The 55949-nt window shown below is 54.6% G+C and carries 56 protein-coding genes and 1 riboswitch (2 of these 57 running past the window's edge); of the genes, 38 read left to right on the forward strand and 18 right to left on the reverse strand.

The window, feature by feature from the left end:
* On the forward strand, positions 1–304 hold the 3' portion of the coding sequence (brnQ, locus tag AC1MKH_RS09235) for a branched-chain amino acid transport system II carrier protein (RefSeq protein ID WP_276220297.1). Its footprint begins 860 nt before the window's first position; only the last 304 of its 1164 coding nucleotides appear in the window; its start codon lies beyond the left edge, outside the window; its stop codon occupies positions 302–304.
* Between the two features lie 66 nt (positions 305–370).
* Here the strand turns inward: brnQ and AC1MKH_RS09240 are convergent, their stop codons facing one another.
* Entirely contained in the window at positions 371–616 is a 246-nt protein-coding gene (locus AC1MKH_RS09240; protein WP_015964984.1) for a YmjA family protein, read from the reverse strand.
* A 46-nt stretch (positions 617–662) separates the two neighbouring features.
* Entirely contained in the window at positions 663–1556 is an 894-nt protein-coding gene (locus AC1MKH_RS09245) for a LysR family transcriptional regulator (RefSeq protein ID WP_276220296.1), read from the reverse strand.
* 91 nt (positions 1557–1647) lie between these two features.
* Between AC1MKH_RS09245 and AC1MKH_RS09250 the strand changes: the two genes are divergently transcribed.
* Entirely contained in the window at positions 1648–2388 is a 741-nt protein-coding gene (locus tag AC1MKH_RS09250) for a pirin family protein (protein ID WP_276220295.1), read from the forward strand.
* A 77-nt stretch (positions 2389–2465) separates the two neighbouring features.
* Complete coding sequence (locus AC1MKH_RS09255) at positions 2466–3104, forward strand: ECs1377 family protein (RefSeq protein WP_276220294.1); 639 nt, start codon at positions 2466–2468, stop codon at positions 3102–3104.
* 90 nt (positions 3105–3194) lie between these two features.
* Here AC1MKH_RS09255 and puuP read toward each other — a convergent pair whose 3' ends face one another.
* The 3 genes from puuP to puuA form a co-directional block, all read right to left on the reverse strand.
* A complete protein-coding gene (gene puuP / locus AC1MKH_RS09260; protein WP_276220293.1) occupies positions 3195–4580 on the reverse strand; it encodes a putrescine/proton symporter PuuP in 1386 nt (461 codons plus the stop codon).
* A complete protein-coding gene (locus tag AC1MKH_RS09265; RefSeq protein WP_276220356.1) occupies positions 4570–4734 on the reverse strand; it encodes a YmjE family protein in 165 nt (54 codons plus the stop codon). The genes puuP and AC1MKH_RS09265 overlap by 11 nt, the downstream gene beginning before the upstream one ends.
* A 150-nt stretch (positions 4735–4884) precedes the next feature.
* Positions 4885–6303, reverse strand: a complete 1419-nt coding sequence (gene puuA, locus AC1MKH_RS09270; protein WP_276220292.1) for a glutamate-putrescine ligase — start codon at positions 6301–6303, stop codon at positions 4885–4887.
* 212 nt (positions 6304–6515) lie between these two features.
* On the opposite strand from puuA, the gene puuD reads away from it, so the two are divergent.
* The 10 genes from puuD to AC1MKH_RS09320 all read left to right on the forward strand — a co-directional run bounded on the left by puuD (position 6516) and on the right by AC1MKH_RS09320 (position 16654).
* Complete coding sequence (gene puuD, locus AC1MKH_RS09275; protein ID WP_015964978.1) at positions 6516–7280, forward strand: gamma-glutamyl-gamma-aminobutyrate hydrolase; 765 nt, start codon at positions 6516–6518, stop codon at positions 7278–7280.
* Between the two features lie 25 nt (positions 7281–7305).
* The gene (gene puuR / locus AC1MKH_RS09280; RefSeq protein WP_253896867.1) at positions 7306–7863 is read left to right on the forward strand and encodes an HTH-type transcriptional regulator PuuR; all 558 of its coding nucleotides are present in this window, start codon (positions 7306–7308) and stop codon (positions 7861–7863) included.
* Positions 7864–8027: 164 nt separating this feature from the next.
* Positions 8028–9515 (forward strand): aldehyde dehydrogenase PuuC, encoded by a 1488-nt coding sequence (gene puuC, locus AC1MKH_RS09285; protein WP_276220291.1) that lies wholly within the window; start codon positions 8028–8030, stop codon positions 9513–9515.
* 1 nt (position 9516) lies between these two features.
* On the forward strand, positions 9517–10797 hold the full coding sequence (gene puuB / locus AC1MKH_RS09290; protein ID WP_130216082.1) for a gamma-glutamylputrescine oxidase: 1281 nt from the start codon (positions 9517–9519) through the stop codon (positions 10795–10797).
* Positions 10798–10834: 37 nt separating this feature from the next.
* Positions 10835–12100 carry a 4-aminobutyrate transaminase gene (puuE, locus tag AC1MKH_RS09295; RefSeq protein ID WP_276220290.1) on the forward strand — a complete coding sequence of 422 codons (1266 nt, stop codon included), beginning with the start codon at positions 10835–10837 and terminating at the stop codon, positions 12098–12100.
* Between the two features lie 231 nt (positions 12101–12331).
* Entirely contained in the window at positions 12332–13345 is a 1014-nt protein-coding gene (gene cuyA, locus AC1MKH_RS09300; RefSeq protein ID WP_276220289.1) for a D-cysteate sulfo-lyase, read from the forward strand.
* Complete coding sequence (gene cuyB, locus AC1MKH_RS09305) at positions 13342–14058, forward strand: cysteate racemase (RefSeq protein WP_276220288.1); 717 nt, start codon at positions 13342–13344, stop codon at positions 14056–14058. Before cuyA ends, cuyB begins: the two co-directional genes overlap by 4 nt.
* 33 nt (positions 14059–14091) lie before the next feature.
* Positions 14092–15099: a taurine ABC transporter substrate-binding protein gene (locus tag AC1MKH_RS09310; protein ID WP_276220287.1), complete on the forward strand. Its 1008-nt coding sequence runs from the start codon at positions 14092–14094 to the stop codon at positions 15097–15099.
* Entirely contained in the window at positions 15096–15866 is a 771-nt protein-coding gene (locus tag AC1MKH_RS09315) for an ABC transporter permease (protein ID WP_276220286.1), read from the forward strand. The genes AC1MKH_RS09310 and AC1MKH_RS09315 overlap by 4 nt, the downstream gene beginning before the upstream one ends.
* Positions 15866–16654, forward strand: a complete 789-nt coding sequence (locus AC1MKH_RS09320; RefSeq protein ID WP_276220285.1) for an ABC transporter ATP-binding protein — start codon at positions 15866–15868, stop codon at positions 16652–16654. The genes AC1MKH_RS09315 and AC1MKH_RS09320 overlap by 1 nt, the downstream gene beginning before the upstream one ends.
* Positions 16655–16698: 44 nt before the next feature.
* Here AC1MKH_RS09320 and AC1MKH_RS09325 read toward each other — a convergent pair whose 3' ends face one another.
* From AC1MKH_RS09325 to AC1MKH_RS09340, 4 genes are all read right to left on the reverse strand, one after another.
* The gene (locus tag AC1MKH_RS09325; protein ID WP_276220284.1) at positions 16699–17133 is read right to left on the reverse strand and encodes a universal stress protein; all 435 of its coding nucleotides are present in this window, start codon (positions 17131–17133) and stop codon (positions 16699–16701) included.
* Positions 17134–17526: 393 nt separating this feature from the next.
* Entirely contained in the window at positions 17527–17844 is a 318-nt protein-coding gene (locus tag AC1MKH_RS09330; RefSeq protein WP_015964967.1) for a putative quinol monooxygenase, read from the reverse strand.
* A gap of 103 nt (positions 17845–17947) precedes the next feature.
* On the reverse strand, positions 17948–18958 hold the full coding sequence (locus AC1MKH_RS09335) for an ABC transporter substrate-binding protein (protein WP_276220283.1): 1011 nt from the start codon (positions 18956–18958) through the stop codon (positions 17948–17950).
* A 9-nt stretch (positions 18959–18967) separates the two neighbouring features.
* Positions 18968–21094 (reverse strand): TonB-dependent receptor, encoded by a 2127-nt coding sequence (locus AC1MKH_RS09340; protein ID WP_276220282.1) that lies wholly within the window; start codon positions 21092–21094, stop codon positions 18968–18970.
* A 260-nt stretch (positions 21095–21354) separates the two neighbouring features.
* Between AC1MKH_RS09340 and AC1MKH_RS09345 the strand changes: the two genes are divergently transcribed.
* The 7 genes from AC1MKH_RS09345 to uca all read left to right on the forward strand — a co-directional run bounded on the left by AC1MKH_RS09345 (position 21355) and on the right by uca (position 30620).
* Positions 21355–22455: an alkene reductase gene (locus AC1MKH_RS09345; protein WP_276220281.1), complete on the forward strand. Its 1101-nt coding sequence runs from the start codon at positions 21355–21357 to the stop codon at positions 22453–22455.
* Positions 22456–22643: 188 nt separating this feature from the next.
* Positions 22644–22742: riboswitch (guanidine-I (ykkC/yxkD leader) on the forward strand.
* 58 nt (positions 22743–22800) lie between these two features.
* On the forward strand, positions 22801–23859 hold the full coding sequence (locus tag AC1MKH_RS09350; RefSeq protein ID WP_276220355.1) for a putative urea ABC transporter substrate-binding protein: 1059 nt from the start codon (positions 22801–22803) through the stop codon (positions 23857–23859).
* A 24-nt stretch (positions 23860–23883) separates the two neighbouring features.
* A complete protein-coding gene (locus tag AC1MKH_RS09355) occupies positions 23884–24699 on the forward strand; it encodes an ABC transporter permease (RefSeq protein WP_015964965.1) in 816 nt (271 codons plus the stop codon).
* The gene (locus AC1MKH_RS09360; protein ID WP_276220280.1) at positions 24696–25517 is read left to right on the forward strand and encodes an ABC transporter ATP-binding protein; all 822 of its coding nucleotides are present in this window, start codon (positions 24696–24698) and stop codon (positions 25515–25517) included. The genes AC1MKH_RS09355 and AC1MKH_RS09360 overlap by 4 nt, the downstream gene beginning before the upstream one ends.
* Positions 25480–26208: an urea amidolyase associated protein UAAP1 gene (locus AC1MKH_RS09365; RefSeq protein WP_276220279.1), complete on the forward strand. Its 729-nt coding sequence runs from the start codon at positions 25480–25482 to the stop codon at positions 26206–26208. The genes AC1MKH_RS09360 and AC1MKH_RS09365 overlap by 38 nt, the downstream gene beginning before the upstream one ends.
* Positions 26209–26218: 10 nt before the next feature.
* Entirely contained in the window at positions 26219–26854 is a 636-nt protein-coding gene (locus AC1MKH_RS09370) for an urea amidolyase associated protein UAAP2 (protein ID WP_276220278.1), read from the forward strand.
* Positions 26855–27017: 163 nt separating this feature from the next.
* Positions 27018–30620: an urea carboxylase gene (uca, locus tag AC1MKH_RS09375; protein ID WP_276220277.1), complete on the forward strand. Its 3603-nt coding sequence runs from the start codon at positions 27018–27020 to the stop codon at positions 30618–30620.
* A gap of 3 nt (positions 30621–30623) precedes the next feature.
* Here uca and AC1MKH_RS09380 read toward each other — a convergent pair whose 3' ends face one another.
* The gene (locus tag AC1MKH_RS09380; RefSeq protein ID WP_276220276.1) at positions 30624–31457 is read right to left on the reverse strand and encodes a LysR family transcriptional regulator; all 834 of its coding nucleotides are present in this window, start codon (positions 31455–31457) and stop codon (positions 30624–30626) included.
* A 108-nt stretch (positions 31458–31565) separates the two neighbouring features.
* Between AC1MKH_RS09380 and AC1MKH_RS09385 the strand changes: the two genes are divergently transcribed.
* Complete coding sequence (locus AC1MKH_RS09385; protein ID WP_149461632.1) at positions 31566–32300, forward strand: SDR family oxidoreductase; 735 nt, start codon at positions 31566–31568, stop codon at positions 32298–32300.
* Positions 32301–32344: 44 nt separating this feature from the next.
* Here AC1MKH_RS09385 and AC1MKH_RS09390 read toward each other — a convergent pair whose 3' ends face one another.
* Complete coding sequence (locus AC1MKH_RS09390) at positions 32345–32536, reverse strand: hypothetical protein (protein ID WP_442961902.1); 192 nt, start codon at positions 32534–32536, stop codon at positions 32345–32347.
* Positions 32537–32790: 254 nt separating this feature from the next.
* On the opposite strand from AC1MKH_RS09390, the gene AC1MKH_RS09395 reads away from it, so the two are divergent.
* The 4 genes from AC1MKH_RS09395 to AC1MKH_RS09410 all read left to right on the forward strand — a co-directional run bounded on the left by AC1MKH_RS09395 (position 32791) and on the right by AC1MKH_RS09410 (position 37595).
* Positions 32791–33789, forward strand: a complete 999-nt coding sequence (locus tag AC1MKH_RS09395; RefSeq protein ID WP_276220275.1) for a Csu type fimbrial protein — start codon at positions 32791–32793, stop codon at positions 33787–33789.
* A gap of 344 nt (positions 33790–34133) precedes the next feature.
* Entirely contained in the window at positions 34134–34619 is a 486-nt protein-coding gene (locus tag AC1MKH_RS09400; RefSeq protein ID WP_276220274.1) for a Csu type fimbrial protein, read from the forward strand.
* Positions 34620–34621: 2 nt separating this feature from the next.
* Complete coding sequence (locus AC1MKH_RS09405) at positions 34622–35386, forward strand: fimbrial biogenesis chaperone (protein ID WP_276220273.1); 765 nt, start codon at positions 34622–34624, stop codon at positions 35384–35386.
* Complete coding sequence (locus tag AC1MKH_RS09410; RefSeq protein WP_276220272.1) at positions 35310–37595, forward strand: fimbria/pilus outer membrane usher protein; 2286 nt, start codon at positions 35310–35312, stop codon at positions 37593–37595. Before AC1MKH_RS09405 ends, AC1MKH_RS09410 begins: the two co-directional genes overlap by 77 nt.
* Before the next feature lie 33 nt (positions 37596–37628).
* Here the strand turns inward: AC1MKH_RS09410 and AC1MKH_RS09415 are convergent, their stop codons facing one another.
* Both AC1MKH_RS09415 and AC1MKH_RS09420 read right to left on the reverse strand, forming a co-directional pair.
* On the reverse strand, positions 37629–38519 hold the full coding sequence (locus AC1MKH_RS09415) for a LysR family transcriptional regulator (RefSeq protein ID WP_276220271.1): 891 nt from the start codon (positions 38517–38519) through the stop codon (positions 37629–37631).
* 564 nt (positions 38520–39083) lie between these two features.
* Positions 39084–39323, reverse strand: coding sequence for a DinI family protein (locus tag AC1MKH_RS09420; RefSeq protein ID WP_015964953.1), 240 nt, complete (start codon positions 39321–39323; stop codon positions 39084–39086).
* Positions 39324–39537: 214 nt separating this feature from the next.
* Here AC1MKH_RS09420 and AC1MKH_RS09425 point away from each other — a divergent pair, with 214 nt between their 5' ends.
* The 5 genes from AC1MKH_RS09425 (at position 39538) to AC1MKH_RS09445 (ending at position 44733) form a co-directional block, all read left to right on the forward strand.
* Positions 39538–40512, forward strand: a complete 975-nt coding sequence (locus tag AC1MKH_RS09425; protein ID WP_276220270.1) for an aliphatic sulfonate ABC transporter substrate-binding protein — start codon at positions 39538–39540, stop codon at positions 40510–40512.
* Between the two features lie 4 nt (positions 40513–40516).
* The gene (locus AC1MKH_RS09430; protein WP_108474460.1) at positions 40517–41329 is read left to right on the forward strand and encodes an ABC transporter permease; all 813 of its coding nucleotides are present in this window, start codon (positions 40517–40519) and stop codon (positions 41327–41329) included.
* Between the two features lie 2 nt (positions 41330–41331).
* Complete coding sequence (locus AC1MKH_RS09435; protein ID WP_015964950.1) at positions 41332–42066, forward strand: ABC transporter ATP-binding protein; 735 nt, start codon at positions 41332–41334, stop codon at positions 42064–42066.
* A gap of 88 nt (positions 42067–42154) precedes the next feature.
* Positions 42155–43519 carry an LLM class flavin-dependent oxidoreductase gene (locus AC1MKH_RS09440; RefSeq protein ID WP_488452165.1) on the forward strand — a complete coding sequence of 455 codons (1365 nt, stop codon included), beginning with the start codon at positions 42155–42157 and terminating at the stop codon, positions 43517–43519.
* The gene (locus AC1MKH_RS09445; RefSeq protein ID WP_327621850.1) at positions 43516–44733 is read left to right on the forward strand and encodes an acyl-CoA dehydrogenase family protein; all 1218 of its coding nucleotides are present in this window, start codon (positions 43516–43518) and stop codon (positions 44731–44733) included. Before AC1MKH_RS09440 ends, AC1MKH_RS09445 begins: the two co-directional genes overlap by 4 nt.
* A 787-nt stretch (positions 44734–45520) precedes the next feature.
* On the opposite strand, the gene AC1MKH_RS09450 is transcribed toward AC1MKH_RS09445, so the two are convergent.
* Positions 45521–45688: a hypothetical protein gene (locus tag AC1MKH_RS09450; RefSeq protein ID WP_276220268.1), complete on the reverse strand. Its 168-nt coding sequence runs from the start codon at positions 45686–45688 to the stop codon at positions 45521–45523.
* Between the two features lie 250 nt (positions 45689–45938).
* On the opposite strand from AC1MKH_RS09450, the gene AC1MKH_RS09455 reads away from it, so the two are divergent.
* From AC1MKH_RS09455 to agp, 5 genes are all read left to right on the forward strand, one after another.
* Complete coding sequence (locus AC1MKH_RS09455) at positions 45939–46766, forward strand: ABC transporter substrate-binding protein (protein ID WP_276220267.1); 828 nt, start codon at positions 45939–45941, stop codon at positions 46764–46766.
* A gap of 1 nt (position 46767) precedes the next feature.
* Positions 46768–47586 carry an amino acid ABC transporter ATP-binding protein gene (locus AC1MKH_RS09460; RefSeq protein WP_276220266.1) on the forward strand — a complete coding sequence of 273 codons (819 nt, stop codon included), beginning with the start codon at positions 46768–46770 and terminating at the stop codon, positions 47584–47586.
* On the forward strand, positions 47583–48371 hold the full coding sequence (locus AC1MKH_RS09465) for an amino acid ABC transporter permease (RefSeq protein WP_276220265.1): 789 nt from the start codon (positions 47583–47585) through the stop codon (positions 48369–48371). The genes AC1MKH_RS09460 and AC1MKH_RS09465 overlap by 4 nt, the downstream gene beginning before the upstream one ends.
* Positions 48361–49050 (forward strand): amino acid ABC transporter permease, encoded by a 690-nt coding sequence (locus AC1MKH_RS09470; RefSeq protein WP_276220264.1) that lies wholly within the window; start codon positions 48361–48363, stop codon positions 49048–49050. Before AC1MKH_RS09465 ends, AC1MKH_RS09470 begins: the two co-directional genes overlap by 11 nt.
* A gap of 103 nt (positions 49051–49153) precedes the next feature.
* Positions 49154–50395 carry a bifunctional glucose-1-phosphatase/inositol phosphatase gene (gene agp, locus AC1MKH_RS09475; protein ID WP_276220263.1) on the forward strand — a complete coding sequence of 414 codons (1242 nt, stop codon included), beginning with the start codon at positions 49154–49156 and terminating at the stop codon, positions 50393–50395.
* Positions 50396–50458: 63 nt separating this feature from the next.
* Here the strand turns inward: agp and AC1MKH_RS09480 are convergent, their stop codons facing one another.
* The 4 genes from AC1MKH_RS09480 to AC1MKH_RS09495 all read right to left on the reverse strand — a co-directional run bounded on the left by AC1MKH_RS09480 (position 50459) and on the right by AC1MKH_RS09495 (position 53981).
* On the reverse strand, positions 50459–50686 hold the full coding sequence (locus tag AC1MKH_RS09480; protein WP_015964936.1) for a YccJ family protein: 228 nt from the start codon (positions 50684–50686) through the stop codon (positions 50459–50461).
* A gap of 20 nt (positions 50687–50706) precedes the next feature.
* The gene (gene wrbA, locus AC1MKH_RS09485) at positions 50707–51303 is read right to left on the reverse strand and encodes an NAD(P)H:quinone oxidoreductase (protein WP_015964935.1); all 597 of its coding nucleotides are present in this window, start codon (positions 51301–51303) and stop codon (positions 50707–50709) included.
* 529 nt (positions 51304–51832) lie between these two features.
* On the reverse strand, positions 51833–53335 hold the full coding sequence (gene lysS / locus AC1MKH_RS09490) for a lysine--tRNA ligase (protein WP_276220262.1): 1503 nt from the start codon (positions 53333–53335) through the stop codon (positions 51833–51835).
* Between the two features lie 103 nt (positions 53336–53438).
* Entirely contained in the window at positions 53439–53981 is a 543-nt protein-coding gene (locus tag AC1MKH_RS09495; RefSeq protein WP_276220261.1) for a helix-turn-helix domain-containing protein, read from the reverse strand.
* Positions 53982–54173: 192 nt separating this feature from the next.
* On the opposite strand from AC1MKH_RS09495, the gene AC1MKH_RS09500 reads away from it, so the two are divergent.
* The 3 genes from AC1MKH_RS09500 to cadA form a co-directional block, all read left to right on the forward strand.
* On the forward strand, positions 54174–54434 hold the full coding sequence (locus tag AC1MKH_RS09500) for a helix-turn-helix domain-containing protein (RefSeq protein ID WP_276220260.1): 261 nt from the start codon (positions 54174–54176) through the stop codon (positions 54432–54434).
* A 103-nt stretch (positions 54435–54537) separates the two neighbouring features.
* Positions 54538–55863, forward strand: coding sequence for a putrescine-ornithine antiporter (potE, locus tag AC1MKH_RS09505; protein ID WP_276220259.1), 1326 nt, complete (start codon positions 54538–54540; stop codon positions 55861–55863).
* A gap of 3 nt (positions 55864–55866) precedes the next feature.
* Positions 55867–55949: the 5' end (the start) of a lysine decarboxylase gene (gene cadA, locus AC1MKH_RS09510; RefSeq protein ID WP_276220258.1), read on the forward strand. Its footprint extends 2062 nt past the window's final position; 83 of the gene's 2145 nt are visible here — the first part of the coding sequence; the start codon lies at positions 55867–55869; its stop codon lies beyond the right edge, outside the window.

Below are 55949 nucleotides of genomic sequence, written 5' to 3' on the forward strand. Positions count from 1 at the left end.
GCTGGCGTGTCTGGTGACGGCGATAGGTTTGACGACCGGCACCGCGCGTTATTTTCATCAGATAACCGGCATCTCTTATGGCCTGCTGGTCACGCTTTCACTGGTACTTTCGGCGATGATTGCCATACTGGGGCTTGATTCGCTCACGATGCTGGCGGTTCCGGTGCTCAGTGCGATTTATCCGGCGGCGCTGGTGGTGGTGGCGTTGGGGATTGTCAGAAAATGGCTCGCCATTCCGACGATGTTATACCGGGGGTTATTCTTTATCGCGCTTATTGTGGGGGTGGTCAGCGCGTTTATTTGACTGGCTTCACTGGCCCGGTAAGCGCCGCTACCGGGCATTTCCCGCATCATAAACACGGGTAGGGAATTACTCATTTCCCCACTGATTCAGGAACTCCGCAATCTCATCAATTCGCGCGGCGTTGATACCCGCTTCATCGGCCATCTCTTTCTGCGCCTCTTCGCTGATCTCTTCGTTATTCATCAGGCGGGTCAGCAGCAGCTGAAAATAGTGCGCCAGCGGTGTGCGTTCAGACTCGGCGACCGGCTCTGCGCATTCCGTCGCGTATTCATCGGCAATATCGTAATACTTCAATGGGATATCGTTGTTCATAAAAAGCCTCTGGTTAAGGTTTCGCGGGTGTCTGGCCGGAATAGTATCACTCAATTGACGTACACAACACTTCGCGCAGCCACGCCATAAAGGTGGTGACGCGCACAGGCGTATAGTGGCGAGTGGGGCGAATGAGCGAAAGGGGGAGCGCTGACGGCGCATGATCCTGCATTACCGGCACCAGCGTGCCCGCATGCAGCGCATCTTCGACGATAAACCACGGCAGCATAGCGATGCCCATCCCCTGGATTGCCGCTTCCCGCAGCACGTCGCCGTTATCGGTGATAAGCGGGGTATTCATTTCAGGTAGCTCTTTGCCTTCGGTAAATCCCCACTCATCGCGCGCGGAGAGCAGCGAATAGCGCAGACAGCTGTGCCCGGCAAGGTCAGCCGGTGATGCCGGGACACCTTTTCGCGCAAGATACGCCGGCGAGGCGCAAAACAGCCGTGGAAGGTCTGCCAGATGAGCGCAAACCAGCGACGAATCATTCAATGCACTGATGCGTAAAGCCAAATCCAGGCCTTCTCCCACCAGATCCGACAGTCGGTCTTCCAGCTGTAACTGCACGGTGATTTGCGGATATTTCGCCATAAACACCGGCAGCAGCGGTGCCAGTTTTTTCACGCCATAGGTTAACGGCGCCGACAGACGAATTACGCCGCTCAGCGTCTCCTGAAAGCAGTTCAGCCGTTCTTCCGCCTGTTCCAGCGATTCAAGGATCCCTTTCACATCCTTGTAAAACTGCTCACCGGCGGTAGTGAGTTCCAGGTGTCGCGTGGTGCGGTTGAGCAGGCGCACGCCCAGACTCTGTTCCAGCGAAGAGACGCGGCGGCTGATGGAGGCGCTGCTGGTTTCAAGCTGTACGGCAGCATTATAAAAACTGCCCGTTTCGATTACGGCGACAAAGCTGCGCAGGGACAGGAGATCGTATTCTTTCATTTTTCGTAACGGTGAATTGTGTGTAGCCCCATTTATCCTGGGGAGAATGGTGATTAATCTGTCCGCATTATATGAACACCGGAGAGAAACAATGACAACCCAATACCGCGTAAAAAAAGGCGAATCCCTGCATTATCTGCCCGCAAGTGATTATCACCCGGCCGATACCTACTTCCATTTTTCCTTCGCCAATTATTACGATCCTGACAACATGAATTATGGCGTATTGCGTGTGGTGAATGATGACAATGTGAAACCACACAACGGTTTTGGTCGCCACCCGCATCAAAACATGGAAATTGTCAGCTATGTGATTGATGGCCAACTGACCCACTGGGACAGCGCAACGCAAACGGAAGAGACGCTGGGGCGCGGACATGTACAGGCGATTACCGCCGGGAATGGTGTCTGGCACTCTGAGCTGAATAAACATGATGAATGGTGTCGCTTCCTGCAAATCTGGATCCTGCCGCCGAAGCAGGGGCTGGAGGTGCGTTATAACCAGCGTAAATATCAGGCGGAAGAGCGTGAAAACAAGCTCCTGCATATTGTCGGTAGCCTGAAAAATGACGATGCGCCGCTGATGCTCAATCAGGATGTGAACATGTACGTTAGCGAATTGACCAACCCGACGGCGGAAGTTGAGTATCAACTGCAGGCCGGACGCCAGGCCTATATCAATAACTTCGAAGGTGAAGTGAATGTGAAAGGTTTCGCTTCGTTAGGTAAAAAAGATACCCTGGAAATTACCGGGCCGGCGACCCTGAAATTCAGTGCCGCTAAAGAACAGAGCCATTTTATTATTATCGAAATGCCTGAGTCCCACGCCTGATTTTTAACGCATGACGCTGTCGATTTTTCCGGACACTTGCTAAAGTAACCTGCTGATCGCAAAGGAAGGAACGCGCTGTGGCCGGAAGAATCGATTATCAGATTGAAAAGTACAGCTTCACCGAAGCGGGCGAGTCGCCGAGGCTCGCCCAACAGTGGGCGGAAGTGATTGAAGAGTGCCGTCAGTCCGGCGCGGGCGCGCAGGAGCGTTTACGCATTGCGCTGCTGAACGTTGACTACGTCACCAGCTTCGAATTGCCTTTTCGTCTGTTGTTAATCCGCGCGCCACAGCTGATCGCCGCCGTACGTGATGAACTTCAGCTCAGTCAGAAAAATGTCCTCTTTAATGGTAAACGTTTCGGCTGTGTTTACAGCCTGAAAGCCAGCCTGGACGCCATTCCCGATGAATATCAATACCGCTTATCCAACCGTATCCGGCGAATGGATGGCACGCTTTCAACCGCCTCGCCGTATCAGGAAATTGCCAAACAGATTAAACAGCCACGCGAGCGTTTGAAGCTGGCGCTGGAAAATGATTTGCAGGTTACCGCGCTGGATGGGCTTTTTTGGTTTGGCATTCAACGTATCGCGGCGGATGTGCAGAAGCTGCGGAGAACGGGGATGAAAATCAGCACCGCAGAGGTGGATGTGTTTGATAACCTGACCGGCACCACACGGCGAGTGCCGTATTATCAGCAGGTTAAAAGCGACGCGTAGTGCGCCGCTTTTTGCCCGATGGCGCTACGCTTATCGGGCCTACAATTGGTGATGAATAGTAGGTTGGATAAGCGCAGCGCCATCCAACAATTACGTCTCGCTCACCGGCGTTCTGTCACCCTCATACAACGGCACTTTGCGATAACGACGTACCAGATACCACAGATACGCGCCACCCAGCGCCGCCCACACCAGCCCTAACGTCAGCGACGTGGCTTCGAGGTTAACCCACAGGACACCCACCGTCAGCGCGCCAACCAGCGGCATCAGTAAATAGTGGAAGTGCTCTTTCCAGCTTTTATTCATTCCTTTACGACGCCAGAAGTGGTTGAACACCGACAAATTCACGAAGGTAAACGCCACCAGCGCACCGAAATTAATCAGCGCCGTGGCGGTGACTAAATCGAAGAACAGCGCCGACAATGCGACAATTCCGACCATAATGACGTTCAGCGCCGGGGTGCGCCATTTTGGGTGTACATAGCCAAACACGCGCTCCGGAAACACATTGTCGCGCCCCATTACATACAGCAGACGCGACACGCTGGCATGTGACGCCAGGCCAGACGCTAACGTGTTCACAAACGTGGTGCAGAGGAAAATCGACTGGAACAGCTTGCCGCCGACGTACAGCGCGATCTCCGGCAGTGCGGCATCCGGGTCTTTAAAGCGGCTGATATCCGGGAAGAACAGCTGCATAAAGAACGACGCTGCGATAAAGATAATGCCGCCGTACACCGCCGTCAGAAAAATCGCTTTCGGAATAACCCGCGCGGCATCCGGCGTCTCCTCTGAAAGCGTGGTCACGGCATCAAAACCGAGAAACGAGAAGCAGACGATCGTCGCCCCGGTAATAATCGGAATCAGATGCGCGTTCTCGCTGATAAACGGCTGTAGCGACCAGACCGTGCCAACGCCTTCACCCTTATGCAGCCCCTGAACCACCAGGAAGACAAACACCACCATGATGGAGATTTGCACCAGCACAAACAGGGTATTGAAGTTGGCGACCAGGTTAACGCTCTTCAGATTTGCGGCGGTTAAAATGGCGACGAACGTCACTACCCACACCCACGGCGGCACTTCCGGGAAGAGGGCGGAGAGGTAGATCTTCGCCAACAGCACGTTGATCATCGGCAAAAAGAGATAATCCAGCAGCGACGACCAGCCGACCATAAAACCAACGTGCGGGTTAATCGATTTTTGCGCGTAGGTATAGGCCGAGCCCGCCTCCGGGAACTGGCGAACCAGCTTGCCGTAACTGACAGCGGTAAACAGCACACCGGCCAGCGCCAGCAGGTAGGACGCCGGAACGTGGCCGTCACTGATGCCGGACACAATGCCAAAGGTATCGAACACGGTCATCGGCGTGAGATAGGCAAGCCCCATCATCACCACCTGCCACAGCTTCAGCGACTTACGCAGTTTGGTTTTGCCGGGTTGTGCGGCGATATCCAGTGAGGAATTAAAGGCCATGATGTGTGCCTCCGCTGCGTAATCGGGTTTGCGGTCGCGTAGACCTGAAATCAAACCTGTTTAGCAGGGGAAGCAAGGGGGGCGGGATACACTCGGTCGTGGGGAGGGCGCAAACGCAGCCTCCCTCGCCATGCGGGTATTTCATCATCGGCATCATCTCATTTCCTCGTCACAGTCTGTATCGTTAACGGAAGCCCGTTGCCGCCTGCGTTCCATAACGCGACATACGGGAAATGTCTGGATTACCAGCAAATGTCAGGCCAGGCTCCGCTCAGGCCGGTGATACATACCCCGCAAGGGGGCACTACGCGTTTTTCAACATCCACTCAATTTCGGTTTCTGTGATGAGGCGCTCAAACTGCAACAGCTCATCATTCTTACAGGCGTGATACACATTGCAGAAACGCTCGCCCAGATAGTGGCGCAGGTCGTCGTTTTGCATAAACTCCCACAGCGCATCGCTCTGACGAATCGGGAAGGGTAAGCCTTCCTGCTCCAGCCCGTTGCCTTCTACTTCTTCCTGCAACGGCAGTTCGTTATCGAGGCCGTGCAGAATACCGGCGAAAATCGCCGCCATCACCAGATACGGGTTGGCATCGGCCCCCGCCACGCGGTATTCCACGCGGTGGTTATGACGATCGCCGCACGGAATGCGCAGAGCAACGGTGCGGTTGTTATGGCCCCACGACGCCTGCGTCGGCACATACATCCCCGGCTGGAAGCGGCGATACGAGTTCACGTTCGGCGCCAGCAGCGCCATTGACGACGGCATCAGGTCAATCATTCCGGCAAGCATCTTTTTCAGCAGCGGCGAATCTTCGCCGTCCGCGTCAGAAAGCACGTTCTCACCACGGTTATTTTGCATGCTGATATGGATGTGCATCCCGCTGCCCGCGTGTTCTTCATACGGCTTCGCCATAAAAGTGGCGTGCATCTTATGCTTTTCCGCCATCAGACGCACCAGGCGTTTAAGGGCTAATGCATCATCGCAGGCATCCAGCACGTTATCGGTATGATACAGGTTGATTTCAAACTGGCCCGGCGAGGCTTCGGCGACCGCGCCATCAGCGGGAATCAGCTGTAACTGCGCCAGTTCATCAATATCATTGAGCACGTCGGCGAAGTGGTTGAGGTTATCAACCGAGTAAACCTGGCTTTGGGTGTTGCGGTCATCGGTGCCGGGCGCGCAGGGGGGTTGCAGATATCCTTCGGCGTCGCGTTTGCGATCCAGTAAATAGAACTCCAGCTCTACCGCTACGACCGGGAACAGCCCGCGCTGGCGAAGCTGCTGCCACAGGCGGTTGAGTACGTTCCGCGGCTCAACGTCAAAGGGAGCGCCATCTTCATCAACCATGGTCAGGAGCATCTGACCGATATATTCCGGGTCGGCGGCGGAAGGGGTTAAGGAACCGAGTACCGGCACGCAGGTACGATCCGGCTCGCCCATATCCTGACCCAGGCCCGCTTCTTCTACTACGTTACCGAGAATATCCATCGCAAAGACGGAGGCCGGGAAGTAACACCCTTTCTCCAGCTTCTTCAGGCTGGCTACCGGGACGCGTTTTCCGCGGAAGCAACCATTCAGGTCGGTAAGCAGTACATCAACATATTGCGTATTCGGGTAGCGCTCCAGGTAGCGTTTCACTTCCTGCGTAAAGGCGCTACCCCGCCTCTCTTCTGACTGCTGAACAAAGTTCTCTACTTCAACGATATTGGTTTCCATGATTCTTCGCCTTTGGTTTTGTTTTCCGCTCGCTATGAAAGCGTAAAATATAATGACCACTCTTCGAATTTGTATGCAAACTAAATGTTTGTCAAATGTTAAATTAAGTTTGCAAAACCGAAAATCCACTGCTAGATTGAAAAAATATTGAACAGAAAGGTCATTTTAACCGCAGTAATGGCGATAATTTAGTCCACTTTGTGAGATCGATCATGGAAAATATAATGTACAAGCCGGTTATCGGTATCGTGATGTGCAGGAACAGGCTTAAGGGTCATGAGACCCAGACCCTGCAAGAAAAGTACCTGAATGCCATTATTCACGCGGGCGGTTTGCCGATTGCGCTGCCACATGCGCTGGCGGAGCCTGAGTTGCTCGCAGAACTTCTGCCGAAACTCGATGGCATTTATCTGCCAGGAAGCCCCAGCAATGTGCAGCCGCACCTATATGGTGAAAACGGCGATGAGCCTGACGCCGATCCCGGGCGTGATCTTCTGAGCATGGCGTTGATCAATGCCGCACTCGAAAGGCGCATCCCCATTTTCGCCATCTGCCGGGGGTTACAGGAAATGGTGGTGGCAACCGGGGGTTCTTTGCATCGCAAGCTGTGCGAGCAGTCGGAACTGCTGGAGCATCGGGAAGATCCTGAATTGCCGGTCGAACAGCAGTATGCGCCATCCCACGAAGTGCAGGTTGAAGAGGGCGGATTATTGTCCGCATTGTTACCTGACTGTAGCAACTTTTGGGTAAACTCCTTGCACGGGCAAGGGGCGAAGGTTGTGAGCCCGCGATTGCGCGTCGAGGCCCGTTCACCGGATGGGCTGGTGGAGGCGGTGAGCGTCAATAATCACCCCTTCGCGCTGGGCGTGCAGTGGCACCCGGAATGGAACAGTAGCGAGTATGCGCTTTCGCGTATATTGTTTGAGGGCTTTATCACCGCTTGTCAGAACCATATCGCTGAAAAACAGCGACTCTGACCCCTACAGTTAAGGAAATGCAAATATGAGTGATGACGGACTGGCACCGGGTAAACGCTTGTCGGAAATCCGCCAGCAGCAGGGACTTTCACAACGTCGTGCCGCCGAACTCTCCGGGCTGACTCACAGCGCTATCAGTACGATAGAGCAGGATAAAGTCAGCCCAGCTATCAGTACGCTGCAAAAGCTGCTGAAGGTGTATGGTCTGTCACTCTCGGAATTCTTTTCCGAGCCGGAAAAACCTGATGAACCGCAGGTCGTTATTAATCAGGACGACTTAATTGAAATGGGCAGTCAGGGTGTGTCGATGAAGCTGGTGCATAACGGGAACCCGAATCGCACGCTGGCGATGATCTTTGAAACGTACCAGCCGGGTACCACGACCGGGGAGAGAATTAAGCATCAGGGTGAGGAAATAGGCACTGTACTGGAAGGTGAAATTGTTCTGACCATTAATGGCCAGGATTATCACCTCGTCGCGGGGCAAAGTTATGCCATTAATACCGGCATCCCGCACAGTTTCAGTAATACCTCGGCGGGAGTTTGCCGAATTATCAGCGCCCATACCCCCACCACGTTTTAATCTTTTTGTTTTTGTTAGCCGGGTAAGCGAAGCGCCACCCGGCTAGCTATAAAGGCAATCTATAAAGAATGTCGCCGGAAATAAACGGGCTCATCGCCCGGGGATCTCTGCGCCCTGACGTTCACAAACTGCATATATCTGATAGACGTGAAACAGGAGTCATAATGAATTTTCATCATCTGGCTTACTGGCAGGATAAAGCGTTAAGTCTCGCCATTGAAACCCGCTTATTTATTAACGGTGAATATTCCGCTGCGGCGGAAAATGAAACCTTTGAAACGTTTGACCCCGTCACTCAGGCACCGCTGGCGAATATTGCGCGCGGCAAGAGTGCCGATATTGACCGTGCGGTGAGTGCGGCGCGCAGCGTATTTGAACGCGGTGACTGGTCGCAGGCCGCCCCGGCAAAACGTAAAGCAGTGCTGAATAAACTCGCCGATTTAATGGAAGCCAACGCCGAAGAGCTGGCGCTGCTGGAAACTCTCGACACCGGCAAACCGATTCGTCACAGCCTGCGTGATGATATTCCCGGCGCGGCGCGCGCCATTCGCTGGTACGCCGAAGCGATCGATAAAGTGTATGGCGAAGTGGCGACCACCAGTAGCCATGACCTGGCGATGATCGTGCGTGAACCGGTCGGCGTAATTGCCGCCATTGTACCGTGGAACTTCCCGTTGCTGCTGACCTGCTGGAAACTCGGCCCGGCGCTGGCGGCGGGGAACAGCGTTGTCCTGAAACCGTCTGAAAAATCACCGCTTAGCGCGATTCGTCTCGCCGGGCTGGCAAAAGAAGCGGGTCTGCCGGATGGCGTGCTGAACGTGGTGACGGGGTTTGGTCATGAAGCGGGGCAGGCGCTGTCGCGTCATAACGATATCGATGTTATCGCCTTTACCGGATCGACCCGTACCGGGAAACAGCTGCTGAAAGATGCGGGCGACAGCAACATGAAACGCGTCTGGCTGGAAGCGGGCGGCAAAAGCGCCAACATCGTTTTCGCCGACTGCCCGGATCTGCAAAAAGCGGCGAGCGCGACAGCCGCAGGTATCTTCTACAACCAGGGCCAGGTGTGCATCGCCGGAACGCGTTTGTTGCTGGAAGAGAGCATCGCCGATGAATTCTTAGCCCTGTTAAAACAGCAGGCACAAAACTGGCAGCCGGGCCATCCACTTGATCCCGCGACCACCATGGGCACCTTAATCGACTGCGCTCACGCCGACTCGGTACACAGCTTTATTCGTGAAGGCGAGGGCAAAGGGCAACTGCTGCTGGATGGTCGTAACGCCGAGCTGGCTGCGGCCATCGGCCCGACCATCTTTGTGGATGTAGACCCGAATGCGTCCTTAAGTCGCGAAGAGATTTTCGGCCCGGTGCTGGTGGTTACGCGTTTCACATCAGAAGACCAGGCGCTACAGCTTGCCAACGACAGCCAGTACGGGCTCGGCGCGGCGGTGTGGACGCGCGACCTCTCCCGCGCGCACCGCATGAGCCGCCGCCTGAAAGCCGGTTCCGTCTTCGTCAATAACTACAACGACGGCGATATGACCGTGCCGTTTGGCGGCTATAAGCAGAGCGGCAACGGTCGCGACAAATCCCTGCATGCCCTTGAAAAATTCACCGAACTGAAAACCATCTGGATAAGCCTGGAGGCCTGAAATGACCGAACATACCAGTAGTTATTACGCCGCCAGTGCGAATAAATATGCGCCTTTCGACACGCTGAATGAGTCAATCACCTGTGATGTTTGCGTGGTTGGCGGCGGCTATACCGGGCTTTCCTCCGCGCTGCATCTGGCAGAAGCGGGCTTTGACGTGGTGGTTCTCGAAGCCTCACGCATCGGCTTCGGCGCCAGCGGACGCAACGGCGGGCAGCTTGTAAACTCCTACAGCCGCGACATCGACGTGATCGAAAAAAGCTATGGCATGGACACTGCCCGTATGCTCGGCAGCATGATGTTTGAAGGCGGCGAGATCATTCGCGAGCGCATCAAACGTTATCAGATTGACTGCGACTACCGCCCCGGCGGCCTGTTTGTGGCGATGAATGATAAACAGCTCGCGACTCTGGAAGAGCAGAAAGAGAACTGGGAACGCTACGGCAATAAACAGCTGGAGCTGCTGGATGCCAACGCCATTCGTCGTGAAGTCGCCAGCGATCGCTATACCGGCGCGCTGCTGGATCACAGTGGCGGGCATATTCACCCCCTGAACCTTGCCATTGGTGAAGCCGATGCCATTCGTCTCAACGGTGGGCGTGTGTATGAGCTTTCTGCGGTGACGCAGATCCAGCACACTACGCCCGCCGTGGTGCGCACTGCCAAAGGCCAGGTGACGGCGAAGTATGTGATTGTCGCCGGGAATGCGTACCTGGGCGATAAAGTGGAGCCGGAACTGGCGAAACGCAGTATGCCGTGCGGCACGCAGGTGATCACTACCGAACGGCTTTCCGATGAGTTAGCCCGTTCGCTGATCCCGAAAAACTACTGCGTTGAAGACTGTAACTATCTGCTTGATTACTACCGTCTTACCGCCGACAACCGCCTGCTGTACGGCGGCGGCGTGGTCTACGGCGCGCGCGACCCGGATGACGTTGAGCGTCTTGTGGTGCCGAAACTGTTGAAAACCTTCCCGCAGCTAAAGGGCGTGAAAATTGATTACCGCTGGACGGGCAACTTCCTGCTGACCCTGTCACGGATGCCGCAGTTTGGTCGCCTTGATACCAACATCTATTACATGCAGGGCTACAGCGGCCACGGCGTCACCTGTACCCATCTCGCCGGGCGCTTGATTGCCGAACTGCTGCGCGGTGACGCCGAGCGTTTCGACGCCTTCGCCAATCTGCCGCATTACCCGTTCCCCGGCGGGCGTACGCTCCGCGTGCCGTTTACCGCGATGGGCGCGGCTTATTACAGCCTGCGCGATCGTCTGGGCGTTTAATTTCCGATTAACCGTGAAGAGTCAAAAGGTGTGAAACATGAGCAACAATGAATTCCATCAGCGTCGTCTTTCTGCCACCCCGCGCGGGGTTGGCGTGATGTGTAACTTCTTCGCCCAGTCGGCAGAAAACGCCACGCTGAAGGATGTTGAGGGCAACGAGTACATCGATTTCGCCGCAGGCATTGCGGTGCTGAATACCGGCCACCGCCACCCGGAGTTGGTCGCGGCAGTAGAACAACAGCTGCAACAGTTTACCCACACCGCGTACCAGATTGTGCCGTACGAAAGCTACGTCACGCTGGCGGAGAAAATCAACGCCCTGGCCCCGGTGTGCGGGCAGGCTAAAACCGCGTTCTTCACCACCGGCGCGGAAGCGGTTGAGAACGCGGTGAAAATCGCCCGCGCCCATACCGGACGCCCTGGCGTGATTGCGTTTAGCGGCGGCTTCCACGGTCGTACGTATATGACCATGGCGCTGACCGGAAAAGTCGCGCCGTACAAAATCGGCTTCGGTCCGTTCCCCGGTTCGGTGTATCACGTGCCGTATCCGTCTGATTTACAGGGTATTTCGACGCAAGATTCCCTCGATGCCATCGAGCGTTTGTTTAAATCAGACATCGAAGCGAAGCAGGTTGCCGCCATTATTTTCGAACCGGTGCAGGGCGAGGGCGGTTTTAACGTGGCGCCAAAAGAGCTGGTTTCTGCGATTCGCCGTCTGTGCGACGAGCACGGTATTGTGATGATTGCTGATGAAGTGCAAAGCGGTTTTGCGCGTACCGGTAAACTGTTTGCCATGGATCACTACGCCGATAAGCCGGATTTAATGACCATGGCGAAAAGCCTCGCGGGCGGGATGCCGCTTTCGGGCGTGGTCGGTAATGCCAACATTATGGACGCGCCCGCGCCGGGCGGACTTGGCGGCACCTACGCCGGTAACCCGCTGGCGGTGGCTGCCGCGCATGCGGTGCTCAACATTATCGACAAAGAATCCCTTTGCGAACGCGCGAATCAACTGGGCCAGCGCCTGACGCAAACGCTGATTGATGCCAAAGAAACCGTTCCGGCCATCGCGGCGGTACGCGGTCTGGGGTCGATGATTGCGGCTGAGTTTAACGACCCGCAAACGGGCGAACCGTCAGCCGCCATTGCACAGAAAATTCAGCAACGCGCGCTGGCGCAGGGGCTGCTACTACTGACCTGCGGCGCGTACGGCAACGTGATTCGTTTCCTGTATCCGCTGACCATCCCGGATGCGCAGTTCGATGCGGCAATGAAAATTTTGCAGGATGCGCTGAGAGATTAATTGCAATAACAGCGGGCTGCAATTGTGCAGCCTGCTATAAATACAGTAATAATAATTTAAATTAACTATTTTTCAGAATAACGCTCTTCGTCCTTTCTCTTATGCTGCCTGCTCATATCGATAGCCGAAAAACTTGGTTAGCCCGTTCTTAATTGTTCAATATAGTCATTCCTGTGTTCTTGCTAATTCGCGTGATAAGCGTTTAGCGACTATTTTACAGGAGTTATATTTATGCATCTCGCTCGATTTCCCCGGCTCTCGTTCGGTCATTTCCCCACGCCATTAGAACCGTTAACCCAGCTCTCTCAATTGCTCGGCGGTCCGAATATTTGGATCAAGCGCGACGATTGCACTGGCCTTGCGACAGGGGGAAATAAAACCCGCAAACTTGAGTTTTTACTTGGCGATGCGCAGGAAAAACAGGCCGACGTTATTATCACTCAGGGCGCAACCCAATCGAATCATGTGCGACAGACTGTAGCCGCAGCGGCAAAAATTGGCCTCAAAACACATATTTTCCTTGAGCAGCGCGTGACCACACTCGGCGATGACTACCAGCACTCTGGCAATATTTTGCTTGATGGTCTGTTGGGCGGCGAAATTATTGCGCACCTGCCAGCCGGAACCGATATGCAGCAGGCGATGGAGCATCACGCAGAAACGCTACGTTCGCAGGGATTCAAACCGTATGTGATCCCCGGGGGCGGCTCGAATCCTGTCGGCGCTTTGGGTTATGTAGCCTGCGCACAGGAGCTGCTGTGGCAGTCCAGCCAGCAACGCCTGAGAATCGACCATATCGTTCATGCCACGGGAAGTGCGGGTACGCAGGCAGGATTAGTCGCTGGTCTTCACGCCTCCAACAGCGGTATTCCGTTACTCGGTATTAGCGTGCGTGCGCCGCGTGAGAAACAGGAGCAAAACGTCTGGCGCCTGGCCCAGCAAACGCTGGAACTGTTGGGTGTCGAGGGCGAGCTGCCGCGCGAAAGCGTCAAGGCTAACAGTGACTATGTTGGTGAAGGGTATGGCCTGCCGACGTCATCCATGCTGGAAGCTCTGCAACTGTTGGCACAGCATGAAGGTATTTTGCTCGATCCGGTTTATTCCGGAAAGGGATTCGCCGGGCTGATTGGTCTGATTCGTGAAGGCGCTTTCCGTAAGGGTGAAAATGTGGTCTTCATCCACACCGGCGGTTCCGCGGGCCTGTTTGGCTATCGCCAGGCGATCACCGACTCGCTCGCCCCATGAGCCGCCCCTTTTTATTAGGTGTGCTGGGTGGGATGGGTCCATTAGCCACCGTCGATTTTATGCATAAGCTTCTGCGCGCTACGCCTGCCAGTAACGATCAGCAGCAAATTCCTCATGTGGTGTGGAATGTGCCGCAAATTGCCGATCGTCAGCGTGCGCTGGCCGGAGAAGGGCCGTCGCCGCTTCCGCAACTGCTGCACGGTGTAAAGCAGCTTAACCGGTTGGGTGTTAGCCATATTGTTATCGCCTGTAACACCGCGCATCACTGGTACGACGCGTTAAAACAAGAAAGTCAGGCGCTGATGCTGCATATCGCGGATGCCACACTTGAGGTGATAGAGGATAAGCCGAAAAAAGTGGGACTCATCGCAACACAGGGAACGCTTGATGCAGGTTGGTTTCAACAACGATTCGCGACCATTGGCACGCAAAGCCTGCTCCCGACCCAGGATGAAATTGCGCGCTGGTTTGTTCCGGGTTGCTATGCGGTGAAACGCGGCGATTTGCAGCAGGGAGGCGAGTTGCTGACGTTGCAGGCGCGGGCGCTGCGTGAACGTGGTGCTGAGAAACTGGTGCTGGCCTGTACTGAAGTCCCTGTGGCGTTAGCGGCTGTTTCTTCGCCCTTCCTTAACGAGGCAATTGATCCTGCCGAGGCGCTGGCGAAGCAGTGCGCAAGCCTTTGGTTATCACGGCGTAATGATCACATTATTTAAATGATTTCACACAGAATAATACAGAGAGACAACATGAAAAAAAGTCTGGTTTTTTTACTCGCAGCAGGCAGTTTCTGGGTTAACAGTGCGTTTGCCGACACGCCGTCTGAAGTGCGCATCGCGTATAGCGGTGGCTCCCAGGTTTTAATGCTGGCAAAAGCTGACGGGTCACTGGATAAAGCATTAAACAGTAAAGTGAAGTGGGTGCAATTTGCGTCAGGAGCTGATGCTTTAACCTACTTCGCCAGCAATGCGATTGATATTGCCAACTTCGGATCCAGCCCGGCAACCGCAGGTATTGTAAGAAAACTGCCGGTCGAAATTATTGGTGTTTCCGGCGTCATTGCCAGCTATGAGCGGTTGATTGGTAAAGAGGGGATTAACGGAATTAAGGATATCGAAGGCAAACGCGTGGCGTATCCGCCAAACTCCACCGCGCAATATGCGCTGGAAGCCGCGATCACCGTTAATAAACTGGATCGTAGCAAAATAACTCTGCTGCCGTTACGTCCGGCAGAGATGGTGGCGGCGTGGAAACGTGGCGATATTGATGCGGGTTATGTATGGGCGCCTTTTGCGCAGGAGCTGGAATCAGCAGGGGGCCATCAGGTCTTTGCCACTAAAGAACTGCAAAAAGCAGGCTATCTCATTTACAACAACTATGTTGTCCGTAAGTCCTTTGCGGAACAATATCCCCAGGTGGTAACCGCCTTCCTGCGCGTGCATCAGGAAAAAGTCAACGAGTTCAAAAAGGATCCGGAACGCGCTTCCGCGATTGTTGCAAAAGAAGTCGGCGCGCCGCAAACGACGGCGGCTAACACACTGAATGGTCTGGAATATCCGACATTAGCTGAGCAGAGTACGCCATCCTGGTTGGGGAACGGTACGGATACCAGCGATAGCGGTATTGGAAAAGCGCTGAGCAAAACGGCGAACTTCCTTGCCGGAATTGGTGAAATCCGGCAGCGCGATATCCCGACAAACTGGAACAGCGCCATCAATGCCCACTACATTCAAGATGCGGCGGTGTCCGGACAATGAAATTGAGTCAACATATCGCTATCAGCGTGGTATCGGTGGCGGTTTTCTTTTTGCTCTGGCAAACGGCGGCGACAAGGCAGTGGGTGGACCCACTGCTGCTCCCCTCGCTGACGGATATTGGTTTAACCGCGCGTGAGTTACTTGAAGATGGCTATCGGCAGGTACCGCTGTGGCAACATATCGCTGTCAGTCTGGCCCGCGCATTGAGCGCCTTTGCGCTGGCTATTGCGATTGGCATCCCGCTGGGATTATTGATGGGTCTTTCAGACACGCTGGCTGCCGTCCTTAACCCGTTTGTGCAGTTTCTCCGTCCGTTGCCCAAAATCGCGCTGATTCCGCTGGCAGTGGTGTGGCTGGGAATTGGCGAGTCGTCAAAATTCTTTTTGATATTTATCGCGACGTTTTTGAGTGTAGTTGTCGGCGCGTCGGCCGCCGTAGAGCGAATTGGGCGCTCGCGAATTCGCGTGGCACAAACGCTGGGCGCGACGCGTCGGCAGATCTTTATGCGTGTGGTATTGCCTGATGCGCTGCCGGATCTTTTTACCACGGTCAGGCTCTCGATTGGTATTGGCTGGACGTCGCTGATTGCGGCGGAAATGGTGGCTGCCAGTTCAGGGCTTGGCTGGATGGTAGTGAACGCCAGCGCCTATCTGCGCACGGATATTGTCATGCTGGGTATTCTGCTGTTGGGCGGGATTGGATATCTGCTCGATTTATTGATCCTGGGGTTGCAGCGCGTGGCTGTTCCCTGGGCGGGGAAAGAATAATGAGTTCTATCTCACTTGAAAACGTGTCACTTGCCTTTGCGGCCAGGCCGAATCCTGTCACGGTTCTTGACGATATCTCCCTCACCCTGAAAAAAGGGGAGTTTGTGGTATTGCTGGGGCCATCAGGCTGTGGGAAATCGACCATTCTTAATCTGGTTGCGGGGTTTACTCGTCCTGATAAAGGTACGGTGAAAGCCGCGGGGAAAAAGGTGACGCAACCGGGTCCGGATCGCGGCATGATCTTTCAGCAGGCAAACTTGTTCCCGTGGCTGTCTGTGCTGGAAAACGTCACCTTTGGCCCGCGTTTAGGTAAATATAATAAAGAGGACGTGAATAATCAGGCGATCAACTGGCTATCCCGCGTGGGATTAAAGGGGTTTGAGCATCATGCGCCCTGGCAGCTTTCTGGTGGGATGAAGCAACGTGTCGCGTTGGCTCGCGCCTGGCTGCCTGAGCCGGACGTTTTGTTACTGGACGAACCCTTTGGTGCGCTGGATGCACAAACGCGATTAATGATGCAGGAACTGCTCCGCGACGCCTGGCTGAAAACGGAAACGACGTTATTGTTTGTCACTCACGATGTGGAAGAGGCGCTGTTTCTGGCTGACCGTATTCTGGTCATGTCGGCCAAGCCGGGGCGAATTGTCGAAGAGATTGTGTTGCCGTTTACCCGCGAGAGGAATATCGAAACGCTGGCAGAACACCCGCAGTACAATGAAATTAAACACCGTGTTCTGCATCGAGTGCGCACGGAAGCAAAGCGACATATGGCGGCCTCGCTTCAGTGATCTCCTCTGAGCCTGCGCATGCAGGCTCATTCTCCCGTATGTCTTTACAGGCGAATCACAAACACCGGCACGCGTGCATGGCGTAAGATCCCCGAGGCTTCAGACCCCAGCAGATGCGACTGCTTTGCCGGATTGCGCGAACCAATCACCACCACATCCGCTTTCAGCTCATCCGCCAGCGTCGCGACGGCGTCACGCACTTTCCCGTTACGAATATGGTGATGAATACGGTTCTGTGGAAATGAGAGACTTCTTGCCAGCTGGGCCATTTTCTCTTCGCTGGCGCACTGCAGGTACTGCTGCATTTTCTTCGCGTCGGCGATAAAACCACGCGTGAGCATCGGTGAGAATTCCGGCAGCACATGCAGAAGATGAATATCACCGCCGGCTTTCTCGGCCAGATATTGCGCGTGTGCTAAGGCGTTGTCGGCGAGGTCGGACTCAAAGACATCAACAGGAACCAGAATCGTTTTATACATAGTTGAAATCCCTTCATATCAATCATTTGCTGAAACAATCTTTATTGTGGATAACAACGCATGAAGGGGCCAGCGAGCGCGGTCACTGATTAAGAAATATCGACAAATCAGATGGTTAATTTACAGTTTGTGACTGGCGCTTGCCCGGCCTACAAGGCTGAAGATCCGGTAGGCCTGATAAGCGAAGCGCATCAGGCATCTGCGCCATCTTCTTGCCGGGGGCGCTGCGCTTGCCCGGCCTACAAGGGTTGAAGATCCGGTAGGCCTGATAAGCGAAGCGCATCAGGCATCTGCGCCGTCTTCTTGCCGGGGGCGCTGCGCTTGCCCGGCCTACAAGGGCTGAAGATCCCGTAGGCCTGATAAGCGAAGCGCATCAGGCGTTATGGCACAGTCCTACAGCTTGTTCAGCCGCTGAACGCTAATGTTGTCCAGCTTGCCGTCTAATATTTCCAGAAAGTCATCGTGATACGGCATGGCGACGTGTTTTTTCAAATCGTCCTCAGACTTCCAGCGCTCAATAAACACAAATGACACCGCGCCTTCCACCGCCAGATTACGCACGTCCGGAATGGCGCGGCTTTCGTGCAAATCATATTGCAGGCAACCCGCTTCCAGCTGCGTTGGGCCAACCATCGCCTGCGCGGCGGTGCGGATGGTATCGACATACTCTTTGCGCGGGGTCAGGGTGGCGACAATTTTCACTTCACTCATAGTGATATCCTTTTGTTATCAATGTTTTTAAAAGCCCAATCATTGAGCGTAGTGGTGAAATGACGGTTGTGCCAGCACAGCTCGCCGCCTGAATGCGCCAGATTTAATTCTCCGGCGGCAAGGCGTGAAGGATCCGCTGTGCCTCGGCGGTGCTCAGAGGGTAATCAAAGAAATGTTGATAGAACGCTCGCGTTCTCGCCACCATGTCGATTTCAGGAAATAGCTCAGGGTGCAGTTTCATCGCCGCCCACTGAAGTTGCAGTGCGCTTTCAGTACCGTAGCGATCCCACGGGAAAACGCCCGCCGGATTCTGCCAGACGTTACCCCTTTTGACGGCCTTCACATCGGCAAAAAGCTGCGCATAGCGGGAATGAGCAATATCACCTGCGCCCGCGCCAATAATGATGATCTCAGGCTGCCAGAGAAGCACTTTCTCCGGCGAAACCTCCTTCATATTGCCCTTTATCTCTGCCGCGACATTACGCCCGCCCGCTAGGTTTATCCAGGTATCGATAAGTGTATTGCTACCGTCCACTTTTAAGGGGTTAAACGACTGAATATGCAGTACGCGTGGACGTTGCGCGTCGGTAAGTTTGGCGGTTTTCGCTGCAATCGCGGCCAGCGTATCGGTCAGATAATGGTTGTACGCGGCGGCGCGCGTCCGGGCGCTTTCGTTGCCAAGAGCCGTTGCTGTGTTGCTAACGGACGTCATGAGCGAGGGATAATCGGTAAACGCCATCGCCAGCGTCGGGATGGCGGCCTGGCGATAAACCGATAAATCGGCGTTGCCCTTAGCGACAAACAGCACATCCACTTTGCGGGCAATCAGGCTTTCCGGGTTAAAGGTGGTGCCATGGACCTGCAACGCCTGATTCAGCGAAGGATTAATTTTAAACATCCACGGCTGGCTTTTGGGATGGTTTACGGTGGCAACAATCTGCTTGCCTGCGCCCAGCGTCATCAATACCGAGTGATGGGCAAACCAGCCGTCGGCGATGGCATGCACCTGGTCGGGAAGGGTGACGGTGTTTCCGGCGTCATCCACCGCCTGGCGGTTAGCCAGAACGGGGAAGGCCAGCCAGGCGCAGAGCGCCCAGGCATGACGTCGTTTCATTCAGACTCCTTAGAAATCGATCTGCATAGACAGCTGTGCCTGTCGCGGTGCGCCCAGCTGTGCGCTGGCGGTGCCCGCGCCGGTATACCCCGTCAACGCGCCAGGGACAATATTGGTCCAGTAGTGGCGATTGGTGACGTTAGTAATATCGAAGCGGAAAGTAGTCGGCGTGCCAAACAGGCGCGTCGCGTAACTGCTGCCGACATCCACGGTGGTATAACTGCCCACCCAACTGTCGTTCGCGTTATCGGTCGCCCGGCGTCCGACATAATGCACGTTGGTATCCACATCCAGCCCTTTCACCTGCTCAATGCTGTAAATCGCCAGCATATTGGCGGTGAAGCGCGGCAGGCCGACTACCCGTTTGCCATCCGCGCTTTCATCGGAGGTGTCGTGCAGTTTAGGATCAAGCCAGGTGGTACCGCCAAACAGGCGTAGATTGGGCGTGACGTGGCCGTCTGCCATCAGCTCCAGCCCACGGTTTTTCTGTTTGCCATCCTGCGCAAACTCACCCGCTTCATTGGTATACGCGAAGGGACGTTTGGCTTCGAAGATCGCAGCCGAGAGCAGCAGATCTTTGACTGGCGCGTATTTCACGCCCGCTTCAACCTGATGGCTACGATACGGGTCGAGGATCTGCCCGGCATTTTCCGCCCCGGCTGGGGCCGTATCGCCTTGTTGCATGCTATCCGCCCAGGTGGTGTAGAGGGTGATATTGTCGATGGGTTTATACATCAGACTGACGGAGCCGCTGCCGCCCTGGTCTTTTTTGTCGCTGGTCTGTTTCCCGGTTTTGTTGTAGTTGCTGACGGTAAACAGGTTTTCACTGCCGGAGAGCAGCAGGCTCCACTGGGGCGTGAAGTGCAGGGTGTCACTCAGCAGGAAAGCGTGCTGTGTGGTGCTGGCGGAGTGATAGCGATGGTTAAAATCAGGGTACGGCGGGCGAGGGAAGGTCGGATTTTCACTCAGCGAGGATTGACCCAGCGTGAAATTGCCCCCGGCGACCGGGTTGAAGTTTTTCCACACGAAGCCGCGCACACCGGTGGTGATATCCTGAGTTAACCAGCCCGTATCAACGCTACCGCTCAGGTTCGCCATATAGCTGTTGATGGTGAAACGACTGGCGGCGGAGTTGGCCGTGGTGGTGGTGTAGTGACCGTGATTATCCGTGAGCGTATTGGTCACGGTCGTGGATTCGCGATCCGCTATCTGACGCAGCACGCCGACATCCAGTAGCCAGTTGCCGTCAAAGTCATGCTTCAGGTGCATGCTGGCGGTGGTGGTCTCGTCATCGTTCCCGGCATAGGACTGACCATACTTGCTGTCGGTGGGGTTAAATGCCGACGGGAAATGCACCCCTTTGGCGAGGGCAAAATTACCCGGCAAGCCCTTGTCGTAATAGTGGTAGTAACTGAAATTGCTCTCCAGCACCGTTTTATCGCTGAGCTGGAAGTCCAGACCCAGGCCAACATATTGACGACGTTTATGACTTCCTGCCGTATAGCCGCGCCCGTCTTCATTCAACATATTCAGGCGATATTTTACCCGGTCGCCGTCGTCAATCGGGCCGCTAAAGTCCATCGAGGTTAACGCGCCGCTGCCGGTTCCGCCGCCAATCGTCACGCGATGTAAAGGCGTATCGGTCGGACGTTTGCTGACCAGGTTGAACATCCCCGCCGGGTTGGCGGGCCCATAGAGTGAACCGGCCAGCCCGCTCAGCACTTCCACGCGCTGAAATTGCTCAGCCGGGTATTCCGTGGTGGAGACAGCATTCAGGCCGTCAATCATACTGTTTTGTACCACGCTGCCCTGCATCCCACGCGTTTGCGGGCGCACGCCATCGCCCTGCACTGAAGGCATATAGCGATAGACATCTTTCACACTTTTCAACTGCTGCTGTTCAATGACGGGAGAGGAGAGTGTCTGTACGTTCCACGGCACATCAATCAATTCGCGCTTGCCAAGGTTGCCGAGCGTGGCCTGCTTTTCAGCGGCGGGGGGTTCTTGTTCCAGGCTTGCCGGGGCGTTGGTGGCAGACACCACCATGGTATCTTCTGCGTGAGGGGTTTGTGCCAGGCTCAGGCAGGAAAACGTCAATAAGCCCGTCGCGAGAGGGGCGATTTTTTTATCAAACATAATCATCTTTAAAGCAAAAGTTCAGAATGGAGCGGGCAAGCGCACCGCCGTCGTCGTCAGGGAACAGTCTGGAATTATTTGTGTGATGAATAGAATGCGCGCCATTCGCTATATATGTCAATATATAACGAATGAATAATCCCTGAGGGGTAGCCGCTTATCTTTGCTTAAATCGCAAAAATCATTTGCCGCTATGCCCCTTAATGCAATGCGACAGCAGCGTTATCCTGCCGTCAGTGACATTAACCGGGAGAACCTCAATGTCTGACTCAATATTCGATTCCTTTGCTTTTGGCGACACAACGCTTGCGAACCGCATTGCGATGGCGCCGATGACCCGTTCCCGCACCTCTCAGCCGGGCGATGTGCCGAATGCGATGATGGCGACCTACTATCAGCAGCGCGCCGATGCCGGATTGATCATCACCGAAGGAACGCCCATTTCTGCCGTGGCGCGGGGTTACTCCATGACGCCGGGCATCTATACGCAAGCGCATATCGACGGCTGGAAAAAAGTCACTCAGGCTATCCACGCTGCGGGCAGCAAAGTCTTTGTTCAGCTCTGGCACGTCGGGCGTCGTAGCCATTCGAGCATCGCGGGCGAGCAGCCGGTCTCAGCTTCTGCACTGAAAGATCCGGACCAGGTATTTGGCCCGCTGCCGGAAGGCGGCTTTGGCATGATTGAAACGCAAATGCCGCGCGCCATGACCCAGCAGGATATCGATAACACCATTGCTGACTTTGTGCAGGCGGCTCGTAATGCGCTGGAAGCGGGCTTCGATGGTGTAGAGATCCACGCGGCCCACGGTTATTTATTTGATACTTTCCTGCGCACTTCCAGCAATCAGCGTACCGACCAGTACGGCGGCAGTCAGGAAAACCGGATGCGTTTCCTGCTGGAAACCTTACAGGCGGTGAGCGATGAAATTGGCGGACATCGCGTTGCGGTGCGCGTGTCGCCGCACGTCATGGAAGGGTTTGCCGAAAGCGACCCGGAAATTGTGGAAGTGGTGCTGAAAGCGCTGGAAAAAATGACGCCAATGAAGCTTGCCTACGTGCACTTCTCGGAGAATATTTCCCGTCATGTTGAGGTGCCGGAAACGTTCCGTCAGCAGGTGCGTAAAGTGTGTGATTTGCCGGTCATGGTTGCCGGGAAACTGACGCCAGAAAGCGCCCAGCAGATGCTGGATAAAGGCTATGCCGACCTGTTTGCCTTTGGCACGCCGTATGTCACCAACCCGGATCTGGCAACCCGATTCCGTCGCGGCTGGCCGCTGGAAGGATTTGACGCCGACGCACGGCTGACGCTTTACGGTGGCGACCAGCACGGCTATATCGACTACCCGACTTACTCTGCATAAACATTTCCCCGCGCTTTCCCGCGCGGGGTATTTCATTACGCCCCAAATCCATGCAATGCACCGCTTTGGTTCCCCAAACTGGTGTTGCTAACATTATAAATATCCCATCTTGCTGATTTAACGCCCCTTTTTTTCTGGCATGCGGATTGCAGCATCACAGGCAGAAGGCAGCGTAAGACAATCTGGCATCAATGGCTGGCTAGGGTTCCGGTTCACGAAGGTGAGCGTCAGGTCCGAGAGCTGGCGACCTCGACGAGGTTACACGGCGGGACAAAAGCCCGGGAGACAGCAGCACCATAGGGTGTCGCGCTGCCCCCACTTTTTTGTGCCAAACCGAGGTCCATGATGAAGAGATTGCCGTTTGTTCGCTCACTTGCTCTAACGCTTGCGCTGTTCGCCTGCGCCCCCTCATTTGCCGCCGTCAAAAAAGAGTTCAATATCTGCTGGACAATCTACGCAGGCTGGATGCCCTGGGGCACCATCAGCAACGAAAAAATCATTGATAAATGGGCCAGCAAATATGGCATCAAAATCAATATCGTCCAGCTTAACGATTACATCGAATCCATAAATCAGTACACCGCGGGCCAGTTTGACGGCTGCACCATGACCAACATGGATGCGCTGACGATTCCCGCCGCAGGCGGCGTTGATACCACGGCGCTGATTACCGGTAGCTACTCTGACGGCAATGACGGTGTGGTGCTGAAAGGTGCGGATAAAAAGCTCAGCGACCTGAAAGGCCTGTCGGTGTATCTCCCTGAGCTATCGGTTTCCCATTACCTGCTGGTGCGCGGGCTGGAAAAAGCGGGGCTGGCGGAGCGAGACGTGAAGGTGGTCAACACCTCGGATGCGGATATCGTCTCGGCATTTTCTACCGCTAACGTGCGCGCTGCCGTGGCGTGGAATCCGCAGCTTTCCGTGATTAAGCAAACGCCGCAAACCACGGAAGTGTTTAGCTCTTCGCAGGTGCCGGGTGAACTGATTGACATGCTGGTGGTGAACAGTGAAACCCTGCATGACAACCCGGCGCTGGGTAAAGCCTTGACCGGCGCATGGTTTGAAATGATGGCAAAAATGCAGGCGGGCGATAAGCAGGCTCTCAGCGCAATGGCGGCCGATTCTGGCACCGATCTCGCCGGTTATCAGGCACAACTCAAAACCACCCATCTCTTCTGGACGCCCGCCGATGCGCTGGCTTTCATCACCGCACCTGAGCTTGCAAAAACCATGCAGCGCGTGGCGCAGTTCTCTTTTGACAAAGGTTTATTGGGCGAAGGCGCGGCGAGCGCCGATTTCATCGGCATGGCGTTCCCTGGTAATGCCACCTCAGGCGATACCGCTAACACCAAACTGCGCTTTGATGACCGCTATCTGAAGATGGCCGTTGCAGGCCAACTGTGATAATTGACGACGGGAGCCTTCGCCATGCGCCAGATTAACCGCCACCCCCAGCACGGCATGCGAATCATGTTAATGCTGCTGCCCTTTGTGCTGCTGATTGCCGCCTGGTTTGTCGGCTCGACCCTGCGTCTGGAGGCCAACCCGCACGACAAACTGTTGCCGGGCCTGTCGCAAATGCTGTCGGCCATCGACCGGATGGCCTTCACGCCGGATCGCCGCAGCGGTGAGTATTTGCTGTGGGCCGATACGCTCATTAGCCTGACGCGTTTGCTGCTTGGGCTGGCGATTGCGTCACTGATTGGGCTCAGTATCGGGATTACCGCGGGCGTTTTCCCGATGTATAGCGCGGCGCTGTCACCGCTGATGACCGTGCTTTCTATGGTCCCGCCGCTGGCAATCCTGCCGATTCTGTTCATCGTCTTTGGCCTTGATGAGCTCTCCAAAGTGATGCTTATCGTGATTGGCATCACGCCGATGCTGGCGCGCGACCTCGAACAGCGGGCGAAAGAGATCCCGGCGGAGCTGTTCATCAAGGCGCAGACGCTCGGTGCCAATAGCTGGACGGTTGTGCTGCGGGTGGTTTTGCCGCAGTTGCTTTCCCGGTTAATTACCTCACTGCGCTTAATGCTTGGTTCGGCATGGTTGTTTCTGATTTCAGCGGAAGCCATTTCCGCCACCGCCGGTCTGGGCTATCGCATTTTCCTGGTTCGTCGCTATATGGCGATGGACGTCATTATTCCCTACGTCATCTGGATAACCCTGCTGGCGTGGCTGATGGACCTGGCATTACGCCAGTTGCACAAACGCTGCTTCCCATGGGCGGAAGGGGGCCGGGCATGAGTTTTATCGAGGTGAACAATATCTGGCAGGAATATGGCGACCACGTCGTGCTGGAACGCATCAACCTGACGGTGAAAGAGGGCGAGTTTTGTTCAATGGTCGGCGCATCTGGCTGCGGAAAATCGACCTTTTTACGCCTGCTGTTGGGCCAGGAGCGCCCCAGCCGTGGCGAAATTTTGTTGGATGGCAAACCGCTGCCCGGTGAACCCGGCAGCAGTCGGGGCGTGGTATTCCAGCGCTATTCCGTTTTTCCGCATCTCAATGTGCTGGATAACGTAGCCGTTGGGCTGGAACTCCCGGCGTCGCCGTTGCTGGGCCGACTGTTTGGCGCACGCAAACGCGCAGCACGTGAACAGGCCGCGCAGATGCTGGAAAAAGTTGGTTTGAGCCATGCGCTGGATAAATATCCGGCACAACTGTCGGGCGGCATGCAGCAGCGTCTCGCCATCGCCCAGGCGTTCATTATGCAGCCGCGCGTCCTGCTGCTGGATGAACCCTTTGGCGCACTGGACCCCGGCATTCGCAAAGATATGCACGCGCTGCTGCTGGCGCTATGGCGCGAAACGGGGATGACTGTGTTTATGGTCACTCATGATCTGACGGAAGGTTTCAACCTTGGCACCCGTTTGCTGGTGTTTGACAAAGTGCGCATCGACCCGCAGGCCCCCAACGCCTACGGCGCGCGGATAACCTACGACATTCCGCTCAATGAATCGCGGTTGTCGCAGCGTCAGGCGACCGGGACCGACCACAACGTATTTCCCTTAAGGAGAGAATCTGATGAAGCCATTACTTCACACCACATCGAGCCTGCGTGAAGAACAGGTGCCAGGCGGCGGGCAGGCGTCGTTTATTCTGCGGCGCGGGCAGATCCTGCGTCTGACCGATATCGACGGCAATGCCAACGTCAGCATGATGATGCTCAACCCGCACGAGAAAAGCGAACGGCTCAATCTGCCCGATACCCTGAAAGGGCAGCATACCGCGCGTCTTACTACCGGGCACTGTTTCTATTCTGATATGGGGCGCGTGCTCGCGGGTATTGTTGCGGATACCTGCGGCTGGCATGACCCTTTTGGCGGCGTGTTAAATGCGCAGGAAACCGCGGAAAAGTATGGTACCGGGCGCTATCAGGAACTGCGCAACGCCTTTTATCGTAACGGCGTCGATAACCTGCTGGTGGAGTTGGGAAAATGGGATCTTGGTCTGGAAGATTTGCTGATGGTGGTGAATTTCTTCAGCAAAGTGACCGTGGACGAAAATGGCGACTTCCATTTTGTGAGTGGGCACTCGCAGGCGGGTAATTATGTCGAACTTTTCGCTCCGATGGATGTGCTGATCGTCCTGACCGCATTGCCGCATCCGCAAAACCCCGACACAGATTATGCGCCGCGTCCGGTTCAACTGAGCTGGTACCAGGCTTGCGATGAGCAGGCTGCAACAGCCGCGCTGTTCACGCGCGATGAAAATCAGCGCGCGTTTTTGAATACGCAACTTTTCACCCGTTAAGGAGCCTGTGATGACAACGACAACCAGCCCACGCCATCCGCAAGACGCGGTGTTCCGCCACGTGATCCCGGCGGGCGAGCCCTATTTGTTTGAAGTGAAAAAAGGACAGACCTTACGCTTGCTCGATCTCGAAGGTAATCAGGCTATCGACACCCTGTTCTACAACGCGGATAACCCGCGTGAACGCTATGACGTGCAACGGACGTTGCGCCGCCAGGGGAATGCCTATTTGACCACCGGCAGCGTGCTTTACTCCAACCTAGGCAACCCGTTGTTAACGATAGTGGCGGATACCTGTGGGCGTCATGACACCCTTGGCGGCGCTTGTGCTCAGGAAAGTAATACCGTGCGCTATTCGCTGGACAAACGTTACATGCACAGCTGTCGCGATAACTTTCTGTGCGCCTGCCTGCACGATGGTCGACTGCATAAGCGCGATATCAGCGCCAACATCAACTTCTTTATGAACGTGCCGGTGACCCCTGAAGGGGGGTTGACCTTCGAAGACGGTATCTCGGGGGCTGGTAAGTATGTGGAGCTGTTTGCTGAATGCAACGCGATGGTGCTTATCTCCAACTGCCCGCAGCTTAACAACCCGTGCAACGGCTGGAACCCAACGCCTGCCGAGGTATTGGTATGGAACTGACCCGCTGGCAACGCTGGCGCAAGGTGATTTTTCGTCTGTTTGCCGCCCGTGCCGATCGCCTGAATCACACGCCGACGCCGAAAGCGTAAGCGCGTGCACCCTGAGGACGACCTCAGGGGAATGACTTTATCGCGGGACGACCCGCCAGAATTGAGTCATCACTATGTTCACAAAACTCCTCATTGCCAATCGCGGGGCTATCGCCTGTCGAATTTTACGTACGTTGCGCGCTATGCAAATTAAGGGCGTGGCGGTCTATTCTGAGGCTGACCTCAGCAGCCTGCATATCCGTGACGCCGATGAGGCGATAAGCCTTGGCGAAGGCCCGGCGGCACAAACTTATCTGGTTATCGACAACATTATCGCCGCCGCCAAAAGCAGCGGCGCCAGCGCCATTCATCCCGGTTACGGTTTTCTGTCGGAAAATGCGGCCTTTGCCGAAGCCTGCGAGGCCGCCGGACTGGCATTCGTGGGCCCGACGCCTGAGCAACTGCGTACTTTTGGTCTGAAGCACACCGCCCGTGCGCTGGCGAAAGCACAGGGCGTGCCGATGCTGGAAGGAACGGAACTGCTGGCGGATGCGCAGGAAGCCTGCCAGCAGGCCGCATTGATAGGATATCCGGTGATGCTGAAAAGTACGGCGGGCGGCGGCGGTATCGGGATGCGTGTGTGCCGTGATGCGCGGGAACTTAGCGAGTCGTTCGACGCCGTCGCGCGTCTGGGGCAGAACAACTTTAGCGACGCCGGCGTCTTTCTGGAAAAGTACATTGAACGCGCCCGTCATCTGGAAGTGCAGATTTTTGGCGACGGAAAAGGTGATGTCATCGCGCTCGGCGTGCGCGACTGCTCGGTTCAGCGTCGTAACCAGAAAGTGATTGAAGAAACGCCCGCGCCGAATCTGCCGGACGGGATGAGCGAAGCGCTGTGTGAGGCTGCCATTGCTCTTGGAAAAGCGGTGAACTACCGCAGTGCGGGTACGGTGGAGTTTGTGTATGACAGCCTCGCTGCGCAGTTCTATTTCCTCGAAGTGAATACCCGTTTGCAGGTGGAGCACGGCGTCACTGAACAAGTTTGGGGCGTGGATTTGGTACGCTGGATGATTGAACTGGCCGCCGGGGAACTCCCTCCCTTATCAACGCTGTCTGCCGGGTTAACGCCGCGCGGCCACGCCATTCAGGCGCGTATCTATGCTGAAGATCCGGGTCGTCAGTTTCAGCCATCTCCGGGTTTATTGACCGACGTCGCCTTCCCGTCTGCTGATGGTGTGACGCTGCGTATTGACCGCTGGATTGAAGCCGGATGTGAAGTGCCGCCGTTCTTCGACCCGATGCTGGCTAAAATGATTAGCTGGCGTGATAACCGGGCAGAGGCGATAACGGCCCTGATCAACGCGCTTGCCGAAACGCGTTTATATGGGGTTGAAACCAATCGCCTTTATCTTCAACAAATTCTGACGTTTGAACCGTTTAGTAAAGGCGAACCCTGGACCCGCTGCCTGGAGGCGTTGCACTATCAGGCGGACACCGTTGAGGTGGTGAGCGCCGGAACACAAACCAGCGTGCAGGATTATCCGGGGCGACTGGGCTACTGGGCCGTCGGCGTACCGCCCTCAGGCCCAATGGATAACCGGGCGCTGCGTCTGGGCAATCGCCTGCTCGGTAACCCGGAAGGGGAAGCCGCGCTGGAGATAACCCTCAGCGGCCCCACCCTGAAATTTAATACGGCGGCGGTGGCGGTTGTCTGCGGCGCGACAATTCCCGTAACGCTTGATGGCATAGCGCAGGTGATGAACCGAACGTTCACCATCCCCGCCGGATCGACGCTGAAAATCGGCGAAATCACGGGGGCTGGCGTGCGAAGCTACTTATGTTTGCGCGGCGGCATCCAGGTACCAATGTATCTCGGCAGCAAAAGTACCTTTACCCTCGGCCAGTTCGGCGGGCATGCCGGACGTGCGTTGCGCGCGGGCGATGTGCTGCATCTGAGCGATTGCCACGACGCACAGCAGGCGACGCTGCCCGCATCGCTGGAAACGGACTTGCCGGATGTGCGCACGCTGCGGGTGATCTACGGCCCGCACGGGGCGCCGGAATTCTTTGCCGAAAGCTACATTGACACCTTCTTCACCACCGACTGGGAAGTGCACTTTAACTCCAGCCGAACGGGGGTGCGATTGATCGGCCCGAAACCCCTTTGGGCACGCGAGAGCGGTGGCGAAGCGGGGCTGCATCCATCGAATATTCACGATAATCCGTATGCGGTGGGCGCGGTTGATTTTACCGGCGATATGCCCGTCATTCTTGGGCCGGATGGCCCGAGTCTGGGCGGGTTTGTTTGCCCGGTCACCGTTATCGAAGCCGATCTCTGGCAGCTAGGTCAGCTAAAGGCGGGAGACAAAATACGTTTTGTTCCTGTCAGCCTGAAAACCGCGCGTCAGCTTGCGCAGTCGCAGGAGGGTGAGATAGAGACGCTGCAAGCCATCACAAACGAATGGCAGCCTGCCGCGTTAAACTCGCCGATCGTGATGAACTGCGGTGAGGGTGACAAGCGGTTGATTGCGCGGGTATCGGGCGACACGCATTTGCTGCTGGAAGCCGGGGAACCGGAGCTGGATCTGGTGCTGCGTTTTCGCATTCACGCCCTGATGCAGGCGCTGGAGCGCGCATCGCGGCCTGGTGTTGTTGACCTGACGCCAGGCATTCGATCTTTACAGGTGCATTTTAAGCCGGAAATGCTGGCGCTTGATGCGTTGCTGGCGTGGGTGCGCGATGAATGGCATTCCGTTTGCGGCAGTGACGATCTACAGGTGCCCACGCGGGTGGTGCATCTTCCGCTCTCATGGGATGACCCGGCCTGCCGCAAGGCGATTGATAAATACATGACCACCGTGCGTCCGGATGCGCCCTGGTGCCCGAGCAACCTCGAATTTATTCGTCGGATTAACAATCTGCCTGATGAGCAGGCGGTCTGGGATACGGTGTTTGACGCCGGCTATCTGGTGATGGGGTTAGGGGATGTCTATCTGGGTGCGCCGGTGGCCACGCCGCTTGATCCTCGCCATCGGCTGGTAACCACCAAATACAACCCGGCGCGAACCTGGACTGCGGAAAACTCGGTAGGCATCGGCGGGGCTTACCTCTGCGTGTATGGCATGGAGGGGCCGGGCGGTTATCAGTTTGTCGGACGAACCCTTCAAATGTGGAATCGCTATCATCACGTCGCCGATTTCGACGGCAAGCCGTGGCTGCTGCGCTTTTTTGACCAGATTCGCTTCTATCCCGTTTCGGGGGAGGAGTTGCTGCAAATCCGGCGTGATTTTCCGCTCGGTCGCTATCCGTTACGCATTGAACACGGCACGCTGCGGCTTGCGGAGTATCAGCAGTTTCTTGATCGTGAAGCGCAAGAGATAGGCGCGTTTCGAGAGCATCAGCAGCGGGCGTTTAACGAGGAGCGTGACCGCTGGATCGCCAGCGGACAGGCGCATTTCGACAGTCAGGAGAGCGTGGGGCAAGAAGACGCAGATGCGCCACTCCTGATGGGGGAGCAGGGGGTGGAGAGCCCCATCTCCGGGAATCTCTGGCAGGTGCAGGCCGCCGCAGGTAGCCGCGTGCGTGCAGGCGATGTGCTGGTAATTCTGGAGTCGATGAAAATGGAGATCCCGCTGCTGGCACCGTGTGATGGCGTGATCCAGCATCTGAGCGTGCAACCCGGTTCGTCAGTACGCGCCGGGCAGCGGGTTGCTGTGATTCTGGAGGAAGTCGCCTGACCGTCACGTTCGGGCTGCGGTATCACTCAGATGCCGCAGTAGTTCTTCAATCACCGGATTCTCCAGCGCCTGCATGGCATAGCAAATCCCGACCCGGCGTAGTAGCGGATAGCCGGGAAGGGGCAATGAAGCCAGCGCACAGCGCGCATCAACCAGCGGGGCAGGCGCAATTGTCAGGCCATAGCCCGCTTCCACTAAATCCAGTGCCAGCGTAAAGCTCCCCGCATTTGCGGCGGGCTGGCTGGCGTTGGCGCCGTAAAAGGGCAGAAAACGCTGGTGCGAATCGTGGCCTGGCAGCATCACCCAGGGTGAATCGTGCAACTGTTCAATGGTCAAATTGGATGTGTGGCTAAGCGGATGATTGAGCGGTAAAGCCAGCACGTAATGCTCTTCATACAACGGAATAAACAGCTCGTCTTCGCAGCGCAGACTCTCACAGGCCAGCCGAATGTCGCCCGTACAGCCGGGGTCTAACGTCAGCAGTACATCCGGCAGCGCCTGTCTTGCCCGTTCCAGTACGCGAGTAAGATGAGCAGAAGCGACATCTTGTTCAATCCCGAGCGTTAGCGGCGTTTTATCGTGACGTTTACGAAAGCGTGAGGCCAGCGCCGCCATGTCACTTACCATGCGTCGGGCGTGAGGATAGAGCACGCGTGCGTCGTCGGTCACATCCACACCACGTGTTCTGCGAATAAACAGCGGAGTGCCTAAATCGTCCTCCAGCGCCTTGATGGTGGCGGATAACGCGGGCTGTGTCAGACTTAACTGCTGAGCGGCGCGGGTGATGTTGCGTTCTTCGAAGACGCAGATAAAAGCTTTGAGCTGGCGCTTATCCATAGAAATTTATTATGACGGTGAAAGAAATAAACCATTTTTCACCAAATCTGCGGCGATTTAAAGTAGCGGCATGACGATAGTCATCATTTTTATTTATGAGGAATTGCCATGAGTACTGCATCTAAACCGTTAATCGTGATCACTGGCGCAAGCTCCGGCATCGGCCTTGCCACGGCCAAACTGCTCTCTGCTAAAGGTCACGCGTTACTGCTGCTGGCGCGTCGTGTAGAACGTATGACGGCGCTTAATCTGCCGAATACGTTGTGCCGCGCGCTGGATGTGACGGACCGTGCGGCATTCAGCGCGGTGATTAAAGAAGCGGAAGCGCAGTTTGGCCCGGTGGATGCGCTGGTCAATAACGCCGGAGTGATGCTGCTGGGTAACATTGAACAGCAGGACCCGAATGAATGGGATCGGATGCTGGATGTGAATGTGAAAGGGCTGCTAAACGGTGTGCATGCGGTTACGGAAGGGATGATTGCGCGCAAAGCGGGCACCATCATTAACATCAGTTCCGTTGCCGGGCGTAAAACCTTCCCCAATCACGTGGTGTATGTCGGCACAAAATTTGCCGTACACGGTATGTCAGAAAACCTGCGTGAAGAACTGTCGCCGCATAATGTGCGCGTGGTGGTGATTGCGCCGGGCGCGGTGGAAACTGAACTGCTAAGCCACACGACCAGCGATGAAATCAAAACCGGTTATCAGGCCTGGAAAGAGGATATGGGCGGAAAAGTGCTGAGCCCGGAAGATGTGGCGAACGCCATCGACTTTGCCTATTCTCAGCCGCAGTACGTCTGCATTCGCGAAATTGTGCTGGCCGCGACTCGTCAGGGCGCGTGACAGAACAACGGCCTGATAGCGCGTTGCGCATCAGGCCATTTGCGTTACTGCAGATTTCCGGCAGTCAAATTTTCTGCATCAAAAGCATGGCTGACATCGATATGATTCTGTCCAACCGAGGTATCGATGTTTGAGCCCGCTTCAACGCGGGTATTGTCGGCAGCCAGCGCGTTGGCGGATAACACAGAAGCCAGTGACAGCGTCGCGATAACGGCAAGCGATTTGATAGATTTCATGATGAGACTCCTTGCTACAACCAGAGGGTAAGTAGGTTGTTGTTTTGATAACCCTAAGGATAAAGTGTGACGGCGATCATGAAAATCGGAATGTTTTGCGGTTCTTGTTCAAAAAAATAGAATGACTTCAGCTCATCTTTTTCAGCAGAAATTTGACGTCTCTGCCCCACGCGTGTAAAACCCACCTATCTCAATACTCATATTATTTTCCTCACCCGATAGCGATGATTATCGTGGTAGCGTAAAGTATTCCCATGCGCATTATTACATTGATAATTTTTACCGGGTTATTATTAGCGATAATAACCACGCCAGCGACGGTTCATGCCGCCAGTGGTGCAATAAGCTGTGAGTTTTCCGGCGGAAATAGTTTCTCGTTTGGTTCGCTATCAATTGGCTCGACGGCCACGACCACGGCCAGCGCCAAATACACCTGCCACCTTCAGGATTACACGTCTGGGGTTAATCACTATGCGAATATTTGTCTCAGCAGCGAAGATGCGCCCCCCTTTAAAATGCACTCAAACGGTGACAGTGAAGGTAATGTGTATACGCTGCTTTTTCGTGTCTATAACCTGAGCGATCCTGCGCAGGAATTGCAGCAAAGTGATAATTTGATGCAGCAAACCATCATGTTGAACACCAATAATACAACGGTGGGTGGAACCTTTAATCTCAAGGGGATTGTTCCGGCCGGGCAGAATGATATTCCCGCTTATGCCTATTATAACTACAGCATGACGATGCGCATTCGCTGGAACACCGAGACCAGTAAGGATGCGCTGGCATCCTGTCAGTCCGGGCAGGCGCAGAACAGCGCCACCAATGGCGGTAACACGCAAAGTTCTGCGTCCGTTTCGGACAGTTGCGCGATTCAAAGCGTCTCAAATCTGGATTTTGGCCTGCTGGAGGCCTCGACGCTACGCCTGCAAACCACAAAAGCCAGCGCGCAGATTCAGGCGCGATGCCCGCTGGGAACCGCATTTTCCCTGGGTATTGATAACGGCAGTCATGCGAATGGCGATAGCAGGCAGATGTGTAACGGCAGTAACCGTTGCCTGACGTACACGCTTTGGCAGGACAGCTCCGCGTCAATGCCGTGGGGCAATACGGCCAATGTCGATCGCGTGGACGTCTCCAGCGCCAGCGGATCGGCGCAATCATTTGTTGTATACGGTGAGGTGCCCTCCGGGCAAGCGGTGAACGGGGATGGCATATTTAGTGATGACGTGGTGATAACGCTGACGTATTAATGGGGTGACTCATAAAAAAACATCAAATAATCCGTGGTTAATAATTCCTTAATAATATTAATCGGCATATCTGAATAATATTGGATTATTCATCACATGCCGATTTCTTCAACGGGAAACAGGCGTTTTTTTACGAAGGTGTTAAAGGTGTGTGTTTTTATTTGGCACCTTTTTATAACATGCAATCCAATTTGTGCGCATTTTCTTTTTCTGCTTGCCGACGCACTTTCAGATTAATCAAGATATAGCACGAAATTTATTCTGCAATGCCTTAACGCGGAAAAATAGAATTCATAACAAATCAAACTGTCACTCATGGTGATAACCCAATACGGTGCTGTATTATGAATGTGAAGCGAATTTCTCTTATTTTTGCCTTAGTGATGCCAGTGGCGTTGACCGCACATGCGGAAGACGGCAGTACATCGGCAAATATGCATGTCACGCTGGAAGTCCTCAAATCCTGCGCGGTCTCTGCTGAAGATATGAATTTTGGTGAACATGCCTCATCCGAAACAGACGAACTGACGGCCGATTCCACCGTAAAGGTCACCTGTACCAGCGGGACAGAATACAAACTGAATGCAACCAGCGCTAACGGCGGGTCGAATGCCTTTACTCTGGTCTCCGGAAACAGCAGCGTGGCGTATAACCTGTACGCGGACGACGCAAAAACGCAGCAGGTGACCTCGACCACGCCGATAGAAAATATGACCGGCACGGGCAACGAACAAGAGATAACCCTGTACGGCAAGATTGCCAGCGGCGCGCTGGCGCAGGTACCCGCAGGAACGTACGAAGACGATGTCACGTTGCAAGTGACTTACTAACGATGTTACGTCACCGCTTACACTGTTTCACATTATGGCTGCTGGCTGGGCTGAGTATCAGCGCCAGCGCCGCCACGTTACAGGTCGCTCCGGTGCTTATCACCCTGAAACCGGGCGAACAGGCCGCTGCGCTTTATCTTTCTAATACCGGGCATGAGCCAATTCAGGCGCAGGTGCGTGTTGCGGCGTGGACGCAGGTCAACGGCAAAGATACGCTCACGGCAACGACGGATGTCGCCAGCAGCCCGGCAATGACGCGGATTGCCCCTGGAAATCGCCAACTGGTGCGAGTGGTGATGTTGAATCCGCAAACGGATAACCGCCAGCACAGCTACCGCTTACTGATTGATGAGCTGCCTGACCTGCAGGTCGCGCATGCCGACGAGAATGCGGTCCACTTCCTGCTGCGCTACTCGATCCCGGTTTTTATCGCGGGGGAAGAAGGCGCAAGCCGCGTGCCGCTTACTTGCGCCTGGGATGCCCGCCGTCGCGTGCTGAGTTTCGCCAATCCAGGGCAGCAGTACGCGCGATTGAGTGACATCGCGATTCTCTCCGCCTCAGGAACGCAAATTGCCGATATCCGCGGGCTTGCCGGCTACGTGCTGGCCGGAAGCCGGGTAGACATTCCGGTTAATTATCGCGGTAACACGCCGCCGACGACTTTGAATCTGCATCTGAACAGCCATAACGATGACTGCGTACTCTCCTCTGGCATATCGGTTTCTGCCGCTGCTATGTCTTCTTCTGCCTCTTCGAACAGAGGCTGACGAGCAGCGCGAATGGCTGGAGATCTCCCTCAATCAGGCGGTGTATTCGCGCCTGATTGAAGTGGATATCCGCGATGGCGCTTACTGGATTTCGTTACAGGATGCCAACAACATAGGGCTGAAGCTTGCTGACTCGTCGTCGGCGTGGATAGCGCTGGCTTCGCTAAAAGGTGTAGAGGTGGCCTATGACGCGATGAACCAACGGCTCAATATCTATGCGGCGCGGGATGCGCTCGGGGGCGAGCAAAGGCTTCATCCACAGGCGCATGACCCGCTGACGTACTCGCAGGCTCAGCCACTCAGTTCCCTGATGATGGCGTATACCCTCAATTACGCCACCAGTCAGGAGGTTAAACAAACCAGCGTTCAGACCCAGTTCAGCGCCTCAGGCTGGCTGCCCGGTACGTTGACCAGCAGCTTTAACGCGCTGCATCGGGAAACCGCGACGGCATCGACCAGCCGCAATACGCGCTTAATGAGCACCTGGCAGTTCGACAGCCCGACACATCTGGCGTCTGTGAGCGTGGGTGATAACATCACAACTGGCGTGGGCTGGAGCCGTCAGGTACGCTTTGGCGGCGTTCATTTGGCGCGAAATTTCGACCTTGATCCACAGCTCAACACGCTGCCGCGCCAGACATTCAGCGACACGGTGGCGCTGCCTTCGACGGTGGATCTCTACGTTGATGGCCTGAAGCAGAGTTCCAGCCACGTCACGCCGGGGCAATACATCCTGGAAACAACGCCGACATTTACCGGGATGGGGCAGGCGCAGGTGGTGGTAACCGACATTAACGGCAATCGCAAAACCGTTTCCCTCGATCTCTACGGCACGCCGCGCATGCTGGCGCAGGGGCTTAGTAGCGGTTCGCTGGATATGGGTTGGATGCGCAAGCACTACGGTACGCGCTCTGCTGATTATGAATCACCGTTGCTGACTGACGCTGGCTGGCGTTACGGCGCCACGCAGCAGCTTACGCTGGAGGCCCACACCGAACAGCAGCAGGATATGTACAACGGCGGCCTCGGCGCGTACTGGATGCCGATAATGGGGCTGGGGGTGATCAATGGTTTTGCTGTCGCCAGCCAGGGCCCGGACGGCGCAGGGACAAAATATGGCGGCGGCTATCAGTGGAGCGGCCATGGTGTCTCCCTCGCAGCGACGAGCACCATCAACAGCGCACATTTTGCGGATAACGCATCGCTGAGCGGTTCCACACCGCTGCGGCGCAGCGATGCCGTCTGGCTAAGCGGCAACGTGCCGCTACTGGGCACTTTCGGCGCGGGGCTGGTTCGCCAGCGTGCCGATTCACAGCTTAGCCGTTATCTTAATCTCTCCTGGTCGAAAAGCCTGGGGCGGGGCTATTTTACCAGCCTCAGCTATACCCGGGAGTTAGGGGAGCATGCCCAGCAACTGACCTTCACGCTGACCGTTCCGTTCGGCCGTCAGGATCTCATGAACGTGCAGGCGCAGGGACAAAACCGCCAGTGGAACTATCGCCATCAAACGGAAAATAATAATGACGGCTGGCGCTGGCAGGTAGGGCAAAGCAGCGGCAGCTCCGGCACGCGTTACGCGGATATCGGCAATGTTAACCCCTGGGGAGAATGGCATATTGGAACCAACCAGTATGGTTCTGACAAGAGCTGGTACGCCAGTCACGAAGGCAGCGTTGCGCTGCTCGGCAAACAATTCTTCCTGTTGCGGCGTGCGGACTCCGGCTTAGCGCTGGTATCGACCGACGGGTTTGCTCATGTCCCGGTGCATCTGGAGAATCGTCTGGTGGGGGAAACCGATGATAAGGGCTATCTTCTGCTGACGGATATTCCTGTGTGGAACAACAGTAAAATTACGATCGATCCCTTAGGCCTGCCGCCATCTGTGCCTGCCACCAACGTCGATATGAACGCGCTGCCGGGCAAAACGCAGGCGGTGCTGGTCGATTTTGGCCTGAAGGCGACGGTCTCGGCGGTGGTTTATCTACAGGATGAGCAGGGAAATGCTGTGCCAATGGGCAGTCGGGTTGCTGTTAAAGGCATGGCGGGCTATCAGATGGTCGGGCGGGAAGGGGGCGTATGGCTGGAAAACCCGCCGTTACCGGCCGATATTACCGTCTTCATGGGGCGCGAGTCGTGCCATCTGAGGCTCCCGCCGATTGCCGGTAAGCAATATATGCAATATGGCGTAAAAATCTGTAGCCCGCATTAAAAAAGCCCTTAAGCGTTAAGGGCTCTCCTGGTGTTACGACGCTTGATGCGTATTTTCGTGAATAAAATTGATAAAGGTGGATAACGTTTGCGAGGTGTTATTCTTCATCCAGTTAATCATGATATCGAGCTTGAATGACGGGACGTTAATATCTTTCATCACCACCCGATTCGCCGGTAAAATTGAGCGAAAAGATTCCGGGACAATCGCAATACCTAATCCCGCACTGACCAAAGAGGGGAGCAGAAGCGGGTGCGAAGTTTGATGATGTACGTCTGGAGTAAACCCGCATAACGTTTTGATGGCATCGCTGGTGGAATAATCTGGAGTGGCATAAACCACAAACGGCTCAGCTGCCAGCTGCGTAAAACTCAGTGACGGTTTATCTGCCAACCGATGGTTACGTGGCATAATCACTTTTAGCGGATCGGACGCTAACCATAAACTGGAGGTTTCAACATCATGCGGTACATCCAGGTTGCTGAAAAAACCAATGTCAATTTCGCCATCAATCAGGCGTTTACTTTGGTGGAAGTCACTGTGCTCAATCATATTGATATTAATTTCCGGATACCTTATCTGGAATCGACTAATTAATCGTCCCATAATATCGCTATGCGCAGTAATACTGGAATAAAATATATTTAATGTCCCGGAGATCCCTTCCGCCAGATCGCTCGCTGCTTCAAGAAAACTTTCTGAAGCCGTTAAGGCAGTGCGGGCTTTTCCCAGCAGTAATGCGCCCTGTGCGGTAAGCTGTACGCTGCGTGTCGTACGGATAAAAAGCGTGGTGCCTACTTGTTCTTCAAGCGATTTTATCAATGCGCTTAATAGTGGTTGGCTAATGTTGAGTTTTTCTGCGGTTCGTCGAAAATGTAATTCTTCAGCGAGACAAACGAAAGCACGTAAATATTTCGTATCCATTGTTTAACATTTCATCATTATAATAACTAATTGCGTGAGTGTATGTTGCAAGCGTTGAATGTGTGCAAGAAAAGAATATGACTCGGCATAATAAAGAAACAACATTATCTGTTTTTTATTTTACTGTCTATTCAATAATAGAAGATATTCTAATAACCGTTAAAATATATTATAAAAAGTTAATAAATGTCAATATAGGTTTTTTCTGTGTTTTGCATTAACAGGAGTTGGAAAGCGCCGTAGGGTGTTGTAATTCGGAGGAAAAAAGACTTTATTTGTAATGTCTGATCAATTCAATATTATTAATTAAATAGCGGCAATAATAAATAAAAGCATCATATCAAATGTGTCTTTGGGGGCATTATGGCAGAAACCGGCATGAAAAGGAGATAGCGCTTAATGGTTACCGGAGAGAGTGGATAAGATATGTTTATAGATCAAATTAAAAGCCCGACGGAGTGGGGTGAAAATGCCTGCCCATACGCAGGAGATCAAAATTGCCCGTTTTCCCGTCGGGTTTCACAGACAGAGCTCACTGGGCTCTGCCCGTCGAATGCCGGGGCTTTATTCTGCCACCATCCACATATCGGCTTCTTCAAACATCTCTTCCAGCATTCGGTTAAGTTTTTCCCGATCGCTTTTACTGGCGTCGCTGTTCAGGCCATTGGCCTGCATCGGTTTTACGCGCACATCGGCATCAGGGAAGAGGCGATGTACCCGTTTAGTCAGCTCCGCTAAGATGATTTCACGCGCGTCAGGTAACCCTGCAACGTTACGTTTATCGTAAACCAGTTCTACAAACATACTGTCTCCAAATACTGAATGTTTATACAGTATTATGCGCTATAACCGGGGGCGGACGTCAACAGATTTGTCACCAGTATCTCGCAAATTGCGCACTACATTTCAAAAATGTTAATAACCTTCTGCGTAATTGTTATTTTGTGGCCCTAAGGCTTTCCCCTACAGTGGCGAAACAGAAACAACAATAATCACATCGCACATTTGGGGCCGCACCATGCACGTTAAAAAAACTTTTTTCGCCAGAACCGCATCTGCGCTGGCGCTAACGTTCGCCGCGTTTTACAGCCAGGCAGAAGCGTTACCGACACTAAGTCTTGATTACGCTTACTACGCCCCGGAAAGCCTGATCGTGAAGAAAAATCACTGGCTGGAAGATGAATTAAAACCGCAGGGGACGGAAGTGCGCTGGGTATTATCGCGCGGCTCGAATAACTCGCTGGAGTTCCTGAACAGCGGCTCAACGCAGTTTGCGCTCACCTCCAGTATTTCGGCGTTTGTCAGCCGCACCAACGGCCAGCCGGTGAAAGCGGTATACAGCTATCTCTGGTACGTTCCGAGCCTGCTGCTCATTCAAAAAGATTCACCGCTGAAATCGATCGATGAACTGAAAGGCAAGAAAATTGCGGCGACCAAAGGCACCGATCCCTATTTCTTCCTGCTGCGCGCACTGGAAGCCAACCAACTGAAACCGAGCGATGTGAACATTGTTCATCTTCAGCATCCTGATGGCCGTACCGCACTGGAGCAGGGACGCGTTGACGCCTGGGCCGGGCTGGACCCGCATATGGCGGCGGGGCAACTGGCAGGAGATAAAGTGCTCTACAGTAACGACAAATTTGGCGTTGCGGCGTTCCTTAATACCAACGAGAAATTCCTTGCGGAACATCCTGACACGGTAAAACAGGTGATTGCCGCTTACGACAAAGCGCGCCAGTGGATCATCGCCAATCCGGACGAGGCCGTGAAAGTGATTGCCGCAGAAACCAAACTGCCGGAACCAGTTATCAAGCTGCAGCTCAGCCGTTATGACCTGACCAAACCGATCCCTGGCGAAGCGCATCTGAATGCCATCAAACCGGTCATCCCTCTGCTACAGCAGGACAAAATTTTGCGTTCCGGCACCGATCCTGAAAAAGCGTTGAGCACGCTGGTGGATAGCGCGCTGGCCAAGCAGGTTGTGGGGGAATAAGCCTATGTCCGATATCTTGCGGGGGACGAAGGTTAAACCGCCACGACGATTTACCGTTAAGCGCTATAACCTGCGCGGCTGGGCGCTGCCGATTCTGGCGGCGCTGGCCGTGGAGATCATCGTGCGGCTGGGGATTATCCCGGCGTGGGTGATGCCGCCCCCGGAAGAGCTTTTCTACAGCTTTGTCGAGTTGGCGCAGGGCGAGCTTTGGCAGCATATTCTGGCCAGTTCTCTGCGCGTGCTGGCAGGCTTTACCATCGGCGCGTCGCTGGGCGTGCTGGTGGGATCGCTGGTGGGGTTGAGCCGCAGCCTCGAAAGCTGGCTTGACCCGACATTTCAGGCGCTGCGTGCGGTGCCCAGCCTCGCGTGGGTGCCGTTGCTGCTTATCTGGATGGGTATCGATGAAAGCGCCAAAATCACGCTGATCGCCATTGGCGCGTTCTTCCCGGTTTATCTCAACCTGGTGGCGGGTATTCGCAACGTTGACCGCAAACTGATTGAACTCGGCACGCTCTATCGCCTGAGCGGGGCGCAGCTGATCCGCCGTATTATCCTTCCCGCCGCACGGCCTTACCTGTTTACCGGGCTGCGTAGTGGGCTTTCAATGTCCTGGCTTTGCGTGGTGGCGGCAGAACTGCTGGCGGCGACGCAGGGTGTCGGCTATCTGCTGACCGATGGCCGCGAAAATTCGCGCCCGGACCTGGTACTGGTGGCGATTATTACGCTCGCGATGATGGGCAAACTCTCCGATAGCCTGCTGAAAAAACTGGAAAACCGCATGATGACCTGGCGGGATAACTACGAAGGAGGTCGTTAATCATGGGTGCAATTTTACAGCTGGAGCACATTGAGAAAAGCTTTGCCGAACGCACTATTCTTCGCGATATCCACATTCGCCTGGACGAGGGCGAAATCGTCAGCCTGTTGGGCGCCAGCGGCTGCGGCAAAAGTACGCTGCTGCGAATCGCTGCCGGGCTGGACACCGATTATCGCGGGCGTTGCCTGTACGGCGAAGAGCAGAGCACCCGCCAGGATCACCGCGTCGGCGTGGTGTTTCAGGAAGCGCGCCTGTTCCCGTGGCTGACCATTGAACAAAATATTGGCTTCGAAGACGACAACCGCGCCGACGAGGCCTGGGTGACACAATTGCTTAACGATGTCGGCCTCAGCAGCCATCGCGGCAAGCTGCCCAAACAGCTCTCCGGCGGACAGGCGCAGCGTGTAGCGATTGCGCGCGGACTGTACGGCCGCCCGAAGATTTTGCTGATGGATGAACCCTTTAGCGCCGTTGATCCGTTTACGCGCATGAACCTGCAAAATCTGGTGCTCAATCTGGCGCGTCAATACGGGATTGCGGTGCTGCTGGTGACCCACGATCTGGATGAAGCGTTTTATCTCAGCGACCGGGTAGTCATTTTAGGCGGCGAACCAGGGCGTGTACTGCGTGATGTCGCGGTTTCGCTCCCGCATCCGCGTGACCGTAACGCCAGTGAACTCGCCAGTTATCGCAAGAGCGCGCTGGATTTACTGGTCAGTCACCACGCCGTTTCCTGAATCCTTTTCATGCATTTCTTACCATTTATCGCCGCGTTGCGAGGGGAGCCCCTTGATTAAAAAACAGATACGACTGAATGCTTTTGAGATGAATTGCGTCGGGCATCAGGCTTCCGGGCTGTGGCGACACCCACGCGATCGCTCCTGGCAGTATAAAGATCTCGCCTACTGGACGGAGCTCGCCTGCCTGCTGGAGAAAGGGCTGTTCGACGGCCTGTTTATCGCCGATGTGATTGGTTATTACGATGTTTACGGTGGCAATACCGAAGCGGCGCTGCGCGATGCGGCGCAAATCCCACTTAACGATCCTTTACAGCTGATCGCGCCCATTGCAATGGTCACCGAACATCTGGGGATTGGCGTCACCATTTCCACCAGTTATGAGCATCCGTACACCTTTGCCCGCCGTCTGGCGACGGCCGATCATCTTTCCGGCGGCCGCGTGGGCTGGAATATCGTGACCTCCTATCTCGATAGCGGTGCGCGCAATACCGGGCAACAGGCGTTACTGGAGCACGATGCGCGTTACCAGCGCGCCGGAGAGTACATGGAAGTGGTGTATAAGCTGCTGGAAGGCAGCTGGGAGCAGGATGCGGTGGTGCGCGACAAGGAAAAGGGCATTTTTGCGCATCCAGAGAAAGTGCATCCCATTCGTCACCACGGTGAACATTTTCGCGTGCCGGGCGTGCAGATGAGTGAACCCTCGCCCCAGCGCACGCCGCTGCTATTCCAGGCCGGTTCCTCCGGCGCGGGCGTCAACTTTGCGTCTCGCCACGCCGAGAGCGTGTTTGTGAATTCTCACACCCTGAGCGGCTTGAAGAGTTATGTCGCCTCCCTGCGCGAACAGGTTGTCGCTAACGGGCGGCAGGGAAGCGATGTGCTGGTCTACACCCTGGTGACGGTGATTGTGGAAGAGACCGATGAAAAAGCACAGCAAAAATATGAGGAGTATCAGCGCTATATCTCTCGCCCCGGCGCGCTGGCGTTGATCTCGGGCTGGACAGGTCTTGATCTCGCTGCGCTGCCGCATGATGTGCCGTATCCGCAATTACCGGAACCGGCTTCAGGGCTGGTGGCGCGTTTTGCCGCGGGCGATACCTCGTGGACGCTAAACGATCTTGCTGACTATGGCGCTATCGGCGGCCTGGGGCAAGTGTTCGTGGGCTCGGCGGCAACCGTCGCGGACAAGCTTCAGCACTGGGTCGAAGAGAGCGATGTCGATGGCTTCAATCTTTCGTACGTTGTGGCGCATGAAACCTTTAATGATGTGGTGAAGTGGCTGGTGCCGGAGCTTCAAAGGCGCGGCGTTTACCGAACGCATTACCCCCAGGGAAAAACGCTGCGTGAAAAAATGTTTGGCCGGGGGCCGCTGCTGCCGGAAAACCATCCGGCGCACGCGTACCGCGATCCTGCCCGCTATACCGACAACTTCAAGCAAGAGGTAAAACAATGACCGCATTCTGGGCGCTCCAAAGCAATGATAACGATCCGCAATACGCCGCGCTGGCAGAAACCTTTCGCCCTGTGTTTACGCGGATTCGTGAAGGTGCACAGGCGCGCGAGCAGCAGCGTGAACTGCTGTTTGAACCGCTTCAGTGGCTGAAAGCCGTGCGCTTCGGCGCGCTGCGCGTGCCGGTTGCGGCGGGCGGCTATGGTGCCAGCTTGCCGCAGTTCTTTGCGCTACTAACCGAACTTTCTGCGGCGGATTCCAATATTACCCAGGCGCTGCGTGGTCACTTTGGTTTTGTCGAAAGCGTGCTGGCGTCTGCGGATGTCGGGAAGCAATCACGCTGGTTTGCCCGACTCGCCCAGGGGGATTGGGTTGGCAACGCCTGGAGCGAACCGGGTGACGCGAAGCAGGGGACGTTTACCTCACAGATAGTGCGCGAAGGGGAACACTATCGACTGAACGGCAAAAAATATTACACCACCGGGTCGCTGTATGCCGACTGGATCAACACCGGCGTGAGCGATGAACAGGGTGTGTGGGTCAATGTGGTGGTGAATCGCCACGCTGAAGGGGTAACGGTAGAAGATGACTGGGACGGATTCGGTCAGCGCCTGACGGCCAGCGGCACGACGCTGTTTGCCGACGCGCCAGTACAGGCGGAAGAGTTGACGCGCCATGAATCGGCGACGTCCTACGATCCTGCGTTCTATCAACTGGTGCATCTTGCGACATTAACCGGCATTGGTCTGGCGGCCGCACAAGATGTGGCGCAGGCGGTGCGTACCCGTACGCGCAGCTACTCCCACGGCAACGGTCCGCGTGCAGCGCAGGACCCGCAAATCTTACAGATCGTGGGTGAGGTCTACAGCGCGGTGTATGGCGCGAATGCGATTGTGGTGCAGGGCGCCCGCGCCTTGCAGCAGGCATTTGACGCTATCGGCCACGCCGAGGCGGCGGATCGCGCTAATCAACAGGCGGAACTGGCTATTGCCCAGGGGCAAACCGTGGTGTCAGCGTTAATTCTGGATGCGGTGACGCGTCTTTTTGATGCGCTTGGCGCATCGGCAACGTCTTCTGCGCACGGGTTGGATCGCTACTGGCGCAATGCCCGCACGCTGGTCTCGCATAACCCGCGCGTTTACAAGGCGCGCATCGTGGGGGATTACGCCGTGAACGGCACGCCGCCGGGGTATCAGTGGCGAATTGGTACGGTGTGATTGATTGCCGGTGGCGCTGCGCTTGCCCGGCCTACAACGGCTCATACCCGTAGGCCTGATAAGCGCAGCGCCATCAGGCGCAGTTCGGCACAGTTGCCGGGGGCGCTGCGCTTGCCCGGCCTACAACGGCTCATAACCCGTAGGCCTGATAAGCGCAGCGCATCAGGCGCAGTTCGGCACAGTTGCCGGGGGCGCTGCGCTTGCCCGGCCTACAACGGCTCAAAACCCGTAGGCCTGATAAGCGCAGCGCATCAGGCGCAGTTCGGCACCATTGTCGGGGGCGCTGCGCTTGCCCGGCCTACAACGGCTCATACCCGTAGGCCTGATAAGCGCAGCGCATCAGGCGAGTTCGGCGCCATTGCCGGGGGCGCTGCGCTTGCCCGGCCTACAACGGCTCAAAACCCGGAAGACCTGATAAGCGTAGCGCCATCAGGCGCAACTCGGCACCGTTGCCGGGGGCGCTGCGCTTGCCCGGCCTACAACGGCTCAAAACCCGGAAGACCTAAAAAGTGCAGCGCCATCATTGCTCAAGTGTTGGAGGGAGAAAACGCTCGGCTGGTTTACAGCAGTTGTGAGCCGATTCAGGGCCGTGTGGTCGGGCAGCTAAAAATTCGACTGGATACGCCGATGACGCGGGAGGTGTTGCGTCTGGCGGAGCAGGTAGCGGACAGGATTGCTGTACACGAATAGCGCGGAATTGACCGTCGTCTCAGGAGGTGACGCGGTCAATCAGTTAGCAAGGTGAGCGCACAGTTCATTCCAGTAGGTTTCGCGGATAAGACGTTTCTCAGCGTGCTTTGTCACGAAACCACTCCGGCTCAATATTAGCGACATCCACACCGTACAGGCTGGCGACGGGTAACACAGACTCGATAACGCGTTCAGCGCTATGTTCATCAGACCCCAGCCATATTTGTTGCAGATGCTGTAAAAGTGCTGTCAGTAATGTTTTCATTCTTCTCTCCAGAGTGATTTAAACCGTATAAAACCAGTAAACCCCCTTCCTTTGAAAAGATGAAATAACAATATTGGCTGACCTTTTGCGATAACTGGCATTAGGCTTTGTTAATTTGTTTACCTTCATACAACAATGTTTTCACTAATATTTTTTTGCTCTTGATAATAAAGATTCGTTATTTGGTGAGAACGAAAGCTTATGGGAGCGTAACAGCACACAACAAAAACAGGGATATCGGAGAAAAACTATGGCACTGAAATTACATACCGCACAGAAGCTGGCAATATTTGTGGGGCTGGCCGTCAGCTCGCTGGCGGTTATTCCGGCGCAGGCCGATCAGCTGGCAGATATTAAAGCCAAAGGCGTGGTGAAAGTGGCAACCTTTGACGCCAATCCGCCGTTTGGCTCAGTCGATGCCAAAACGCATGAGCTGGTGGGGTATGACATTGACTTTGCTAAAGCCCTGGCAAAATCACTGGGCGTAAAACTGGAACTGGTGGCGACCAACCCAGCTAACCGCATTCCGCTGCTGCAATCGGGCAAGGCGGACCTCATCGTCGCGGATATCACCATCACCCCGGAGCGTGCGCAGGTTATTGATTTCTCGACGCCTTATTTCGTGACCGGGCAGCAATTCCTGGTGCCTGCGGCGTCTGGCGATAAACTGGATGATTACAGCAAAGCGCGCATTGGCGCGGTAAAAGGCACCACCGGTGAACAGACGCTACATCAGCGTTATCCGCAGGCGCGTGTGCTCTCCTATGACGATATCCCGCTGGCGCTCACCGCGCTGCGTAATGGCAACGTGCAGGCGATAACCCAGGACAGTACTATCCTGGCGGGCCTGCTTGGCGAAGCGCCGGATAAAGCGAAATTCAAAATCATCCCGGATTTACTGAGCAAAGAAGAAATTGGCGTGGGTGTGAAAAAGGGCGAACCCGCGCTGTTAAAAGCGGTGAATGATGAGCTGGTGAGCCTGGAGAAATCGGGCGAAGCGGCAAAAATTTACGACACCTGGTTTGGCCCGGCGACCAAAGCGCCGCAGCCGCGTTCTTTCACCATTGAAGCAAAATAGTATGTTGTCGGCATTATTCTCTCGTTCCGCGGCAAAGGCCGCGGATTTCTCCCATCTTCAGCAGGCGAGCGTGCAATTTCGTCAGGCAGTGAAAAGCTATGGCGACCATCGCGTGCTGAACGGTATCGATTTAACGATTCACTCCGGGGAAGTGGTGGCAATCCTGGGCCCATCGGGTTCGGGGAAATCCACGTTGATTCGCCTGATTAATCAGCTGGAAAGCCTGAGTGGGGGTGAAATTCTGATTGATGGCAAAGCGACCTCTCAGCTTACGGGTAACGCGTTAAGGCAGTTGCGTAGTCGTATTGGCTTTGTTTTTCAGCAGTTTAATCTCTACGCTCACCTTACGGCTCGACAAAATATCATGCTGGCGCTGGAGAAAGTCCATGGCTGGCCACACGCTAAAGCCGAAACTCGGGCGCTGGAGCTGTTGCGTAAGGTCGGGCTGGAAGAGAAAGCTGACCATATGCCCTCGCAGCTTTCCGGCGGCCAGCAACAACGCGTTGCGATTGCCCGCGCGCTCTCATCCTCACCGCAGATAATTTTGTTCGACGAGCCTACGTCGGCGCTGGATCCTGAAATGATCGGCGAAGTGTTGCAGGTCATGCAGACGTTAGCGCACAGCGGCATCACGATGATTGTGGTGACGCACGAAATGCAGTTTGCGCGTGAAATCGCTGACCGGGTGGTGTTTATCGACGGCGGTGACGTGCTGGAAGTTGCGCCGCCTGAGGCGTTCTTTACGCGGCCACAGCATCCCCGCGCCGTGCGGTTCTTGCAAAAAGTGCTCGACCCGCTGCATCAGGAGCGTGCTGAGTGACTCACTTGTTTGACTGGCAGGGTGTGCTGAGCGGGCAGCCTTTGCAATGGATCTTTTCCGGGTTCCTGACCACCCTGTGGGTAACGCTGGCAGGTATTGTGCTGGCGAGCCTGCTGGCGATTCTGTTTCTGGCGCTGCGTCTGTCGGGCGGAGGTGTGGGGCGAGGTATCACCGCCGCGTGGGTGTCTTTGTTTCGCAATACGCCACTGCTGGTGCAACTGCTGTTCTGGTATTTCGCCGCGTGGAATCTGCTGCCGCAGGGCGTGCGGGATTTCGTCAATGACGACCACGGCTGGTCTATCCTGCCGGGCGATGTCTGGTGGCTAACGCCGGAGTTTCTCTGTTCTGCATGGGGGCTCGGCGTATTTACCTCGGCGTTCTTGATTGAAGAAGCGGCATCGGGCCTGCATAGCGTATCGAATGGTCAGCGGGAAGCTGCGCTGGCACAGGGTTTTAGCACGTGGGGAATGTTGCGACATATTCTGCTACCACAGGGGCTGGCGAACGCCTGGCAACCGATCGTGGGGCAGTATCTGAATCTGATGAAACTCTCCTCCCTCGCGAGTGGTATTGGTTTCGCCGAGCTGACCTATCAGGTGCGCCAGATTGAAAGTTATAACGCCCATGCGCTGGAAGCCTTTGCGGTCGGCACGGGGCTGTATCTTCTCACCGGGATCGTGTTGGGTTTACTGTTCACGCGCTTCGGCCCATCGCCAGTGGGCAGCGCGAAACGGGTGAAAAATGTCACGCTGAAGACAGCAAGGAGCGTTGAAGATGGACGCTAATATGGCGGTCATTATTGATAACCTGGATTATTTACTCTGGGGCCGCCTGATGGACGGCGAACCCGGCGGCGTAGTATTGACGCTGATGATGGCATTAGGGGCTGGGGCGCTGGCGCTGCCTGGCGGTATTGTTCTCGCCTGCCTGGCCTGGCGCTATGACGGTGTGGTACGCAAGCTACTCTATTTGTGGGCGGAAATTATTCGCGGTATCCCGCTGATTTTCGTCATCTTCTGGCTCTGGTATCTGTTGCCGATGTTGACCGGCAGTGATTTACCCGGCGCATTGACGGTCACGCTGGCCCTGGCCTGGTTCACGGCCGCATCGGTGATGCATTCGGTACTGGCGGGGCTGCGTTCCCTCTCCGAAGGGCAATATGAAGCTGCACTGACGCAAGGCTTTAGCGCCGGGCAGAGCCTGCGTTTTATCCTCCTGCCGCAGGTGCTGAAAAACGTCATGCCGTCATTGTTGGGGATATTCATCGGCCTGCTGAAAGACACGTCGCTGGCCTTTATCGTCAACGTGCCGGAACTGACCACCGTTGCGGGGCAGGTGAATAATCGGGTGCAAATCTACCCGATGGCGATATTTATCTTTGTCGGTCTGGTGTACTACCTGCTGTGCGCCGCGCTGGGCCTGCTGGCGAAACGCTGGCAGCCTGGCCGTTATTCGCCAACGTGATGAAATTAAGCGCTTAATCCCAGCTTTGCGAGCTAACCCCCGGAAAATTGTCACATTACTGTCACAATCAAGCGGTGGGTTATCACGCAAAGAGGATTGAGGGATGAAAAAAGCCGTACTGGCCGTCGCGGTGGCGACGACACTATTAACCTCCATTGCCGCGCAGGCAGAGACCTCCCCGGAGGGATACCAGCTCCAGCAAGTGTTGATTATGAGCCGGCACAACCTGCGCGCACCGCTCGCCAATAATGGCAGCGTGCTGGAACAATCCACTCCGCAAAGCTGGCCGGAATGGGATGTCCCTGGTGGGCAACTCACCACCAAAGGCGGCGTGCTGGAAATCTATATGGGCCATTACATGCGTGAATGGCTGGCGCAGCAGGGGATGGTGACCTCTGGCGAGTGCCCGACGGATAACACGGTTTATGCGTATGCAAATAGCCTGCAACGCACGGTGGCGACGGCGCAATTCTTTATCACGGGTGCGTTTCCGGGGTGTGATATTCCGGTTCATCATCAGGCTGAAATGGGGACCATGGACCCGACCTTTAACCCGGTGATCACCGTCGATTCTGCGCAGTTCAGCCAGCAGGCCGTACAGGCGATGGAAAAAGAGCGCCAGCAGATGCATCTCGACGAGAGCTATAAGCTGCTGGAGCAAATCGCCGATTACCGCCAGTCTCCGAGTTGCAAAGAAAAACAGCAATGCGACCTGAACGGGGCGAAAGACAGCTTCAGCGCGCAATACCAGAAAGAGCCGGGCGTTTCCGGGCCGTTGAAGGTGGGTAACTCGCTGGTGGATGCCTTTACGTTGCAGTATTACGAGGGCTTCCCGCTGGATCAGGTGGCGTGGGGTAAAATCAAAACCGATCAGCAGTGGCGCGTGTTATCGCAGCTGAAGAACGGTTATCAGGACAGCCTCTTCACCTCAAAAGAGGTGGCGCAAAATGTCGCTGCGCCGCTGGTGAAATATATCAATAACGCGCTGGTTGCGCAGGCAGACAAATCTGCCAAAGTGACGTTGATGGTGGGACATGATTCCAATATCGCCTCGCTACTGACCGCGCTCGATTTCAAACCTTACCAGCTGCATGACCAGCACGAACGCACGCCGATTGGCGGAAAGATCGTCTTCCAGCGTTGGCATGACGCGAAGGGCAATCGTGATTTGATGAAGATTGAGTATCTGTACCAAAGCACGAAACAAATTCGCGACGCGCAGGCGTTAACGCTGCAATCGCCACCACAGCGCGTGACGCTGGCGCTGAACGGTTGCCCGGTCGATGCCAACGGTTTCTGCCCGATGGAGACGTTTAAAGCGGTGATGAAGGACGCGGTGAAGTAGGGGAAGGGCATAATAACGAAAAGGCTCCCATCGGGAGCCTTTGTCATTCACACAGCAATTTCATTAAACGTTTTTACGTTCAATGGTTTGCTCGCCCCAAAAGAGCGAATCTTTATCGGTTTTACTGAACGCCAGGGCGAGGACTTCATCACTGCCTTCTTCCCAGATCTGTTCGGCCAGTTTTTCATCATATTTGGCCACCTCAAAAATCGCCTGGGCGATTTCCGGCGAGGTGTTGCGCAAGCTCGCCCATTCGTTTACGTGGTGAGCTTTTGCTTCTTGTGTTGGCATAGAAATCCTCCTGCTGAAGATTAACCTTTTAACTTAACCGCAAGCCCGGCGACATGTTCACCCTGATAGCGGGCAATCGCGAGTTCTTCCTCGCTCGGCTGACGTGAACCGTCGCCGCCCGCGATGGTGGTCGCGCCATATGGCGTACCGCCGCGAACCTGGGAGACATCAAACAGTTCCTGCGCGCCGTAGCCGATAGGAACAATCACCATCCCATGATGAGCAAGCGTAGTCCATGTTGAGGTAATCGTCTGCTCCTGACCACCGCCGGTACCGGTAGAACTGAATACGCTACCGATTTTGCCGTACAGCGCACCAGAGGCCCACAGACCGCCAGTTTGATCAAGGAAAGTCCGCATCTGCCCGGACATATTGCCGAAGCGGGTTGGGGTACCAAAGATGATGGCATCGTACTCAGCCAGCTCCTGTGGCGTGGCAACCGGCGCGGTGTGCGTTTTTCCGCCCGCTTTAGCGAAAGCTTCCGGTGACATGGTTTCCGGTACGCGTTTGACGACAACTTCGGCGCCAGAAACCTTATTTGCACCCTCTGCGACGGCTTTGGCCATCGTCTCAATGTGTCCATACATGGAATAATAAAGCACCAGAACTTTTGCCATCTGCAACACTCCTCGGTTTATCGTTACACAGCTTTTCGCTGTCCTTCTTTAAAGATAAGCCGTGTCGACAGGAGTGCAAACTTTAGAACCATTTCTTTGATTTGTAACAATGACGCATGTGATTGAATGTAAAATAAAGATTCTTTGTTAATGTTTTGAAATGCTCTGATTGAATAATGTGCAGAAAGAAATCATCCTCTGGTTGCCAGGACGATTACGCGGGCAAGAAAAGCCCGCGTTTATTTTAAAATGTCACACCGCGTGTTTTAAGCCAGTGACGAGCACATACCTCCGAACAGGTACGAAAGTGAATATCAATAGTCAGCCTGCTGTCACGGGTGACGTTAAAAACGCTGGCTGGCCCGTTGGCGTTATGATCGTTGACCAATAGATCCCCTGAGGCTGGCCTTTCACCTGACAGCAACGTTCCAATGATAAACTCTCCATGTTCGTTAAGGCTGCAAATACACCCGGTTCTGGCGCTGAAATGCAACACCACATTGCACAATTCGCTTCCTCCTGCGATCGCTCAGTTAACCGGACGCAAGGTTGGGAAGAGAATGACATCGCGAATGGTAGGGGAGTCGGTGAAAAGCATCACCATCCTGTCGATACCAATACCCAGCCCTGCCGTGGGCGGTAATCCATATTCCAGTGCCGTGACATAATCAGCGTCGTAGTACATTGCTTCATCATCGCCCGCATCTCGTGATGCAACCTGTGCCATAAAACGTTCAGCTTGATCTTCGGCATCATTCAGCTCTGAGAAGCCATTGCCTATTTCTCGCCCACCGATAAAGAACTCGAAGCGGTCGGTTATCTCAGGGTCAAGATCATTACGACGTGCCAGTGGCGAAACTTCTGCAGGGTATTCAGTAATAAACGTTGGTTGAATCAGATGGCTTTCAGCGACGACGTCAAAGATTTCCGTGATGATGCGTCCGTGCCCCCAGCTTATCTCTGGCTTAATCCCCAGTCGTTGCGCCAGCGTGAGCGTTGACTCAGCCGAATCAAGCTCTTCAGGTTGGATGTCGCTGCCATATTTCACAATGGCTTCTTTCATCGTCAAACGTGTAAATGGTTTGCCAAAGTCAAAGGACCACTCGCCATAGGTTACTTCTGTACCGCCCGTAACGTCCTTTGCAACCTGTCGGAACAGCGCTTCTGTGAGGTCGATGAGATCGTTGTAATCGGCATAAGCCATATAGAGTTCCATCATGGTGAACTCGGGGTTATGGCGCGGCGAAATACCCTCATTGCGGAAGTTGCGGTTGATCTCGAATACGCGTTCAAAGCCGCCCACCACCAGGCGCTTGAGATACAGTTCGGGAGAAATACGCAGGAACATATCCTGGTTTAACGCATTATGACGCGTAATAAATGGCCGAGCCGATGCACCGCCAGGAATAAGCTGCATCATGGGCGTTTCGACTTCCATAAAGTGACGCGTATTCATAAAGTCGCGAATCACAGACATGATTTGTGAACGCACTTTGAAAGTGTGGCGTGTTTCTTCATTGGCGATGAGATCCAGATAACGCTGGCGATAGCGACGCTCCTGGTCTGTGAGGCCATGAAATTTATCGGGTAAGGGTTTGACGGCTTTGGTGAGGAGGCGCACGTCTTTGCAGTCGAGGGTTAGTTCTCCGGTTTGTGTTTTAAACAACACACCGGTTGCACCAAGGATATCGCCCTGATCGATGAGTTTAAGAAGCGCGTCGTAGCGGTCGGCGTTAAGACTCTTAGCGCTAATATAGAGTTGAATTCTTCCCCCCATATCTTGCAGCGTTAAGAACGACGCCTTTCCCATCACCCGACGAGTCATCAGCCGCCCTGCGACAGAAACGCTTATTTTATGATCGTTAAGTGCTTCAGCGCTGAATGCATCATAGAGATGATGCAGGGATTGTGATGTCGCATCTCGGCGAAAATCGTTAGGGAAGGCATTACCGGACTGACGAAGTAGCGCAAGCTTTTGTGTTCGCACGCTAAATACGTCTTGTAAATTTTGCTCGTTATCTGAAGTTTCCATACTCGTAGCCTCCTGGGCAGTGGTCGCTATCGCGTACTGTACTGCCAGGATGAGCTTTATTGCAACACAAATTGATCTTTATAGAGATCAATTTGTGTTTGTTCTATATCTCGCTTTTTATCCTGGATTTCATTGTCGCCACCAGCGTGAGTGCCTGATTATAGAATTCACTTCGCTGAGTGCTGTTGAGTTCGGATAAGGCCTGAGCCAGGTTATTACGCTGTTCTGCCTCACGTAAAATCCCCTGAATCCCCTCTTTGTGAATCAGTTTAAGCAGCGCTTCTTGTTCGTGTTTGTCGAGTGAATTGAATACCATCATCCAGGCCAACTGTAACGGATCGCTTTGCGCAGAATCCGTTCTATTTGCATGATAAATAGCAGATTCTTCTTGAAGGCTAACTGGCGACTCCTCGCGTTCCTTCCCGGCTAACCACTCAATGGACACGCCTTCCAGCTCGGCAATTTTTGCCGCCACACTGAGAGAGGGCTCCGTTCCGCGAGTGATGTAATTGTTAAGCGTAGAGTAGGAGAGTTGCCAGGCCTTCGCGGCAGCCCGAGTGCTTCGACTGCCAATCAGATAGCGCAGCCTGCCAGCTAAAGAAATCAGTTCATCCTTCTCATCAATGTGCCGCTCTTCATTACTCATTTTTATCCGTCCATCGTCATTGAGCGTTGCGATTGACTCACATAGAGATCAAAAAAGTACGACTAAACTCACATAATTTGTGTTTAGTACTTTTTGTGGACTCAAAAGAGATCAATGCTATTGCCAGCATCATCATATTGAATTCATCCCATGGGGTTAACCCAAGGGGTAACTGCAGAGGGTAATCCAATTATGGTCACAAATGAAGATCGTGCTGACTGGCACAGAGTAGATATTGTTGCGGCCCTCCATAAACAGGGGCTTTCTATTCGTGAACTGTCTGTACGTTCGGGCCTCAAGCCAGACACACTCAAGAATGCGCTTTCACGAGCCTATCCGAAAGCCGAACGCATTATCGCCGATGCGCTGGGCCTTACCCCGGACAAAATCTGGCCCAGCCGTTACCCCAATGCCGGAAACACATCGACAAAAACGCCTTCATTAATCAATTAATTCTCGTCTTACAAGGAGCGTCTTATGACGTAGCGAAACTGTACGCGGTAAAAAGAGTGTCGTATTCAAGGAAATTATAATTTTATTATAAAGAGAAGTCATTATGAGTAATCCCGGGAATAAAATGGGCGTAATGCACCTGACCATATTAACGGCAGTGAACATGCTGGGGTCAGGCATCATTATGTTACCAACAAAGCTTGCCGAAGTAGGAACAATGTCTATATTGTCCTGGCTGGTGACGGCATTTGGGTCACTTGCTCTTGCATGGGCATTTTCTAAATGTGGTTTATTTAGTACGAAAAGTGGCGGAATGGGTGGTTACGCTGAATATGCGTTTGGTAAATCAGGGAACTTTATCGCTAATTACACTTATGCAATAAGTTTATTAATTGCCAATATTGCCATAGCAATCTCTGCTGTAGGTTATGGAACCGTTTTATTCGGAGTTGACCTTACGCCAGTCCAGGTTTGCGTGGCAACCATTGTGGTGCTGTGGATGACCACCGTACTTAATTTCGGTGGGGCGAAAATTACGGGGCAGATTGGTTCCATTACCGTTTGGGGGGTTATTATTCCTGTTGTTGGGTTATGCGTTATTGGTTGGTTCTGGTTTAGTCCATCGCTTTATATTAGCGCCTGGAATCCCAATAACATGGATTTCTTCTCCGCAATATCCACATCAATCTCCATGACGCTGTGGGCATTCCTTGGTCTGGAATCTGCTTGCGCGAATATGGATGCTGTAGAAAACCCGCAGAAGAATGTCCCCATCGCCGTCTTCGGTGGTACGCTGGTTTGCGCGATTATTTATATTTTATCCACTAATGTTATTGCTGGTATTGTCCCTAATATCGATCTGCTGCACTCCACTGCACCGTTTGGTTTGGCCTATGCCTCAATGTTTACGCCCGTTGTTGGAAGCGTTGTGATGTTCCTGATGGCCTTGGCCTGCATTGGGTCGCTGCTGGGCTGGCAGTTTACTGTTGCTCAGGTCTTTAAGTCTTCTGCGGATATCGGTTATTTCCCTCGCGTGTTTTCACGTATAACGGCGAAAGATGCCCCCGTTATTGGCATGATTATCTTAGGGGTTGTGCAGACGCTGTTAGCATTAATGACGATTAGCCCCTCGCTGAATAAACAATTTAACAGCCTGGTTAATCTGGCCGTTGTGACAAATTTGGTGCCTTACGTACTCTCTATGGCAGCATTAATACCGATGCAAAAATTATCCAGTATTCACGGTGGGCAGATGAAAACCAATACGTTTATTGCGCTGCTGGGCACTATCTATAGTTTCTATGCGCTCTACGCATCTGGAGAAGAGGCCATGATGTTAGGTGCGTTAGTCACATTCTCTGGCTGGACATTCTGGGGAATGTTTATTCAGAAAAAGGACGAAGGTTCAGTAACGGCTTATCAGGGATAAAAAATGAACATAATCGCAATTATGAATCACTTTGGTGTTCTGGCAAAAGAAGCGCCTATCGAAGAACTCCATAAAAAGTTACTGGC

It is taken from the genome of Pseudocitrobacter sp. CD920760 (genome assembly GCF_057782505.1).

Bases quoted from the DNA above. Each gene is read 5' to 3' on its own strand.
- AC1MKH_RS09240 (WP_015964984.1), bottom strand. From the start codon at position 616: ATGAACAACGATATCCCATTGAAGTATTACGATATTGCCGATGAATAC.
- AC1MKH_RS09340 (WP_276220282.1), bottom strand. From the start codon at position 21,094: ATGTTTGATAAAAAAATCGCCCCTCTCGCGACGGGCTTATTGACGTTT.
- AC1MKH_RS09480 (WP_015964936.1), bottom strand. From the start codon at position 50,686: ATGCCAACACAAGAAGCAAAAGCTCACCACGTAAACGAATGGGCGAGC.
- AC1MKH_RS09315 (WP_276220286.1), top strand. From the start codon at position 15,096: ATGAAATTGAGTCAACATATCGCTATCAGCGTGGTATCGGTGGCGGTT.
- AC1MKH_RS09385 (WP_149461632.1), top strand. From the start codon at position 31,566: ATGAGTACTGCATCTAAACCGTTAATCGTGATCACTGGCGCAAGCTCC.
- AC1MKH_RS09365 (WP_276220279.1), top strand. From the start codon at position 25,480: ATGAAGCCATTACTTCACACCACATCGAGCCTGCGTGAAGAACAGGTG.
- AC1MKH_RS09445 (WP_327621850.1), top strand. From the start codon at position 43,516: ATGACCGCATTCTGGGCGCTCCAAAGCAATGATAACGATCCGCAATAC.
- AC1MKH_RS09335 (WP_276220283.1), bottom strand. From the start codon at position 18,958: ATGAAACGACGTCATGCCTGGGCGCTCTGCGCCTGGCTGGCCTTCCCC.
- cuyA (WP_276220289.1), top strand. From the start codon at position 12,332: ATGCATCTCGCTCGATTTCCCCGGCTCTCGTTCGGTCATTTCCCCACG.
- cuyB (WP_276220288.1), top strand. From the start codon at position 13,342: ATGAGCCGCCCCTTTTTATTAGGTGTGCTGGGTGGGATGGGTCCATTA.
- AC1MKH_RS09460 (WP_276220266.1), top strand. From the start codon at position 46,768: ATGTTGTCGGCATTATTCTCTCGTTCCGCGGCAAAGGCCGCGGATTTC.
- uca (WP_276220277.1), top strand. From the start codon at position 27,018: ATGTTCACAAAACTCCTCATTGCCAATCGCGGGGCTATCGCCTGTCGA.
- AC1MKH_RS09245 (WP_276220296.1), bottom strand. From the start codon at position 1,556: ATGAAAGAATACGATCTCCTGTCCCTGCGCAGCTTTGTCGCCGTAATC.
- AC1MKH_RS09405 (WP_276220273.1), top strand. From the start codon at position 34,622: ATGTTACGTCACCGCTTACACTGTTTCACATTATGGCTGCTGGCTGGG.
- puuR (WP_253896867.1), top strand. From the start codon at position 7,306: ATGAGTGATGACGGACTGGCACCGGGTAAACGCTTGTCGGAAATCCGC.
- AC1MKH_RS09265 (WP_276220356.1), bottom strand. From the start codon at position 4,734: ATGCCGATGATGAAATACCCGCATGGCGAGGGAGGCTGCGTTTGCGCC.
- AC1MKH_RS09410 (WP_276220272.1), top strand. From the start codon at position 35,310: ATGACTGCGTACTCTCCTCTGGCATATCGGTTTCTGCCGCTGCTATGT.
- AC1MKH_RS09325 (WP_276220284.1), bottom strand. From the start codon at position 17,133: ATGTATAAAACGATTCTGGTTCCTGTTGATGTCTTTGAGTCCGACCTC.
- AC1MKH_RS09425 (WP_276220270.1), top strand. From the start codon at position 39,538: ATGCACGTTAAAAAAACTTTTTTCGCCAGAACCGCATCTGCGCTGGCG.
- lysS (WP_276220262.1), bottom strand. From the start codon at position 53,335: ATGGAAACTTCAGATAACGAGCAAAATTTACAAGACGTATTTAGCGTG.
- AC1MKH_RS09470 (WP_276220264.1), top strand. From the start codon at position 48,361: ATGGACGCTAATATGGCGGTCATTATTGATAACCTGGATTATTTACTC.
- potE (WP_276220259.1), top strand. From the start codon at position 54,538: ATGAGTAATCCCGGGAATAAAATGGGCGTAATGCACCTGACCATATTA.
- AC1MKH_RS09455 (WP_276220267.1), top strand. From the start codon at position 45,939: ATGGCACTGAAATTACATACCGCACAGAAGCTGGCAATATTTGTGGGG.
- AC1MKH_RS09435 (WP_015964950.1), top strand. From the start codon at position 41,332: ATGGGTGCAATTTTACAGCTGGAGCACATTGAGAAAAGCTTTGCCGAA.
- AC1MKH_RS09250 (WP_276220295.1), top strand. From the start codon at position 1,648: ATGACAACCCAATACCGCGTAAAAAAAGGCGAATCCCTGCATTATCTG.
- AC1MKH_RS09345 (WP_276220281.1), top strand. From the start codon at position 21,355: ATGTCTGACTCAATATTCGATTCCTTTGCTTTTGGCGACACAACGCTT.
- AC1MKH_RS09415 (WP_276220271.1), bottom strand. From the start codon at position 38,519: ATGGATACGAAATATTTACGTGCTTTCGTTTGTCTCGCTGAAGAATTA.
- wrbA (WP_015964935.1), bottom strand. From the start codon at position 51,303: ATGGCAAAAGTTCTGGTGCTTTATTATTCCATGTATGGACACATTGAG.
- puuC (WP_276220291.1), top strand. From the start codon at position 8,028: ATGAATTTTCATCATCTGGCTTACTGGCAGGATAAAGCGTTAAGTCTC.
- AC1MKH_RS09370 (WP_276220278.1), top strand. From the start codon at position 26,219: ATGACAACGACAACCAGCCCACGCCATCCGCAAGACGCGGTGTTCCGC.
- AC1MKH_RS09350 (WP_276220355.1), top strand. From the start codon at position 22,801: ATGAAGAGATTGCCGTTTGTTCGCTCACTTGCTCTAACGCTTGCGCTG.
- AC1MKH_RS09395 (WP_276220275.1), top strand. From the start codon at position 32,791: ATGCGCATTATTACATTGATAATTTTTACCGGGTTATTATTAGCGATA.
- AC1MKH_RS09450 (WP_276220268.1), bottom strand. From the start codon at position 45,688: ATGAAAACATTACTGACAGCACTTTTACAGCATCTGCAACAAATATGG.
- AC1MKH_RS09380 (WP_276220276.1), bottom strand. From the start codon at position 31,457: ATGGATAAGCGCCAGCTCAAAGCTTTTATCTGCGTCTTCGAAGAACGC.
- agp (WP_276220263.1), top strand. From the start codon at position 49,154: ATGAAAAAAGCCGTACTGGCCGTCGCGGTGGCGACGACACTATTAACC.
- puuD (WP_015964978.1), top strand. From the start codon at position 6,516: ATGGAAAATATAATGTACAAGCCGGTTATCGGTATCGTGATGTGCAGG.
- AC1MKH_RS09440 (WP_488452165.1), top strand. From the start codon at position 42,155: ATGAATTGCGTCGGGCATCAGGCTTCCGGGCTGTGGCGACACCCACGC.
- AC1MKH_RS09355 (WP_015964965.1), top strand. From the start codon at position 23,884: ATGCGCCAGATTAACCGCCACCCCCAGCACGGCATGCGAATCATGTTA.
- puuB (WP_130216082.1), top strand. From the start codon at position 9,517: ATGACCGAACATACCAGTAGTTATTACGCCGCCAGTGCGAATAAATAT.
- AC1MKH_RS09330 (WP_015964967.1), bottom strand. From the start codon at position 17,844: ATGAGTGAAGTGAAAATTGTCGCCACCCTGACCCCGCGCAAAGAGTAT.
- puuA (WP_276220292.1), bottom strand. From the start codon at position 6,303: ATGGAAACCAATATCGTTGAAGTAGAGAACTTTGTTCAGCAGTCAGAA.
- AC1MKH_RS09495 (WP_276220261.1), bottom strand. From the start codon at position 53,981: ATGAGTAATGAAGAGCGGCACATTGATGAGAAGGATGAACTGATTTCT.
- AC1MKH_RS09310 (WP_276220287.1), top strand. From the start codon at position 14,092: ATGAAAAAAAGTCTGGTTTTTTTACTCGCAGCAGGCAGTTTCTGGGTT.
- AC1MKH_RS09420 (WP_015964953.1), bottom strand. From the start codon at position 39,323: ATGTTTGTAGAACTGGTTTACGATAAACGTAACGTTGCAGGGTTACCT.
- puuP (WP_276220293.1), bottom strand. From the start codon at position 4,580: ATGGCCTTTAATTCCTCACTGGATATCGCCGCACAACCCGGCAAAACC.
- AC1MKH_RS09360 (WP_276220280.1), top strand. From the start codon at position 24,696: ATGAGTTTTATCGAGGTGAACAATATCTGGCAGGAATATGGCGACCAC.
- puuE (WP_276220290.1), top strand. From the start codon at position 10,835: ATGAGCAACAATGAATTCCATCAGCGTCGTCTTTCTGCCACCCCGCGC.
- AC1MKH_RS09390 (WP_442961902.1), bottom strand. From the start codon at position 32,536: ATGAAATCTATCAAATCGCTTGCCGTTATCGCGACGCTGTCACTGGCT.
- AC1MKH_RS09400 (WP_276220274.1), top strand. From the start codon at position 34,134: ATGAATGTGAAGCGAATTTCTCTTATTTTTGCCTTAGTGATGCCAGTG.
- AC1MKH_RS09500 (WP_276220260.1), top strand. From the start codon at position 54,174: ATGGTCACAAATGAAGATCGTGCTGACTGGCACAGAGTAGATATTGTT.
- AC1MKH_RS09430 (WP_108474460.1), top strand. From the start codon at position 40,517: ATGTCCGATATCTTGCGGGGGACGAAGGTTAAACCGCCACGACGATTT.
- AC1MKH_RS09320 (WP_276220285.1), top strand. From the start codon at position 15,866: ATGAGTTCTATCTCACTTGAAAACGTGTCACTTGCCTTTGCGGCCAGG.